Below are 57671 nucleotides of genomic sequence, written 5' to 3' on the forward strand. Positions count from 1 at the left end.
GTCTTGAAAGGAGTAACATTATGGTATTTGTTATGCCTACTATTACAAGTATTATTGTATGGATTATATTAGGAGCGATATCCGGATGGATAGCAAGTTTAATTACAGGCAAGAGTAAAGAGATGGGTATGTGGGCGAATCTCTTATTCGGTATCGTTGGCGCATTTGTCGGTGGTTGGGTGGCTAGTATATTTGGACTTGCACCTGCAACCGGTTTAAATCTATGGAGCTTTGTAGTAGCCATAGTGGGAGCTGTGATTGTATTAGGTATTGTTAGTCTATTTAAGAGCAGAGATTAAAATAGCTATATTAAAAAGTGATGAAGTTATAAATGGACTGACCCGCATAAGTTAAATTTTTAGGTTCAACTTATAAGGGTCAGTTCATTATTCATCACTTTTTTATAGTTTTATATGGTTGCATGTCTTAGGGAAGAGCAACATGATTGCACTTCTACTGGGACATATAGTATCTCTACATGAACTTTTTCTTTTTAAAGAAGATAAAACAAATGATTGCAACAATAATACATAGTATGGAAACGAAAAGATATCCATATCGCCAAGTGATTTCCGGCATAGATGTGAAATTCATACCATACCACCCAACGATTAATGTCAATGGAAGAAAGACGGTTGTGACAACCGTAAATATCTTCATGATTCGATTAAGATCATACTCTAATTGTGCATGATAAGCCTCTCGAACATGAACTGCATATTCCTGTAGCATTCTGGTATTATTGCTTAATCGCTCAGCACGGCTGGCAAATACACTGAAATAATGAACATTTGCTTCGTCGAATATATCGATGGCGTTTTCTTCTAATACTTCTCCAATTGTGACAAACTGTTGAAAATAATTATCTATCAGCATAAGCCTTTTTCTTACGTCCGTAATTTTATGAGTGAAATCATTATCCATCTTTAGATCATCAATTTTTTCCTCGTAACCGGTGATTTCATCTTCAATATCCTCAAGAATGGCGTAATCTTCACTGATAAATTTCTCGAGTACTGTAAAGAATAAACGCTCTTGAGTCAACTTATTCAAATTCAGATTGCTTAATATGTCCTGGAATTTAATCTTAGAGCTCTCATCTCTATCTTCAATGATAACAATTAGCATAAGATTTTTTTTAATATAAAGACCTAGACGATCCTGAAGCTTGATAATTTGGTTGGGATTTATCGCAATGATTACACCGAACATATAATCATAATAGGAATTTAGCGTTCCATGAATATGCCGTCCCCCATTCTTGCATTCAGCAATTGTGATGTAGGAAAACCCAAATTGCTCATAACATTGTACAAGCTCATCTAAGGTGATTATACCAATGGTTAACTTATCCGGATTCACATCAATACTCTGTATCTCTTTAATTTCATCTTGAATCTGGTAGAACATAATTACTCCTCTCCTAACAATCTATTTCTAAACCGTTTTAAAAGCATAGTAGTAACGGCATATATCTGTTTCTGTTAACCATATTATACCTCCTAATATACAGAAGTAAATAATAATTTTACTCTTTTAATGATAGGGCTATTTATCATTAGCATTACCTTATTTAATTTTACAATGCGGTTTATTCACAGTACTACTGATGTATTCCTTTGCATACAATGTAACAACAACGATAATAAGGGGGAATGCGTTCCGCAGGTGTTGGAACGCAGACACTATGAAAGGCTATATAGAGGAACGAGCGGTTGAAATTGCGAATTTTATTATTGATAATAATGCTACTGTGAGACAGACCGCAAAACAGTTCGGCATTTCGAAATCAACCGTACACACAGATGTAACAAACCAGAACAGTTATTGCTAAAAGTATATTAGTTGTGAATTTGGCTATAGGTGCTAAGGGGCGCCTCTGGCCTTTGTTTACTCTCTGGAGAGGAGTTATTATTGGCTACATAGAGATATATTCTTTTATATAATACGCCAGCAACAAGTCAAATTTGATGGAGGAGTTATCAAGCTCTGTACCGAGTAGATCCTTAATTTTACGAATACGGTATACGATGGTGTTGCGATGGGTGTAGAGTCTGGAGGCGGTTTCAATCAGATTGCAGTCGGATAACAAAAAGATGCGGAGCGTGTTTAGGTAATCGGTATCGTGCTCCAGATCATGTTTCTCCAGAATTCCAAGATTCTTAGAATAAATCTTTTCTAATAGATCCGGGTCGGAGTTGCAGAATAATAATTGGAAGATTCCAAGCTCATCAAATACGATGTAGCTTCGATTCCATAGCTCTGCTGTAGCTAACGAAAAGCATGCACGCTTATAGCACTGACCAATCTGAGTGATGGTATGCATGACATCGCTCACTCCCAGTATAATGCTATCGCAGTAGCAGATTATTTCAAGGATCTTTTTAAACGGCAATTGCTCCGGCGTGCATTGATAAATCAGAATCTGCATATTATCGTACTGGAACAGATGATATTTTACGGAATAGCTGTTAAGGGGAGAAGTGATGATGGTTGAATCATGAAGATTACGAATAACCATAACACGATAGTCACTGATGGTTGTAAAGCCGAATTGATTCAGGGTACGCAGGATATTTTCCGGGACAGTGGTTTGGAATAGTGCACTTTGGAATGCGGCACTCAGGTGATCCGAACGCTGGTTATCCATCAATAACAGACGGCAGTAATCCTGCATAATTTCTACGAGATGAATCTCCCAAGGCATGGTGAATAGGGGGATTTTATTTATATCACAAAATTGCACAATCTCTGGAGTGATATCCTCTTCAAATAAATATTTACCCACATTAATAATTACCGCACTGCAGTTTTTCATCGCGAGTTCACGGATAAAATCCAATAATTCAACTCCACCTGATCGAAAAAGGCCGGTAGTAATCACAAGCTCGCCACCCTTTAGGAAGCTGATATTATGAATATCCTCCGCTAAGTAAATCCAGGATACGGAATTGATCAGACCATTCTCTCCGGCATGAAAGGTGAGTCTGTATTTTGTATTAGTTGTATCGTAAAGTGATTTAACCTGGGTCTTCATGAAATTCTCTCCTCCTATAAAATTACTTGGCTATGTAGTTAATCGTGATAGCATCGGACATAAGATGCAATATCGCTTCTCTGTTCTCGGTGTTGTTCTTACTATATCATAGATGAAATTGTATGAAAAGAACAAATGGTATGAATTACTACCTAAGATTCAAAGTTTATAATAAGCTTTCCGAGGGTTTAAAATTAGGCGTTTGTACTTTGCGTACAATTAGAGGGGAGAATCTTCGTAATCAAAGTCCATTGAAATATTCTGAAGTGTTCATTATAATCTACTCATAGCAAACAAATCACATCAACTAATGTGAAACAGATTATTACATAAGAATCTCGCTATTATCAATCATAATTATTAAAGGAGGAGATTTGTATGAGTGATAAATTCGTTGTAACAATTGCACGCCAGTTCGGAAGTCTGGGACGTCCAATTGCACTTAAGGTCAGTGAGATGATCGGAGTGGAATACTATGATCGAGAAATTGTGGATATGGCAGCGAAAAAGCTAGCTCTTCCCGTATCAGCGATTAGCGATAATGAAGAAACCGCAAAATCAGCCTTCTTTAACATGAGCTATCCTTTGGGCATGGGAACTACCTCAATTCAGGATACCATCTTTTCAACACAGAAGAAGATTATTCTTGATTTGGCGGAAAAGGAATCTTGTATCATCGTAGGACGCTGTGCAGATTATATTCTGAATGATCATAAGAACATCATCAAAGTATTTATTTATGCTCCCTATAAGGAACGACTAAAAAACTGTGTTGAAAGTTTAAATATGCAGCCCGACGAAGCAAAGAAGATGATTGCAGATGTTGATAAAGCAAGAGAAGCATATCACAGACATTATTGTGGATTCACAATGTCGGATAAGGATTATAAGCATGTTATGCTGGATTCCAGTCTCCTTGGTGTTGATGGAACCTGTGATGTATTGGCACAAATTATAAAAAAGAGATTTCATGTATAAAAAGAATAAGATATAAAAATTAAGCAACGGAGCCTTCTAAAAATGAATGGCTCCGTTTTTGTATGGAAGGAAGGTGTTTTTATGGCTTTGCTGGAAATTAAAAAACTCTCAAAATCCTTTGGAGATCTCGAAGTTCTTCGTGATGTTAGCATATCTGTAAAAAAAGGAGAAGTAGTGGTCATCATTGGACCCTCCGGTTCCGGAAAAAGTACAATGCTTCGCTGTATTAATTTGCTGGAACAGCCCTCAGGTGGTGAAATCATTTACCAGGATGAGGATATCATGAAGCTTGGTAAAAAGGTAACACAGTATAGACAACATGTAGGTATGGTTTTTCAAAGATTTAATCTGTTTCCGTTAAAGACGGTGCTGGAAAATGTTATGTTCGGTCCAATCAAACTAAACAAAGTACCGAAGAAGGAAGCAGAGGAACAAGCGATAGAACTCTTAAAGAAGGTTGGCCTCGAAAGTAAAATTCATGTATACCCCTCCGCTCTTTCAGGAGGTCAGCAACAGAGAGTTGCTATCGCCAGGGCTTTAGCGATGAACCCGGATATCCTATTATTTGATGAACCAACTTCCGCACTAGATCCGGAGCTGGTAGGCGATGTGCTTGAGGTTATGCAGCAGCTTGCGAAGGAAGGTATGACTATGGTGGTTGTTACTCATGAAATGGGCTTTGCGAAAGATGTAGCTGACAGAGTAATCTTTATGGACGGCGGTTATATCGTTGAGGATGACACACCACACAATATATTTACGAATCCAAAAAATGAAAGAACACGGGCGTTCCTGTCCCGTGTACTGTAGGGGGTGACGAATATGGAACTTCATTTTCAAAAAGCCATAGATACTCTAGGACCCAGCTTGATTAACGGAATTGGCGTTGTATTATATGTCACCATAATCGGCTTTATACTTTCACTCATCGTTGCGTTAGTATTGGCAATCGGAAGACTTTCAAAAAGCAAAATCCTGAAAGGTATTATCACTGTATTTATTGAATTTATCAGAGGAACACCATTACTAGTACAGTTCTTCTATATCTATTATGTAATGCCGATGTTGATCAATGGAATCGGAACCATGATGGGAATCCATATAAATGTTCAACCGGAAGCAACAACCTGCGGTATCATCGGTTTTGCTATCAATTATGGATGTTACATGTCAGAGGTAATACGAGCAGCAATTTTAGCAATTGATTCTGGGCAACGAGAAGCGGGCCTGGCACTCGGCTTTAGTGAGAAAAAGGTTATGTTACACTTCGTAATCCCGCCGGCGTTAAGAAACTCCGTTCCGGTATTCGGCAATTATCTGGTAATGATGATTAAAGATACATCACTTCTAGCTATGATTTCAGTTCAGGAATTATTGCTTAGAACCAAAACCTTTGCTTCCCAGACTTTCCTTACCGTGGAAGCATATACAATACTAGCTCTCGTTTATTTGGTAATCAGCCTTCCGCTATCGCATTTATCAAAAATCGTAGAACGAAAGCTAAATCAAGGGAAATAACACATTGGGAACAATGTTTATGAAATGAAGCCATAAAGCAAATACAAAAAGAAAGAAGGATTAATTATGAAGAATGTAAAAACAATGAGAAAAACGGTGTCACTCTTATTAACACTCTTATTGATGTTCGCTTTATTGACAGGTTGCGGCACGAAGGACAAAGAGACAAAAGCGGATGGAACCACTCCTACAACTGCTGCAGCTTCTTCCGGTGAATCTGCTTTACTAAAGAAGATTAAAGAAAAAGGATACATTGAGATCGGATCTTCTAATGATGCACCGTTCTGTTATCAGGACGTTGATTCCAAAGAATTAAAAGGTATTGATATTGAGATTTTACGTGAGATCTGCAAGAGACTTGGAATTCCGGATATTAAGTTAAAGGTTATTGACTTCTCCAATCTTTTAGTGGAACTGAACAACAAGAGCATTGATATGGTTGTGGATGGTATGTATGTTAAGGATGAAAGACTTCAGATCGCTGCTTTCTCTGATAAATGGTATCAGGAAGGGGAAGCTGTCGTAATTCCTGAGGGCTCCGCAATTGCTAGCAAGGATGATTTAAAGGGTAAAAATATCGGAGCACAGCCAGGCACTACCTTCTATGATACAGCGAAAAAATGGCTTGATGACGGTAAAATCGGTAAATTAACAGCTTATGATAATCAGGCTACCTTAATGACAGCTGTAAATATGGGTAAAGTTGATGCGGTTGTAACGGATGGTATTGTTGCGGGCTACACATTATCAAGTGACAGTTCTTTAAAATTAAAGCTCTTAGCACCATATGAAGCAGAAGCAAGCGGTCAGATTGGTAGTGCAGTACGTTTTGAAGATGAAGACTTTATCAAAGAACTCAACAAAGAGTTAAATGCAATGAAAGATGACGGAACCTTAAAACATATCTTAACAAACTACGGATTAACCGATGATTACTACGTAAGTACACAAGATGGTGCAACGAAGAACGTTAAATAATCAGTGGAATCAAAATAATAAATGCTGAGTAAGAAAAAGGAGAGAGGACTATGTTAAAGAATGCTTTACCAAAAATCATCACACCTTTGCCAGGCACTAAAGCTAAGGCGGTTATAGATCGAAGAAAGGAAGCAATGCCTGGATCGATTAAAAGTGTATATCCCTGTGTGATAAGTCGAGGAGAAGGGGCTATGTTTGAAGACGTAGATGGCAATATATTTCTCGACTGGGTAGGAGGAGTTGGTGTTCTTAACATTGGATATAGTCATCCGGAACTTATCGAAGCGGTAAAAGCTCAATCGGAAAAGTATTTTCATGCGATGATGAATATTGTAACTCACGAAGGATATATTCAGCTAGCAGAAAAATTAAATGAAATTGTACCGGTAAAGGGCACAAAGAAAAAGACAATGTTTGCAAATTCAGGTGCGGAAGCAGATGAAAATGCAGTAAAAATTGCTAAGTCATATACGAAGAGACCGAATATTATCGTATTTTCCGGTGCATTCCATGGAAGAACCTTGTTAGCAGCATCCATGACCTCGAAAAAGGCATATGCAAACGGAATTGGTCCATTTCCGGATGGAATCTACCGTGCCGAATTCCCCTATCTGTATCGTGGACCAAAGGGATATAGTGAGGAAGAGGCGATGGATTATTACATCGAGAAACTTCATAAGGTATTTGAAGAGGCTTCACCGGCTGAATATGTGGCTGCGATTGTTGTTGAACCGGTGCAGGGTGAAGGTGGTTTTATACCAGCTCCGATTGAATGGGTTAAGGCAGTAAGAAAAATTTGTGATGAATATGGAATTCTACTTGTTGCAGATGAAGTGCAAACAGGCTTTGCCCGTTCCGGTAAGATGTTTGTGTCAAACTATTGGGATGAAGCTGGATGCGCACCTGACATTATCGCTATGGCAAAATCAATTGCCGGCGGCGTTCCGCTCAGTGCTGTCACAGCCAGAGAAGAAATCTTTGATAATATCAAACCGGGCATCATCGGCGGCACCTATGGTGGCAACCCCTTAGCTTGTGCCTCTGCCTTAAAAGTAATTGAAATCATGGAACGCGACAATTTATGTGGTCGTTCGCTGGAGATTGCAGAAAAATGCAGTGAAAAATTTAACGAGTGGAAAGAGAAATATGACATAATCGGTGACGTTCGCGGAATTGGCTGCATGATGGGTATTGAATTTGTAACAGATAAGGCGAGCAAAACCCCAAATGCGAAAGTGGTTTCTGATATCGTTACACATGCGTATGAAAAAGGACTTATCGTTGAAAGTGCAGGTGTATACTCTAATGTTATCCGTTTCCTAAGTCCATTAGTAATTACTGATGAGCAATTAGAATGTGGATTAGAGATACTAGAAGAAGCGATTGTAGCCAGCATGTAGAAGTTCTGCCCGCATCCTGTCTCAGGAATAAATGAAAAGCAAAGACACAATATTAATACGCTACCTCAATAAAAAGGGAGCTGTTGCAAGGCTAACGTAATGCTAGCTTTGCAACAGCTCTAACTTGTTTAACCTATATTATTAAATTTTTACACCATGTTTTGTATACCGATGTCATATTTCCCAACAAGGAAAAAACTTCTTTCCGAATCTCAAAAGTATCGTGAAGATATTTGCTTTTACTTATTTTAACTTCTATACGTTTACTATACTTCCCTACTAGGCTATAAGGACTATGATCTAGAAATGCTCTAATCCTTATTCGATAGGACATGCCTTGGGTCAATCCGGGAACTATGATACTATTTGTTTTGGAATCTATTGATATATACTGTTGATTATCTTCTCGTGTGAGCTCCACACGGTAAAAGGTTACACCTTTTATCGTCTTCCAGTTGATTGCCAGCTCGCCTGGTTTCGTGCTTTTCGCGCTTGTAATGATTGTTTGGCCAGGTTTAACAGTTGCGGCTTTTTGTGTTTTCAATACAACTAATTTATTAGCGGTTTTACTTGATACTGCTTTATAGAAATGATAGTCTTTAGTGTCAGTAAAAGTCTTTACGATGGTACCTTTATTATTTATGAAATAATGCTTTGCATATTTATAATCGAAATGAACATTTGTAAAATGAACCCCTGCGTTGTTCGGAAGTAGATCAAAATTCGCACTGATGGGAGCGGGAGAATCTTCGCTATCATAACTAAGGTATATCGCCTTTTGATCCAATACAGCGGAAGTGATTTTATTCAAGTTTTTGTCTGTGAATGTCACATTTACTTTACCTGATTTTTTCTTTCCAACTATCATATATCCATCTTTGGCCTCAAACAAAGTACCGGCAACTTTCATTTCATTCATTTTGTTATTGTAGTACTTACCATCTATTTTAACATAATTACCAACAAAGGTAATCGAACCGCATTGTTTTACCACATTTCCCTTTAGGTCAAATACAACACCCGCTGGATCAGGTGTCTTTATTCCGGAATCAATAGTTTGACATTTCAGTAATATGATGTAGTCGCCAAAAGTTTTAAATTTTAGAAAGTCATAATCTTTTTTGAAAGAGAACTTTACAGCAGTTGGTGTAACGTTGGTAGCGTTATATATAGTTCCTTCTGTTACATCTTCATCACTATAACAAGCAACATACTTGCTGGTGTTTTCAAATTTATCAATTTCATCTGCCTTAGTAATTAGCTTTCCGTTCAAGTCAAATAAGTAGTTCTTTTGTCCAACGCTGACGGACTCATCATCAACAATAAGATCTTGTCGTAAAAAGACAATATAACAATTTGAGACAGGGTCGATGTCTATGATATTTTCTACTTTACCCTTAGGATACTTATCCCTGTCTGATTGCGGAATTAAATCTTCTTTCGCTACTTGATCCTTTATGCCCTGCACAAGGGTTTTCTGTAACATATAATACTGATTAGCCGCGGTTCTTTCTTTCTCGGGAATGCTGCTAACGCGTTTGCCGTTATAGTCATACATTGCAATAAAATTAAGGGTTCTCTGATTAAGGACAGCAAAATACTTACCATACTCTACTATCTTTTCGCCGTTCTTAAAAGTACATAATACCTTTCCGGATCTTGAGATAAAATAATTTTTCTTCGCTGCATCAACGGCGCGAAAACCATTGGTCTTAAAGAAAATCTCAGTATATTTTGTGGCAGGAATTAAAGTCTTACCGGTCTTGTCTATCACACCGAATAATCTCTTTCCTTTTGACTCCTTCACAACAATTGCATCTACATTATTCTTTTTTTTCTTTATCTCATTAATTTCAGTAAAACTTGTTTTCTTAATTAGTTTCCTTGTATAGGTGTCCATCACGGCAACTGTTCCATCCTTATAACCGTAGGTCACTCCCCCCGTATCAAAGCTCAATGGGTATTCCTTGTCCAGTGCTGTTTTTTTCTGCTTCTCGATCTCCCAGCTACTTGTTTTTGCAATTGCTTTTACTGGTACTATCGTTATCATTGAGAAAACCATAATAACCGAAAGTATACAGACAATAATCTTACTGTTTTTCATTATATTACCTTCTTTCCCTCATAGAATTATTCTATCGCTTTTTTACGGGTTATTTATTTGAATTATATTCCGATTTATACCATTTGTAAATATTCGCATTGGAAAGTTAATCCACTCCTCCGTTGGATTTATGATGTAACTATGATGCAAGAACCTTTTAGCATAGGAAGCGTATTCTAGATACATGCTCTAATAATTAAAATAAGCAATAAAAGAGAATGAGAGGTGCTAATATGTCGTTTCAGAAGACAATCAAGGGGTGTGCCCTAATTTGTTTGATCATCCTTTTCACCACAGCTTGCCAGCCGACTCCAAAGCAATCTGCAGTGGATGAAAAAGGGAATTTAAGCTCAGTAATCAGTAAAAGTACAGTAAAAGAAAATAATGGTGATCAAACGCAGGCAGATACGGAAACGAAACAGAAGGTGAAATTCGATATTACAGCGGCAAAAGGAAAGTTTAAGGTAAAAGTTGATGCTACGGTAGTGAAACCAAAATTAACGAATATTCCTGTTGTCACAGTCCTAAGAGACGATTTTAACAATGATGATGTTGAAAAGTTATGTAAGATATTCTTTGGGGAGAATGATGTATATTTAAATCGCTCGGATGAGGAATTATCAAAGGAAGAATTACAAAGAAAGATTGATGAGCTGAAAAGCTATGAATCAGAGGAGGGCTCTAAAGATTACGGAAATAAAGATTCCGTGCTCATTGCGAAACCGAATTCAAGGTACATTAAGACCTTAGAGAGTTTATTGAAAACAGCACCGGATAAGGTAGATGTAAGTCCGGTTACTGATTTTAAACTCAGGAAAGATAAAGGATTAGAAAAGGAGAATAGTAAAACCTTCACTGCGAAAGGCAAAACAACGTCAGGGAAGGATGGCAATGTACTAATCAATACGTCAAATTCTACAAGTACCTGTCATTTTGAAATGTCAGAAGAGAATGCCGAAGGATATTATGTGGCGGAAACGAATTATATTTCGGAGCATGGGAAACCATCGGGAGATTTTGAAAACACTTGTAAGTACAGTAAGGAAGACGCGGAAGGATTCGGTAGCGATATTCTTGAAAAAATAGGAGTTTCCAAGGAATATGGATTATCTTTCATTGAAAATGCCGCATGGGTTCAGTCAGGAACAGGTGGAAATAATGTAAAAAACTATTCAGGATATGTACTGCATTATACCAGAAAGTACGATGGTATCACTGAGAATTATGATGTTTATGATGGCAGTGACTCTATAGAAGAGGTAAACAGTCTACCTTATGGATATGAAAAAATAACGTTTCTGATCAGTGATAGCGGAGTTGTTCAATTTGACTGGAGTTCGCCAATGAGGGTAGATAAAGTACGAGCTGCGAATGTAAAAACCTTGGATTTGAAGACAATTGAGAATTCCTTTAAAAAGCAGATACCAATTGCTTATGCTTCTACCGAAAAAGATACATCTATAAATGTTACGGAGCTTCGTTTTGGATATATGAGGGTGAAGAATGTGAATGAGCCGAGTAAATTTACTTTAGTTCCCGTATGGGATTTTATCAGTGACCTATATGGGAGGACCAGTTTGATGACTGTCAATGCACTGGACGGTACTATTTTAGATAGGAGATATGGTTATTAGATGAAAAGATTTGCTTACTTACTAAAAAATGATTTAAAGAGAGGATTCATCTCCAAAAGATTTCTGGTAGCATTCCTTATAATGATATTCACTGTTTTCCTGGCAGCCTGGCAGTCACTTTTTCTATCAAGAGAGCAACGAATACAGGGACTCCCTCCCGGATATTTTCTTGACTTTATAAATAGGGCGCTTAAATCGGAGGGAATCGTTTTTGTGTTGCCGATGCTAACTACGATACCCTACGCGGGACATTTTATGGAAGAGTTTCGAACTTCATTTTGTAATTTTATATTAATACGGAGTAAGAAAAGTCAATATATTATTTCAAAGGTCATTGCAAATGCTTTATGCGGTTGGTTATGTGTCTGTTTGGGAGTATTTGTTGCGATTATTCTAGGAGGCATATTCTATTGGCCAAGAGAGCAAAAGGGCAATATCGTTAATTGGAATGTATTTATTAACGAAACAGTTTTATTGACTTTAAAGATATCCATCATGGGTATGTTGTGGGCAAGCCTGGGTACATTTCTTGGATTAATCAATAAAAGTATATACATGGTTTATGGCGGACCTTTTCTTGTAAATTATATGCTTATCATTCTGTCAACCAGGTATTTTACGAATGCATATCTGATTAACCCTAGGGAATGGGTACAACAGCTACACATATGGCAAGATGGCTATGCTTTGATGGGAGTGTTTCTGTTCGTGCTAAGCTTAATATTTATAGTACTGGAAGGAGTGACGATGCATTGGAAATTAAAACGAAGGTAAAAATCATAGGCAAAGTATGCGCGTACCATTTTTACCGTTGGAGATACAATAAGAGAATAATAATGTCATTCCTTCTGGCATTCATTCTTTGTTTTCTTCTAACAGAGAAGGTAAATGATTTTACATTAAGTCAGGGAACCACTCTTCAAGCATTCGAACCTTTTATATGGGTGTTTGGAGATGGAATATCTATTCTTTTGATTGCGCTGATTGGGATTTTGTTATTTGCAGACATGCCATTTTTAAATGGTGCCGTGCCTTATTATTTAATCCGGATTAATGTTGTGAGTTGGGTATTAGGACAATTGCTTTATCTTGTACTTGCAACGCTGATTTATACAGGTTTTATCCTGGTGGCAACCATATTCCTTTGTGGGGGGAATGCATTCCTAGGTAATCTATGGAGCCCCACGGCAGCAATACTCGGGTACAGCAACTACGCAGAGCAACTCAATATTCCAGCATCACTAAAGACCTTTCAGATGTCCTTGCCCTATTCTTGTTTAATTACAATATTTTTATTAGTGCTGCTTTATATTCTGCTATCCGTACTGCTAATGTTTTATGTTTCAATTAAAAAAGGGCAGATCATGGGGGTTGCTGCATGCTTTGCCTTCCACCTCTTTGGTCTTTTGTTAAACCCGGAGTGGATATCAGTCACCTTGAATATATCGGAACATGCAAAGTATATTGCAAATATTATCTGTGGATGGTTATCCCCGCTTCGTCAGGCAACTTATCAGAAGCACAATTTTGGCTATGATTTGCTTCCTACTCTTGGCCAGACATATGTAATCTATGGCGTAGTTATAGTAATTTTGATTGTGTTTACAGTCAGAGCCATGAAGCGCTATCATTTCAACTTTCTAGGGACACAGGAGGAATAAAATATGATTGAAATAAATAATGTAAGCATATGGTTTGGGGAGGAACAGGCCTTAAAATCTGTAAATCTCGAATTGGAATCCGGTAAGATACATGGGATTATCGGCAATAACGGATCGGGTAAAACGGTATTATTCAAATGCATATGTGGATTTTTAAAACCAAAGGAGGGTTATATCGTAGTGGATGGAAATCGGGTTGGAAAAGATAGTGATTTTCCTTCGGGGCTTGGCATTATTATTGAAACCCCCGGATTTCTTCCTCATGAAACAGGGCTACGTAACCTTCAGATACTTGCTTCTCTGAAAGGGGTTCTTGGGAAAAACCAAATTAAAGAGGTGCTAAAGAAGGTTGGTTTAGACCCGGGTATGAAGAAGCATGTATGCAAATATTCGCTTGGGATGAGACAACGTCTTGGAATTGCTCAAGCAATTATGGAAAACCCGGATACATTAATTCTAGATGAGCCATTTAATGGTCTGGATAAAAAAGGTGTTGCGGAAATACGTGAAATCATATTGGAATTAAAGAAAGAAAATAAAACAATACTGATAGCAAGTCATAACGCAGAAGATATTCAAATTCTATGTGATAATGTCTATGAAATGGATGGGGGATTACTTAGTCAAGTAAGATGATGCAACTATGATGCATTTGTAATATATTATATGACCGGGTGATAAAAATGATAAAAATATTGATTGTGGAAGACGAAAAACCGATTTCCACTTTAATAGAAATGAATCTTATGGATGCAGGCTATGAATGCCACTGTGTTTATGATGGAATGGAAGCGGTGCAGGAGATAGATAATAACCTCTATGATTTGATTTTGCTGGATATTATGCTTCCAAAGCTAGATGGTTATGAATTAATGGAATATGTGGAGCCAATGGGAATACCGGTGATTTTTCTTACAGCTAAAGCAACTGTGAAGGATAAGGTGAAAGGCTTGCGGCTGGGAGCGGATGATTATCTTGTCAAACCATTTGAAATCATTGAGCTTCTGGCGCGGGTAGAATCTGTATTAAAACGATATAATAAAAGCCAAAAGATAATTAATCTTGGAGAGTTGGAGATTAATACGCTTTCTCGAACGGTGAAGAGAGGTAGCGAAATGATTCCTCTAACCAGAAAAGAATATGAAATTCTTCTACTGTTTATTAAGAATAAGAATATTGCACTTTTTCGAGAAACAATATACGAGAGAATATGGGAAAGTGATTATATGGGAGATAGCAGAACGGTGGATCTGCATGTTCAGCGTTTGAGGAAAAAGATCGGCTGGGATGATAAGATTGTAGCAGTATACAAGATTGGATACAGACTGGAGATATAAAATGAAATTTTCATGGAGACTGTTCTTTTATACAATTGTAACGATATGTGTAACCTTCAGCATTGGAGGTTACATTTTAGTTAATTCATTGTTCAAATCCTCCTTGGATCGGGAGCTCAATCTTGCGAAAGAAGAAAATAAGCTATTACGACTATCGATAGAAATGACAGCCTCTAATGCAGATTTAACCGGTGATACACAAAGTAATAAGATTACCAGTATCGCTCAATCCGTTGAAAGCAGTGGGCAGATGGGTAAGTTGAAAGTAAGAATTGTAAAAAACAGTGAGGTTCTTTACGAAAGCACTGGATTGGTAATCCAAACGGGACTAATCAAACAAGTATCCGAAAAGCAACAGGGGTATATGGTGATTAAGCATAAAGGGAAGTATTATATTCAGATTGTTAGTTTGTTAAAAGTTGTGAATCAAACGTTATACCTCGAAAGTTATCATGACATTACTTCAATATTCAAAGAAAGAAGCGAACAAAACAATGTATATCGAAAATTAATAGTTAGCCTTATTATTGTAAATGGGATTTTAAGCTATATGATATCGATATGGCTTACTTATCCGGTAAAGAAACTTTCAAAGGTTACCCGGAATATTGCTGATGGTGATTTGTCCATTCGTGTAGATATCAACAGTAACGATGAGATAGGAACGCTTGCTGAAGATTTTAATTCTATGGCAGATAATTTGGAATCAAAGATAGATGCATTAAAAGATTCAGTCAGAAGACAAGAAGATTTTATTGGTAGCTTCGCACATGAGATTAAAACTCCACTGACCTCCATCATCGGTTATGCAGATATGTTACGATCAAAAGAAATGCCTCCTGATCGAAGATTTTTGGCTGCTAACTTTATTTGTGAAGAAGGAAAACGGCTTGAAGCGATATCCCTAAAATTATTGGATCTGATAGTGCTTCACAAACAAGATTTTATGTTTGAAAAAGTGGGAGCGGTGGCCTTATTAAATGAAATAAAGACTTTTATTGACCCCGTCCTTGAGAAGGAGAACATTATATTTGAAATCTCTGCGGAAGAGGGGGATCTATTCATTGATCCGGATTTAATTAAGACTCTATGCTTTAACTTGATCGATAATGCGAGAAAAGCGATGGAAGGGGAAGGAAAAATTAATATTATAGGGGAAAAAGGTCAGAATGATTACAAAATATATATCAGAGATAACGGAAAAGGAATCCCGGAAGGTGAGCTTAACAAGATTACGGAAGCATTTTACCGGGTTGACAAATCAAGGGCAAGAACTCAGGGGGGAGCCGGACTTGGCCTTGCAATATGTGCGGAAATAGTTAAACTACATGGCGGACATATGGAGTTTAACAGTATTCAGGGAAAAGGGACTACAGTCTGTGTTACGCTAAAGGATGGAGAAGATTGATGGTTAAATTAAAATTCATTGCGATGGTCATGATTGTTCTTATCATGGTAGCCCTAAGTATAGGACTTCCCTCAGGTATATTTGCGTTTCAAGATAAAAATATAATAAATAAGGTTAATTTAATACCCCAAGAAGTCACACAAGTTAATAATCAACAAAGATTATCTATTATGAAAAAAATTGAGTTATACGGGAAATCAAGTTTTAATTCGCTAGCCATTGATGAGGGAAAATACTTAAATAAGCAATCTGTTAAGAAAGCAGCAATTCAAGAGATCAAAATACTGGAAGGGTCGGGTGTATTTCCGGATATTGGAAATGAGATAAATGTCCAGGACTGTATTGCGAAATTATATGTTAGTACGGAACACCCGTCCCAATCGTTTATTATATGGACTATGATCTTTTATAATCTAAAAGGAACCGGGACGGTATCGCTAGATGATGAGACCGGCAAGATACTGATGTTTTCGATTAATAAAGTTAATGGAACGCCTTTATATGAACTTTCACTCAAATCCGCCAAAGCCTGGGGGGATTATCTGGGATTTACAGTAAAAGAAAACTATGTTAAGCCGATGAATAAAAATTTAAGCTCTAAAAAGTTTTATAAACAATATTATCAGGTGGTTATTTATCAGGATAAGACCGATACGTTAATGTACGGCATTATGAAATATAGTAGCGGCTATAACTACGGTGCGCCTCCTGAAAGTGATAACCTATATTATGATAAGAATATGCAAAATTGATACAATTTCGATGTGATCCGGATGCAGTCATTTTTTATACTCCTTATATAACAAAGCCGTAAATGAGGAGATACAAAAGTCATGTTAAAAACTTATGACTCGAAAAATGCTATGTTGAAGGAACTGCGGAGAAAAAAGAAAAAACGGTGTGTATTAATCGCTCGCCTTTGTATTGCGATAATATTTATCCTGGTAATGGCTGGCTGTATTGTAAGTTTTACGAGATTAGTACCTATCGGTGGAGAAGTGAAAGAAGGATCACAATATAATAATAACCAGGATCAATCAGATAATAGTGAAGAAAAACATGAAACAATCAATACGATTGGAAAACAATATATCAAAGAGCAATGGGCATTAATATTAATAAATAAAAAGAATCCGATACCGACAGGCTATAAACCGGATTTACAGGGTGTTGGAGACGGTTATAAATTTGATAAAAGAGCAGCACAGAACTTAATTGATATGATGAATGCAGCGAAAGCAGAAGGGCTTTCCCCATTTATTTGCTCCTCCTATCGATCAGAGCAAAAACAGGTGAGGCTGTTCAATAATGAAGTTGCATCATTTAAGAAAAAAGGCTATTCCGAAGAAAATGCACGTATTCAAGCTCGAACAGTGGTTGCTTATCCAGGAACAAGCGAGCACGAGTATGGCTTGGCGGTAGATATTGTATCCCGCAATTATCAAATATTAGATGAAAAACAAGCACAAACTCCAGAAGCGATATGGTTAAAAGAAAACTGCAGTAAATACGGTTTTATCCTTCGCTATCCTCCCGATAAGAAAGATATCACAGGTGTTATATTTGAACCATGGCATTTTCGTTACGTTGGGAAAGTGGTTGCAGAAGAAATTATGAGTAAAGGAATTTGCCTTGAAGAATATTTGAAATAATAATTAATTATAGATAATTATATGAGAAATATAAATTCATTATATGTTTATGCCTTTAAGTAATTTAAAACCCTAGAAGATCTTTATTGATATTTGAGTTAAAAAATAGTATTTACATGTCGCAAAATAATGGTGAATACCTGTAATAATCATCCTTACTACCTTCATATATTAGACCATGAAGTTGAAGGGGTGGTACTATGGACAAGCCAACGAGTAAGTTTATATTTGTAGATCAGAATGAGAATCCGATGCAGTGGGAAATCCTATCTAAGATTATTGCTTCTGCTTTGGTAGATCAATTTAAGCCGCATAATATATACGGGAATAATAACAACCCTACAGGGGATGCTGCAAAATAAATAATTTGTAGGAATAATGTTATATTGGCATCATGACTGTTTAGAAAACAATTTTCATAATTTTGTATTTTCAAAGGCGTACTTTTATGTACGACTGAAAAATACAAAATATGAATGCTGTTCTTCCAACCTGTGTGTGAGGCAATTAATATTATTTCTTAATAGAATTATTTATTTTGCAATATCCTCTTTTTTGCTCGAAGGAAATATGATTAGCATCAAAAATGTCTGGTAAGAGAGGGTTAGTAGATGATTAGGGCGACAGCGTATTGCAGGGTATCAACGGACAAGGAGGATCAACTGAATTCACTTGCTGCACAGGAGGAATATTTTAAAGGGTATTGTGGAAAACAGGAGCTGGAACTGGTAAAGATCTATTCGGATGAAGGAATCAGTGGGACGAAAAAAGCAAATCGAAAAGCATTTTTACAGATGCTACAGGATGCGCAGGAGAAGAAATTTGATTATCTTCTGGTGAAGGATATCAGCCGTTTGGCCAGAAATATCGTTGATAGCATCGAGACAATTCGTTTCCTTAAAAAGCATATCATGAAGGTAATCTTCGTGAATCAACCTAACTTGACGGATGACGAATTTGTTCTAGGAATTATGGGTCTGATTGCACAACAGGAGAGCGAGAACCTTAGCAAGCGTGTAAAATTCGGCAAGAAGATGAATATGGAGAAAGGTAAAGTTCCGAATCTGGTTTATGGTTATGATAAAGTGGTGGGAGATTACTTTAACCTTGTAATCAATTCATATGAAGCGGATATTGTAAAAAGAATCTTTCATTATTATACGAGGGAGGGGTATGGCTGTTCTTCGATAGCAAATATACTCAATGAAGAAGGAATAACGACAAAACAGGGTGCCTTATGGCAGCAAACCTCAGTTGCAAGAATATTAAAGAATGAGCTTTATATTGGCAGGGTGATTAACGGCAGAGAAGAAATGATTGAAATCTATTCCTATGAACGTAAGGCGTTGCCGTCCGACCGGTGGTATATTACCGATAAACCGGATCTTGCAATTATAAGCGAAGAGACCTTTACCGAAGCACAGAAGTTATTAAAGAGTAGACATAATGCTTTTTTAAATAATAAGGAGCGCAATAGTAATAAATATATATTCAGCACATTAATCAAATGCGGGGAATGTAAAAGCACCTTCAGACGGCTCCAAGTTAGGAATAAAAACGGTATAGCCAGCTGGGGATGCAATAATCGTAACTATCACGGAGCTCAGTCATGCTCCAACGCAAATAATGTGAAAGAAACAGAGCTGCTAGAGGCAATCAGACATTATCTTTGTGAGATTTACCGCAACCAAACTCAAATGATAAGGTGGACTACAGAAGAATTTAGGAAAGTCTACGCGAAAAGTAGCTTGACTCAGAGGACAAAAAAGAGCAGGGAGAAGGCACTGTCTGATCTTAAAATGCGATATGAGCGCCAGATATCAATGTGTGAAAAAGGTTTGATAAGTTTTCGGGAGTTTGAGCAAAGGTCAGCTGGGTTAAAGGATCTGATCCATCAATTAGAAGAGGAGATTAAATCCACCGCGGAATTGCAGGATAAGGAGAGGGAGTATCAGGAAACAATAAATCAACTTTTTAATAACATCGATACCATGATATCGAATGATTTGTTCACAAATCAAATGCTTAAGAAAATTATAGATTACATAGAAGTCGGTAAGGATGGTAGTATTAAAATTTATATTAGAAACCTATTAAAACGGGAAGAAGGGACATATATCTCCTGTTCCGGAATGTAACATCCGTACACAAGGACGTTACAGAACGTCTCACACAAATTAACCCCTCCCTCGCTGAAAAAGCAAGGGTAGTCTTGGACCTTAATAAGTCAGAACGACATATCAGAGGCGGTCTGGCAACGAAAGAGAAATATCTTCATAAAACAAGATATAATCAAGCATATTAATTGGTAATTTATATGTTGGTAAAGAGATTGTCTCATGATATTGGGAGAGTCTCTTTTACTTTGTATTGTGGAAGATTAATATGAATTAATATGTGGAATATTGGGTTGCGATTGTATAGGTTTTTACAATTATTACATTGTAAATAATTAGGTATGATAGTATAATTTTTACTAAATAGAGAAATAAGATTTCAATCCATGTGGTAGGGACAATGATTGAGAAAGGAAAGATAATATGGATCACAAGAAAAAGCAAACCGTACTTCTGGCATCAACAGCAGTAATCGGTTTCTCCTCGATTTTCTCCGCCTTTCCTGCTGAAGGAAAAGTGGAAAATCAAGCTGAGGTAAAACATAATATTCCGGTGAATGTATTTGCTTCACAGCAAGGACTCCTTGAAACTAATTTGAATAAAATATCCGGGACATCGCTGGAAGCTTCTTCTCCGAAGTATCATCTTGGCAGTAATATAATTAAGAATGGTTCTTTTGAATCTAATCCGGTTGACAGCAATGGTTGGCAAATTAGTAACAATACTTCAACAAAACCTAGTAAGAAGAGTTTTATTTGGGATGCACAGGTACATAAGGAATTAAAGAAAGGTCATTCGGCGAAAATTATTGGCAATAAATCAAACTATCTATATTATCATTCTACAGTCTCTATTCAAGCAGGTGCGAAATATACTTTTTCTTTCTATTATAAAACCAGTTCCACAAGTACAACACCACATGCAATTCTATTCCAGTGCAGTGGAGCGCCTTGTGGAACGGATCTTGTCGGTGCGTTTAAGGAGATTGGATTGAAAGGGACTACGAGTTGGAAACAGGTCACTTATACATTTACAGCAGTTAAAAATACAAAATATCTATGGATTGCTCTTTGCAGTCCGAATCAGACGGGTAATATCTGGTATGATTATGTGAAACTACAAAAATATGTCCCCGATGTTACACCGAAACCAACTCCAAAGCCGGTTAAGCCGACTCCAAAGCCTACCAAAAAGCCAACCCCAAAGCCTACATTAAAGCCGACTCCAAAGCCAACGGTGAAGCCAACCCCTACAATTAAAGTTTGCTCAGGCTGTTCCTCAGTCTGTAGTGCAGGATGCTCAGTTGGATGTAGTTCTTCCTGTACCGGGTCATGTTCTTATTCCTGTCTTTTCTCATGCAATACAACATGTGATGTTTCTTGTTTAGGGTATTGTAATACCTCCTGTCTTGGAGGATGTGATTTTGGATGCAGTGGTGGCTGTGATGGTACTTCAACCTGTATGTTTGGTCACTGTTACTATAGTTATTAATACCATTCATAAAAGCAATTCGTTTTTGGAGGCTGCATAAGGATGAAGAAAGAATCACCCAAAGTTAATATATTTACATTTCAGGTTACAAATCAATGCCAGTTGAGATGCAAATATTGCTACACAGATGATAAAGCAAAGCTTCCATCATTTATTCCATGGGAGATTGCATGTCGAGCGGTAGATTATTTTTTAATGGACAGGGCTCGCTTTGATGGAGATAAGGTCAGTCTGGATTTTATTGGTGGGGAACCATTGCTTTATATTGATTTAATTGACGATATTGTCGAATATTTTAAAAAGAAATGCAGCCAATTAAAACATCGCTGGGAGGATTGTTTTGCAATTTCCATAACAACAAATGGAATACTTTATGGAAGTGTGAAGGTTCAGGAGTTTATAGCAAAATATCATGATCACTTGAATATTAATATAACACTGGATGGGGACAGAAAAAAACACGATGCGCACCGGGTTTATGCGGACGGAACGGGTTCCTATGACGATGTTATTGTTAATATTCCAATGTGGACGAAACAATTTCCGAACGCTGCTACTAAGGTCACCCTGACCCGGAAGGATTTGCCCGATGTGTTCGATAGCATAGTCAACCTATGGAATCTAGGTATCCGTAACATAAATATAGGCTTTGCGGTTGAGGATGATTGGCAATCTTCAGACGCCGTTGTGATAGAGAAGCAACTCTATCAACTGGCGGATTATATAAAGCATGAACATATCAATGATGGTAGAAGATTACCATTTTTCCCTTCCCCGATTAATGAAAAAATGATTCATACACATGGTGGTAACGGTGTGTGTAAAGCAGGGGAGATTATCACAGTGGGAATGGATGGTAATCTATATCCGTGTGCTCGATTCGCCCCTGGAACACAGGGTTCGTTACCAAACCGTAGGATTGGCGATTGCGACAATGGTATTAATGAAGACTTATTAAGACCTTATCATTCCTATGATAGAAGGTTATATAGCCCTGAAAAGTGTCTGGTTTGTGATATTGAAAATAGCTGCTCCTGGTGCCACGCCGCTAATTATGGTAAGGCACATACTCCGACAATCTGTCAGCCTTTACTTGGGCTATGTGAGATTCACAGGGCAATTGCCAGGGTGAATCATTACTTTTGGAGAGATTGGATACAGGAGGATGAACTACATGAATAAAGAGATTGCCATGGCTCAGCCAACCAAGATGTGGGAAAATGGTCAAACGCAAAATATAACCTTCATTGTTACAGAAGATTGCCAGCTCAGATGTAAATATTGTTACATTATCGGAAAAAACAATAAAAAGAAAATGGATTTTGACACAGCAAAAAAGTCAATCGATTATATCCTACATAATCGGGAATGGTTTTCTGAAAGTAGTGTCCTGTGGGATTTTATCGGAGGAGAACCTTTGCTTGAAATTGAGCTGATCGATCGAATCGTTGATTATATAAAGATAAGTATGTATCACTTAAACCATCCCTGGTTTGAAGCATACCGGATCAATGTATCGACAAATGGACTAATGTATAACGACCCTAGGGTACAAAAATTTATTAAAAAAAATCAAAACCATCTAAATATCGGTATCTCCATAGACGGAACGAAGAAAAAGCATGATATGCAAAGAGTGTTCTCAAACGGGAGAGGCTCCTATGATGATATTGTAAAAGTGGTTCCGTTATGGATGGAACAGTTTCCGCAAGCTTCAACAAAAGTTACGGTCGCTCATGATGATATTCCATATATATGTGAAAGTGTTTTACATTTGTGGGATATAGGGATTAAAGATGTAAATATCAATGTTGTATTTGAAGATGTGTGGTTCGAGAATGATGATCAGCTGTTGGAGGAACAGTTAAAAAAGCTTGCAGATATTATCATTGAAAGATCATTATTTTATGAGAATAAGTGCAGTTTCTTTAATACGAGTATTGGTAAACCGCTAGATCGTGAAGTGGATAGTTCTGCGTGGTGTGGAGCCGGACGCATGCTGGCAATCGGTACAAATGGGGATTTTTATCCTTGTGTCAGATTTGCTCCGTTTTCCCTATCCAATAGAGAAGCGATAGTAATTGGCGATTGTGAAAAGGGTATTAACAAGGACCGATGCAGACCCTTTCATTCGAATTCCAGATTTACGTATCAACCAAACGAGTGCATCGAGTGTGAAGTGGCAAGTGGCTGTGCGGATTGTCAGGGCGTGAACTACGATTGTGCACAGACTTCTACGATATTTCAAAAGGCTACCTATATTTGCAATATGCATAAAGCAAGAGTACGGGCTAATGAATACTTTCATAATAAATTACAAGCCCATCTGGAATCAGTTTAATAGGAGTTAACGATATGGAAAATACATGGTTTATAAACGAAGATAAGAAAGAGTTGACGCATTTGGTTATCCTGCTGGATTCATCGGCGCCGTCGGTATGTTTTTATGAAACTGAAAAAAATCGGGTTAAGCCTAAGATGATCTCCTATAATGTTCTTAAGGATGTAGTAAAGTATGCTAGAGAACAGGATTTGTTTTTAAATATGATATATGGAAAAAATAAAATCCCAACGGAGATTGAAGAGCTGATTGAAACTACTCATCATGCAAAAATTATTCCGTTTTCTTTGTTAAGTGAATATCCGGAGAGTATTCCTGTTCTTCAATACACATCAAAAGGAATTGATGATACTTTGTTTCCCAAGGAAGGAATACAAAATATCATTGTTCGTGTGTCCAGAAGTAATTTGCAGCACTTTTCACAAGAGGTGCATAAACTTGTGGGAAGGGTAAAAAGAGTTAATTTAATTTTAACTAAAATCAATCAATACGCGGATAAGGATGTACAAAGTTATAAAAGAGCCGTGGATAAAATATCTGATTCGATTTTACTAGCCTGTTCTACAGGATCGGTTATAGAGTTTAATAGCATCACAGATCGAATTGTATTGGATAATATGAGAAATTGTGATGGCGGAGTAACGAATCTGACGGTATCCCCGGAGGGCGATTGGTATGTCTGTCCCGGATTTTATTACTCCAATTCGGTGTCTTTTGGTAATCTTAATGACAAAGTGGTAATTAAAAACAATCACCTCTATAATAAAAATTATGCGCCGATTTGCAAACAATGTGACTGCTATCATTGTAAAAGATGTGTGTATCTAAATCATGTCATGACTATGGAAGTAAATACACCTTCACATATTCAGTGTGTGATCTCACATAAAGAGAGGGAAACATCAAGAAACCTGCTACAGGGTATGCAGGATATGGGCATGCTGTTAGGCGTGAATTCCATCCCTTATCTTGATTACGAGGATCCGATTGAGGTGGTTACCGGTAAAAAACGTAAGATATCGTTAAACGATTATGTGTTGGAGGCTAGTCAAATTATTCAGGAAGACTTCGAAGAAAACAATCAGGAAGAATATGAGGAGAGTATAACCTTTAACGGTGAAGAAGAACGGTTTCAATCAATCGCTGTTGAGAAAATGGATACGTCAAAGGAAGAGGTTGCACAGGCGAAGGAGGGTAATTTTGTTACTTCGGCTATACCTAATAATCCGAATATGAGATGGGTTGGGAAAGTATCGGAAGCAGAAAAAGACGAAATAAAGTCACTGTTTGAAAGAAGAATCTCACTAGAGGAGCTATTTCATTCGTTATTAAAACTGGATGAACAAGAGCTTAGAGAGAGTGCGTTATATGACAGGATTACCTCTGATATTGATAAAGTAAAATTTGATTATAATCATTGGTGGGAAGAAAAAGCACATCAATACCAATGGGAGAAAGGAAATAAGGGTCAATTCTCTATTAATTTTGATAGCTGTGAGGTTTTTGGAATTAATGCAGTATGATACTAATTTCATATGTATTTTTCAATCTTACCTATTGAATATTTGTCTGTCATAAATTACAATTACGCTAAGTGTAATCTTCATTCCGGAGGGGGAGTCCGTTTTGATGCAAGTATATAATTATCTTCAGACGAGCTATCCGATGAAGCGGGTCATGATGAATCCTGCTAAAAGTCGTAGCGAATTAAAAAAGGTTTATGATGATATTGTAAACCTTAGTAAAAGTACGCCTTTTTATAAGATAAATATCTCTCAGGAAAATCAGGACTATACATTTGGAGTAAAAGATACCGCATTGGAACTGAAGGTAAAGCTATACGATATGCAAGATCCAGAAGTATCACATTTTGATTCAAAAGCGGTATCTGTCAGCAATGACAGCGTATTGTTTGCGGAACTACTCAATGAGAAGGTTGAGAAACTCCCGGATGAGATAAAAATTCGGGTAGATTCGCTGGCAACCGTTCAGGAGAATAAGGGGAAGGAATTACGTAATGATTCCCGTGCTTTACCTGCCGGAACCTATCAGTTTGAATGTAAAGTATTGGATCAAACCTATCCGCTGATATTTGATCACCCGGAGAGAGGTTCAAATACCGAGGCGATGCAACGTCTTGTCTCGTATTTGAATCAATCAGTGCCTGGAATTAGTGCTACTGTAGAAGAAGCAGAAACAAGCAATTATAGCTATATTAATATCATAGCCAATATGACCGGAAGGTACGGTGCCAATCATTTTTCTTTTCAAGATGAGGATTCAAGTGATGGTGGAATTGTAGACTTCTTCGGAATTGATAGGATTAATAAAGATGCGGATAATGCTAGATTTGAGTTGAATGAAGTAGATAAACAGACAATGAGCAATGCATTTTCCCTGGAAAATACTTTGTTTATCTCCTTACAGAAGGCACAAGAAGAGCCAATTACGTTGAAAATCACCCCGAATGGGAATAAGGTATTAAATTCAGTGGAATCAGTGGTCGATACCTATAATAAATTAATTGATCTGGCACAAAATCGTACCTTATTGAATAAGGATAGCTATAATGCTTCCAAATTAATCAGTGAAATGAAGAGCCTGGGAGATTTTTATAGTAATGAGCTGGAGGCTTGCGGTATCAATCAGATGGAAGACGGAACGCTGCAAATCGAGGAGTCTTTGGCAATGCAAGCAGCTACGGATGGCGGCATGGAGGCTTTGTTTTCCAAAGAAAACGGATTTATCGCAAAGCTCAGAGATAAATCAGAGGCAATTGCAATAAATCCGATGGAGTATCTAGAAAAAACGGTAGTCTTTTATCCGAATACGCAAAAGAGTAACTTTCCTAATCCCTATGTTACATCTATGTATAGCGGTTTGTTTTTTAATTCCTATATCTAAATAGTATAAGATTTTACATATTCGCTGGGAGTCATACCATTACGTTTCTTAAATATTCTGCTAAAATAATTTGGATCTTTATAACCCACCATAAAACACACTTCTTTCACTGTCAAATTGGAGTTGGTTAGTAACTCCTTTGCTTTTTTTACACGAAGCATCGAGAGCCAATCTATAAAATTAAAGCCAGTGGTCTTTTTTATCAATTTGCTAAAGTATTGCGGGCTGATGTTTACCTGTGCAGCAATATCATCTAATGAAATATCCTCTGAATAATGATTCTCCAAATATTCCTTTGTTGCCTTTACGATATGATTGGAATAATCAATCGTGTTTTGACCTTGAAAATAATTAGTGATGAAAACAAAGCGTTGAAAAGCATTCTGGATCAATTCTTCACCACTGTAGGTATTAAATTGCTTGATATACATGGTGTAATCAATGAATCTGATTTCGGTTCGTCCGTCAAAATGCTGTGCAAAGGTGATTAAGGTCAATAGCTCGAATATCTTATTGCGCTTAAATTCATCATCATATGGTTCTAGCCAATCCATCAATATTCCAAAATAATTATAGGACTCTTGTCGATGCATACGCACCGCTTCAAAAAGATGCTGCTCAGTATTTAGGTATTCAATACTGTTATTATCGATCGTGTCCTGTTTTTTATTAAGATAATGCATTATCTTGTTGTTTTTAGTACCTAGCAGACATGAGAGTGAATGGACAAAGGAGGTGTAAAAGGAGAAAGCACTTTGTACGCTACCTATATAGCCTTTAACGGTTACTTTATAGTTTGTCTCCAAGAAATCTATTATCTTTTTACAAAGAGCAGTACTTTCTTCCTTATGTATGTTATCAGTCGGCATATCTTCTCTACTGATTAAAATTGAGATTCGGTTTGCAGCTATAGGACCTATCATATTATTGGTATCTTTCAAAAATTCTTTTAAAGATTTATGAAATTCTAACTCATCCCCTATTGCGCTAATAATATTCATAGAATTCTGAGGATAAAGGTCCACTAAAATAACATAACCATAATTTTTAATATGAAATAACTTCTGATAATAGGACATCTCCGTAGGTGTACATCCCTTAAGAAAGAGGGAAAATATGAAGCTTCGTTCGAACATAGTCTTGAAATCGTGCTGAGTTGGATTTTGACCTGAAATAGCAATATCGAATTGCAAACTATCCCAAAACTGCTGTTGATCCATGGCGTGAGCTTTGTCTTTTAGAATACCCATATAAACTCCTCCTTTATGGAATGGAAAATTATGTAATGTATAATAGAATTATAGCATATAAGAGTAAATTATGCACTACTAAAATGTTGTCTGACGATAATTGTTACACAATGTTAATTAATTTAATATTTTAGTAAATTTAATTAATATTTCGGTAAATTAACTTAATAAAATAGCAATCCAAGTTAATAAATATGTATTACATTTGCCACGAAACTGCCAAGGGAAAGAAATACCATTAATAATATAATAGATGAAACACTTGACAGAAGGGAGGAATGTATATGAAATGTAGAAAATTAGCAACCGCAGTTATTGCGACCACATTGCTTTCCTTCACAACAATCAGCGGTATTGCATTTCATACATCCTTGGCTGATACAAAAGCCGGAGAACATGACTCCTCTATCGCGAATTTCAGTTACAGTAATGACAACTATACAGATTCTCAATGGTATATCAATAATACGGGACATTACACCAATTACTCCTATGAGAAGAAGCAGGTATTAAGCTCAAGTAAGGGTATTGATATGAATGTAGATACAGCTTGGAATTACTTGAATGAAACCGGGAAAGCAAAGAATGAAGTAGTTGTAGCAGTAATTGACACCGGTATCGATTATAACCATCCGGATTTAGCGAAAAATATGTGGAGAAATAAAGGCGAGATCCCTGGTGACAATATAGATAACGATCACAACGGCTATATTGATGATGTATACGGATGGGATTTTTATAATAACGATGCAACTGTTTGTAATTATGAAGAGCAGGATAAAACGGTAACAGCATTTATTTCTGATAATGATAATCATGGTACTCATGTTGCCGGAATCATAGCAGCAGTTGCAAATAATAATATAGGAATTAATGGCGTAGCTTCCAATGTTAATGTAAAGATTATGTCACTGAAGGTAAACGGAGGTACGGACGGCAGTGGAAGTATGGAGAGTGCAGTTGAAGCTATTAAGTACGCGGAGAAGATGGGTGCAGATATCTGTAACGTCAGCTGGGGTGCACTTGGATATACCGATGAATTAAAGGAAACGATTAAAAACTCAAATATGTTATTTGTAGCAGCAGCCGGTAATTTTAGCTCTAATAATGATAAACAGCCTGTTTATCCGGCAAGTTTTGGCTTTGACAATATAATATCCGTGACAGCAGTTGATTCTAACGGAATCCTGGGAGAGAAAGTGGATTATGGATTGAGTATGGTAGACATCGCAGCTCCCGGTATTGACATCTATAGCACCATAGTTGGTGGATATGGTCGTATGAGCGGAACTTCAATGGCAGCACCTCAGGTTTCTGCAATCGCTGCATTACTTTATGCATCTGACGATAAAATGAGCGCAGATCAAGCAAAAAGCCTAATTAATGATAATGTAAAACATATTTCTACTCTTAATGGTAAAATCAAACATGCAGGTATTCCCGATGCGTACCAATTATTAAAAGCATCCGAACGTTTGATTAAGAAGGAACAGGTAAAATCAAATGTGATTCAAAACAAACAGCTTAATCCGATTTTACCGAGTAATTCTAACATTCAAATCATACTGATGAATAATCAGGATATTCTCCCAAAGGAAAATGCAGTATTTACTGTAATACTAATGGGGCAGTTGAACTTGAATTCAAAGGGAATGATATATATTAAGCCCGATACAAATACAGATAGAAAGCGATGTTCCCTGTACCGACGTATTTAGGAGTTTGGTAAGTTAATGTCAAACTCCTATTAAAAAATTGCTAGCTCCTTCCTTTAACTATAAATTAAGAAAAAGAACGTGAAAGTCTAAGACTGAAGCGTTCTTTTTTGATATAAAAAAATATATTGACGGAAAATCTCGGTTATGTTATATTTAGTAAGCAACCAAATTGGGCTTTTTTTTTATGCTTAAAAGTTCGTTGGAAAGTTTATTGGCGTAGCGCTACAAGAGAAATCGGAGGTGGATATTGTGCGCGTAAAAATCACATTGGCATGTACTGATTGCAAACAACGCAATTATAACACGACCAAAGAAAAGAAGACACATCCAGACAGAATGGAAACTAAGAAGTATTGTAAGTTCTGCAGAACTCACACATTGCACAAGGAAACAAAATAATCTAAACTGAAAGGGAAGTGAAGACATGGGAGAGGTAACTAATTCTACAGTCGAAAAGGCTCCGAAAAGAAGCTGGTTCGATGGTCTTAAAGCCGAGTTTAAGAAAATTGTATGGCCGGACAGAGAAACGCTTGTAAAATCTACAGTTGCTGTTATTACCGTAACCATTATCCTTGGTGCATTGATTTTTGTACTCGATACCGTATTTGAATATGGTGTTGGGCATATTATAGGATAAGGGTGAGAATATGTCAGAAGCTAATTGGTACGTTGTCCACACCTATTCAGGGTATGAGAACAAAGTAAAAGCGAACATTGAGAAGACAATCGAAAACAGAAAATTGCAGGATCAGATTTTAGAAGTATCTGTACCGATGCAGGATGTCATCGAAGTTAAGAACGGCGTGAAGAAACGTGTTCAAAAGAAGATGTTTCCGGGTTATGTATTACTTAATATGGTCATGAATGATGATGTATGGTATGTAGTGCGTAATACCAGAGGTGTAACAGGTTTTGTTGGCCCTGACTCTAAGCAACCGGTTCCGTTAACGGAAACTGAGATGCAAAGTATGGGAATCAAGAATGACGAATTGAATGTTGAATTTGAAATCGGTGATATGATTACTGTTGCTTCCGGTGTATGGGAGAATACAACAGGTCAGATTAAACAGATTAATCCGCATAAGCAGAGTGTTACAATCAGCGTAGACATGTTCGGACGCGAGACTCCGGTTGAGATAAGCTTCAGTGAAGTAAAGGTTCGCAAGTAAGGATTTTTGTTAATGCAATGAAGAACTAGGTAATGTTAGTTCGTTACGTGGGAGGGAAATCCCCGCAAACACCACATTTATCAGGAGGTATGCTATCATGGCAAAAAAAGTAACAGGTTATATCAAATTACAGATTCCAGCAGGCAAGGCTACACCAGCTCCACCGGTTGGTCCAGCACTTGGTCAGCACGGTGTAAACATTGTACAGTTTACAAAAGAATTTAACGCAAGAACAGCAGATCAGGACGGAATTGTTACACCAGTTGTAATTACCGTATATGCTGACAGAAGCTTTAGTTTTGTAACAAAGACTCCTCCGGCAGCAGTTTTGATTAAGAAAGAACTTAATCTTAAGTCCGGTTCCGCTGTACCTAACAAAACTAAGGTAGCAAAGATGACTACAGCACAGGTAAGAAAAATCGCTGAGATTAAAATGCCTGACTTAAATGCAGCAACAATTGAAGCTGCTATGAGCATGGTTGCAGGTACTGCAAGAAGCATGGGCGTAACTGTAGTTGACTAATTTGAATGCAACGGCACGATTGAAAGAGATTGTGTATTGATAATCTATTAACGTGGGAGGGTATGTCGAACAAACTCATTCGGCAGACCAAAACGTAGAACGTTTTGGCAACGTGGTTCACAGAATTACGTTTTCCCCCGTATAACCACTAGGAGGTTTATAGAATGAAAAGAGGAAAGAAATATGTTGAATCTGCAAAGTCTATCGACAGAGCAGTTCAGTATGATGCAGCTGAGGCAATCAGCTTAGTAAAAAAAGCCGCAGTGGCAAAATTCGATGAAACAGTAGAAGCGCACATCAGACTTGGTGTTGATGGTCGTCATGCTGATCAGCAGGTTCGTGGTGCGGTTGTATTACCTCACGGTACAGGTAAAACTGTTCGTGTTCTCGTATTTGCGAAAGGCGATAAAGCAAATGAAGCTTTAGCAGCAGGCGCTGACTTCGTTGGTGCTGAGGATTTAATCCCTAAGATCCAGAATGAAAACTGGTTCGAATTTGATGTTGTAGTAGCTACACCTGACATGATGGGCGTTGTTGGTCGTTTAGGACGTGTTCTCGGACCTAAGGGCTTAATGCCAAACCCTAAAGCAGGTACAGTAACTATGGATGTTACTAAGGCTGTTAACGATATCAAAGCTGGTAAGATTGAATACAGACTTGACAAGACAAACATTATCCATGTTCCACTTGGTAAGGCTTCCTTTACTGAAGAGATGTTAAACGACAACTTCCAGACCTTAATCGGTGCTGTAGTGAAAGCGAAACCATCTGCTGCAAAGGGTCAGTACTTAAAGAGTGTTACATTAGCATCTACAATGGGTCCTGGCGTAAAACTTAACACAGCTAAGTTAGGCTAATCACATTGTTATAAAAATGAGTCCAACCAATGAATTCTAAATCGGAAATGCTTCCGCTTTGGAAAACGTTGATTGGACTCATTTTGATTTAAGTTATGAACATAATTGTACTTATGGGATTATATGAAAGTCCTTTCCAACATAAATATTTTTCGGAAGAGATTCAATAAAGACATGATCCAAAAATTACATTTTGTATTTTGAATAATTAATTAATTCTAGGGTTGACAACATGTTTTCGTTCATGTTATAATTCGTTTTGCGTGAATTTATTGTTCACACATGAAACTGCCGAAGACAGTAGGTGCCGTAAGGCATAAGTTGATAACGCCTACCGAGGAAAAGTTGATTGAAATCATTATGATTTTATTAACCTCTTCTGCATAGGCGGATAGAGGTTTTTTTGTACAATCAATGAAGTCACCGGCGAGTTATACCAAAAGGTTACCGGAATTCCGGCAGTCTAATAAGAAACAAGGAGGTGTACGTAATGGCTAAAGTTGAATTAAAACAACCAGTCGTTGAAGAAATTAAAGGTTATGTAAGTACTGCTAAAGCAGCTGTATTAGTAGATTACCGTGGTTTAACCGTTGCTCAGGATACTGAACTTCGTAAGAAGTTAAGAGATGCTGGTGTGGTTTACAAGGTATACAAGAACACAATGCTTAATTTCGCATTTAAGGGAACAGAATTCGAAGCTTTATCAGGCGAATTAAACGGACCTACCGCTGTAGCGTTTGGTTTGGATGATGCAACCGTCCCAGCAAGAATTATACTTGAATGCACAAAGACAATGCCTAACTTAGAATTTAAGGCTGGTGTTGTTGAAGGAAATTACTATGATAGCAAGAAGATTCAGGTTATCGCAACAATTCCTTCAAGAGAAGTTCTTATTTCCAAGTTACTTGGAAGCTTACAGTCTCCGATTACAAACCTTGCTCGTGTACTTAATCAGATCGCAGAGAAACAGGCTTAATCAGCACTGCTTCAAGAGATTTGTTTTTGTTACATTGGCGAACAAGCTTCGTAACCGGCAAAATGGTAAGATAATTTTTAGTTAAATGTATCTTGCAGAATAATTGGGAACATAAATAACCCGAATAAAACAAATAATAAATATTTAATGGAGGAAATCGAAATGACAACTCAGGAATTTATCGAGGCAATTAAGAGCCTTACTGTATTAGAGTTAAATGATTTAGTAAAAGCATGTGAAGAAGAATTTGGTGTATCCGCAGCAGCAGGTGTTGTAGTAGCAGCTGGTCCTGCAGCAGAAGCTGAAGAAGAGAAGACAGAGTTCAACGTTGAGTTAACAGAAGCTGGTCCTAACAAGGTTAAAGTTATCAAAGTTGTTCGTGAAGTAACAGGCTTAGGCTTAAAAGAAGCTAAGGATCTTGTTGATGGCGCTCCTAAGGTAGTTAAAGAAGGCGCAAACAAATCAGAATCTGATGAAATCAAAGCTAAATTAGAAGCAGAAGGCGCTAAAGTAACTTTGAAATAAGTTGATCAATTAGAACCCACTCTTAGGAGTGGGTTTTTTTGCGTAATCAATGCTCTTTTATGTATTTGCTCAATTGTTCATGCCATTGAACGGTTCGATATTCTTGAGGCTCTGTAGCTTCGCCAAATATTAAATCAAGAACATGGTGCGGGGTTTTTCCCCCAATGTACATGGATTTGATACAGGAGACACAGTATACTACAACATCCTCACATGGCATGGAGTCAGCGCGTCTTTGCATCGCTTTATGAACTTCTTCAAGTGGAACTTTTTCGTATAAATCATCACCACAACAAATTGATTTTGTACCGTGCATCTTTGTTTCAATAATATTAATATTCATTTTTTTAAGCAAATTCCGTATTGCCTGGTGAATTTGAGGCTTTTCCCTGATGGGGCAGGCATCGTGAATTGTCATTATAAGACCGTTATAATCAGGCAGAGGGAAGTTGTTCAATTGATCGATTACCTCCCAGACGGACAAGGTATCAATGCCATGGTAGAGGGTATGAAATCTTCTGTCACATCCGGAACAGACATTGATGATAGTAGAACCTTCCGGCAAACATGGGTCATGATGACAACATATCTTATGCATTTCTACAGAGGAATAATTCTCGTTTAAATATTCTAGCAATTGAATCTCCATATTTGGTTTATATAGACTCAAAGCACATCCTGGATTAAAATATAATGTTTCGTTGGGCATAAGCTTTCTCCTGTTAGTAATGAAAATGGGGATACAAGAAAAGTGTTCTTTGAATTTATTATACTAAAAGAAGTAAAAATCTTCTATACTAATTCCTTTTTGAAAGCATCGAAAAATTACCAACTTATTCATGTAAAATGCATTGCAAAAATTATTAGCCTTAAACATACGGATAACTATGACTGGATTTTAGGATGGTAACGTATTGCAAAGATAAACCACTATTTGTATAATGATAACATATATGGAATAGAGTGGATTTGGCTGGGAGTTATATTACCACAGGGAGATAAAGAAAAACACGTATATGGGGGAGATTAACTATGATAAATTGTAAATCTTGTACTGCTGTACTCGAGGACGATGCCAAGCTATGCCATTGGTGTGGTATGGAAGTAGATGAGGTGGTAACAGAGGAAGAAAATAATGAGAGTAATGTCATGACGGAGGGTTTCGAGAAAGAACCTTCGTCTGTGAAAGAAGATGAGAATAAGTCTAAAGGCCAGTTTGATGTTAGGAATATTGAGGATATTAAAAACTTATTCTTTAAAAATTGGAAAAGAACTTTATCATCAGCAATTGGTATTTTCTTCATATTTGCTATTTTTATATTTGTGATTTTTCCCAATGCAATAAGAAGCGAAAAAGCCCCTCAGTTATTATTGTATTATAAAGATGATAATTTATACTCTACCCAGCTGGGCAAGGGGAAACCGGAACTGTTTAGCGAATCTTTTATGGAAGAGATTAAGGGTTACTCGTTGAATAGGGGGAAAATTAAAGTATATTATGAGCTGGACGGTGAACTGCATATGAAAAGCCAATCCGGTGATACTGTAATTGATAAGAATGTAATAAACCTTAAAATGAATAAACGAGGGGATGAGATCGTTTATGATACAAATGAATCAAAAATCTTTAAGATAGATGTAAATAATAAGAAAACTATGATAGCGGATTATTCAAGTTTAATGGATGCATCGAAGGATTTAAGCGTAATTTATTATAATAAAAGTAATGATCTCTATAAAAAGAAAGATAATGAGAAAGCGGTAAAAGTTGCATCGCATATTCGTGAGATTATAAAATTATATGATAGCGGTGAGATGTATTATATTACGAATCCTGACATATCAATAACTCCATCTTCTTCAGACGAGATATCTAAAGTTACTTCTACTACCGTTTATAATACTATGTCGGTAAGGACATCTGCTATGGATGATAACAGTAGTGGAGTATACGATGTTGGAGAAAAAGATGCAACCAATACAGGGTCAGAAAGTATTTCGGTTAATCCGGATGATTTAAATAAAGGGCAACGTTTTAAATTATATTATTATGATAACAAATCATCCAAATTACTTAGTGAGAATTATGCTGAATTAATCGGTTCGGATAAGGATATACCATTAATTTATTATAGGTGCTTTATCAGTGATGGTCCTAAAGAGGCGGTTTATCCAATGGATGATGGTTCGGAAGGATCAGTTGTGTACACTACTGTGAATAACGATAAAGAGATTTATATTTGTAATAAAGATAAGAACATGAAATTAAAGGCTGATAAAGGTGAAACGAATTTTGATTTCAGTGATGGTATATATTATTATATGACTATACCCAATGCTGATGAGTTAAGAGGAGATTTAAGTTATTGTGAATATTCCGATGGATCATTTAAAATTAAAAAATATGCTAAGAATATATCGGGGTACAAATTATTTAAAAATCATGTAGCATATATTAAAGATGTCAAAGGGTCGGCAGGTGATTTATATGTTGATCATAAAAAAGTAGAAAGTGATGTCAACATTGGTTCTATGATGATTAGACAATACAAGGATGAGGTGGAATCAGTAATGGAAACGGAGTCTACAATGGATTTAAATAAACACTCGGATGCACTTATGTATATAAAAACAGAAAAGAATTCAACAAAAGGGGCATCCCTGATACTATGGAGAAAAGGAAAGAAAGTAAAAATCAATGACAACATAGTGGATATTAAAGTGTATGAGGATGGACAGATTGTTTATGAAACAGGGAAAGGATCATCGTTTGATGGATATGTCTACAAAGGGAATGGGAAAAGTGAACTGATTGATAAAGGCATTACAGGATTCGTTAGATAACCGCAAGCTCTGCTAAGATACCATATATACTATACTAACTGAGTTGGTTGGGGGTAATATGATCATTTGTAAGAATTGTAATGCAGTTATTGAAGATAAAGCTAAGGTGTGTCACTGGTGTGGCGCACAGATTACAGCGGAATCAAGACAGGAGAAAAGGAAGATTCCGATTATACTGTGGTTGGTAGTAATAATATCGCTAGCTTTATTATTGATCGTACTACTTCCTATGTTAGGTTCTGAAAAAACCAAGTGGAATAAGATGGTATCCAACCAAAGCAAGGAGGGAGAGGGAATTACAACGAGCCCTACAGTGATGAGCAAGGCTAAAGTGACCCCGGAGCCTGCATCTGTGGATGCTTCATATAGTGACCCTCTTCAAAGCCTATATTATCTGAAAGGGAATAAAGTTTATCGTTCACAGCTTGATAATCAAAAGCCACAGGTGATAATTAACTCTTTGTTCCACAACCAGGAAATGACGGATTCCATTCTTCTAAGCAAGGATGGGTCAAAGCTTTTTTATCCTCAGAATCATCAGGCTGAGGCGACCAATGTAAGTGTCTTTCAATATAATATCGATTCATTGGAAAACGAACGAAGTAGAATTGATTCGAATATAAATGGCTATACCATTAATGAAGACGGGAGTAAAATATATTATTTTAAAGACAGTGATTTATATGTTAGTGATATGATAAAAAGTAAAAAAATTGATACCGATGTAACGGAATGTTTGATTAATCAAAAGGGAGATTGGATTTTCTATTATAAAAATGACGGAAGTGTTTATCAGAAAAAAGGAAATGAAGATAAGCAATTAATTGCTAACAATGGGAGCATACAGTATACCTCACCAGACTTTAATACGATTTATTATATACAAGATCAAACACTTTACCGACTAGAGTATGGCAGAAATTTGGTGAAAATCGCCGATGGTGTCGTAAATCTTTATTCCGTGTATTCTGATGGAACAATTTATTATCTTAGTAGCAAAGAGGTGAAAGCTGCAGATTATGTTGATGATGATATGGCAGCATCAGATGCAGCGATGAAGATGCCAACTCGTGCGGACTATTCCGACTATAATAAATTTGAAGTTGCAAAATCCACCTATCAGAAGAAGTTAACAAGAGATGCATTAAGAAATAGTTTAGCAACGACCAGCACGCAAGGCAATTGGTTTGATTTGTATATTTATTCCAAAGGCAAGAGTAAGCTAATTAGTGATTGTTGTATTAATGTGTGGGGGTTAACAAACCAAAAACGGACGATAGGATTTGCCTCAAATTATGCGGGAAATACAAAGCCGATGCTTATCTATTCACAGTTAAAAAAAACAGATATCAGTAAAGTTAAGATCTCAAAGATAAAATCGGTGGAAGATGTATTCCGATTCATCTCGGATGAATTCTCACTTAAGCAGGAGTGCTTCTATTGTGTTGGGGATAAGAAAATTGAAAGAATCGGAGAAGGCATCTACAGCGAATTTGTAATCAGCCCAAAGCAAGACGGAGTATATTATATCAAGATAAACAAAAAGCACGGATTGGCTGGAGATTTGTACTATTCATCCATCAATGAGACGTCTATCTCTGAAGGAGAAATTCGTGATAAAAATGTTTATGCCGGTTGCAATTATTTTCTCGGAGATAAATTTTTGTATTATAAAAATGTGGATGAATCTAATTCGATGGGAGATATGGTTCTGGACGGGAAGAAGTTAGATAGTAATGTATTTATCTATCAATCACTTGATAATGATCCGAACTCCAATTCATTTATCTATATTAAGAATGTGATTGAGGATTCTGCCTCATTTACGGTAATGCATTACCGGAATAAGATGGTCAATAAGATTGCTGATTATGTAAGTAGCTACAAAGTTTTAAATCACTATACAGTAGGGTATGTATCCGCTGATGTGTCAGCAGGACATAATGGGAATCTATATTTTTATGATGGAACTAAGACGGAACTGATTGATAAAGGGGTAAACAGAATCATATCTCCTTCGAAAAATATATATTTTGCAATTCAAGGAATGTATAATAGTAATTGGTAAACTATAGAGATTACTATGTTAGATGGGATAGAAATAAGTATTTTAATACGAAGGAAGAAATCATACTTGGGGGAAGATGAAATGAGATGCAGAAGTTGTAATGCTGAAATAGAGGATGGAGATAAGGCATGTCGGTGGTGTGGAACGGAAACACAATATCATAATGAGATTAAGGAACAAAGAGGACATAAAATATCTTTAAAAAGTATGGGGCTGATAGGGAGTGGATTGGTGCTTGCTATCATAGTGATTGTCGTAGTGATATCTATGTCCCTACAAGATAGAGTACATGTTAAGAGCCCGGCGGTCACGGTGAAAGGTAATGTTGGTGGAGCAAAAGAAGCTTCAAAAAGCGGAAATCTGCAAACTTCTGCGAATGGTGGAAGTGAAGGAACTGGTGAGAATGAAGGTGGAGATACAGGAGATTCGGACTCTAAGGATAGTCAGGCCAATGTATTGCAAAGTGTATTTTATGTCAAGAATTATGATGAGCTAATGTTTACTTCGCTGAATCGTGTAAAACCACAGAGATTGGGTGAAATACCCAGGAATAATACTGATGTTTCGTTGAGTATCAATGAGGATGGCAAAAAAGTTATTTATAACTACAATATGGATGATGTGAGTGATTCGTATATCTTTCAGCCTAATAATTTGACTAATGCTATGGCATTTTGTTGTGATTTAACGGATGAACATGTTAGTAAAATTAAAATTGATAAAGAAATAGAAAGCTGCGTTATGAATCAAACCTCAACCAAGTTTTATTATTTAGCAAAGTCAAAGCATCTTTTTTATAATAATCTTAATAAAATTGAAGATATTGATGAATTAGTCATGGATTATTACATTAGTGAGAGTGGAGATGCAGTGTTATATAATAAGGATTATGTTTATGAGACATATCTAAAAAGGGAAGGTAAGAAGAAGGAACTAATAGGGAGTGATATAAGACTTCAATATGCAACAAAAGATTTAAAGCAAATATACTATATTAATGACCAAAGCTTATGTTTGTATCAAGATGGACAGACCACAATCATTGGGGATAATGTAAATTATGTTGTTAGTATAAATGAGAAAGGTCAAGTTTATTATATATCCGCAGATTATGATGATTCCGGTGAATCTTCAGATGATATGGAGAATGGTGAAGAATACTCTCTGTACTATTACACGGAGGGTAAATCAAAACTTGTTAAGAAGTATCGTTATGGTTATAGTGATGGTTATAGTCAGCCGGAGAATAGTGTGATTGGAACATTTGACTCATCAGACAATGAACCTATAGTTTTATTTTTGGCGAAGCAAGTTATAAAAAAAGGTGAGAATAAAGCTTCGGATAACAAATACAAATATATTGCATATGTTTGCAAAGGGGATACTATCATCGGAGAGTTAAAACATAATGGTGATTATGAGTTTAATCAGGATGTTTTAAATAGTAATCTATACTATCAACCATATGAATCGGATAGCTTGTATTATGTTACGGTAACAGGTGTTGGGGTATCAGAACCGGTTAAGTATGCGGATGATGTATATAATTATGAAATATATGGAGATGATGTAGTAGTTTATAAAAATGTAAAGTCTAATGGTCAAGGGGACATTGGGGATTTATATATAAACAACAAATTAATCGATCATAAAGTGGATCTTTATTCGATCATGAAAGATGAGAATTCGAAACTTTATACTTTTTGTAAAGAGTATGGTAGATCCACCATGGTATACGATGGAGTTAAGGTAAAGAAATTGGGAGATGATATCACTGTATGTAAACAGTTTGATGGTAATAAAATAGTCTATTTTAAAATGGGTGAGAAGGATGTCGGTAAGCTTTATCTATATGATGGAAGCGGAGATGATATATTGATCGATGATGGAGTTACTCAGATTCCGGATGCATATCCAGGAAATTATGGTTATAAAGATTACATGGATTAGTGTTTAGCTTTCGGCAGGCCACATAGAGGGCAAACAATAGACTCACGAATTGTAAAGAGAACAATTTGGACGTTTTCAAATCCTGCTTCGGCAGTTTGCATTAAGAGATTATTCGCAAGAAGCGCTCATAATCTCTTATACAAACTTTAGCCTTCCGCAGGTCATGAACAGGGTTTTACCCTGTTCATGCAAATAACTACAATCTAAAAAGTCCGTGCGATTCGCGCGGGCTTTTTCAAATTGTAGTTATTTGTTTGTATAAAATAAAAAAAATCAACATTTTACGTTGACAGTTGCAAATAAGTGTGATAGTATAAAGGGTGCACTATTGTGGTGAGATATGCCTATTTAATATAATTATAACATATCTGTCACAAATTGAAAAGAAGTTTTTTAACAATAAGCAACACAATTAAATTCAAGGGGTGAAAACGTCAATGGACAAGAACAGAATGCATCCAATTAAGGTTGGTAATAACGTTAGAATGAGTTACTCCAAACAAAAGGAAGTCCTGGAGATGCCCAATCTCATTGAAGTACAGAAGGATTCCTATCAGTGGTTCTTAGATGAAGGACTCAAAGAAGTATTTGATGATATTTCTCCAATTGCAGATTACAGCGGACATTTGAGCTTGGAATTCGTGGATTTTACGTTATGTGAGGATGACATCAAATATACGATTGAAGAGTGTAAAGAAAGAGATGCTACTTATGCAGCTCCACTTAAAGTCAAGGTCAGACTTCATAATAAAGAGAATAACGAAATCAACGAGCATGAGATTTTCATGGGTGATTTACCGTTAATGACCGAAACAGGTACCTTTGTGATCAATGGTGCCGAAAGAGCAATTGTAAGCCAGTTGGTACGCTCCCCCGGTATTTATTATTCAATAGATCATGATAAAATCGGCAAGAGATTATTCTCTTCCACCGTTATTCCAAACAGAGGTGCGTGGTTAGAGTATGAAACAGATTCTAACGATGTTTTCTATGTGCGTGTAGACCGTAACCGTAAGGTTCCGATCACCACATTTGTAAGAGCACTTGGTTATGGAACAAACGAAGAGATTAAGCAGTTATTCGGTGAAGAACCGAAGATCCTTGCTTCTCTTTCCAGAGATCCAAGTACTTCTAAGGATCCAACCGGAAGCTATCAGGACGGTTTATTAGAGCTTTATAAGAAGCTTCGTCCGGGCGAGCCATTAGCAGTAGAGAATGCGGAGTCCTTATTAAATAGTATGTTCTTCGATGCAAGAAGATACGACCTTGCTAAGGTAGGCCGTTACAAATTTAATAAAAAACTTGCTATGCGCAATCGTATCGTAGGTTTTGTATTATCCGAGGATGTAGTTGATCAGTCCACCGGTGAGATCATTGCAAGCGCAGGAACTCAGGTTGATGATGCGATCGCTAGACAGATCCAAAACAGCGCAGTGCCTTTCGTTATGGTACAAGCGGAAGAGAGAAATGTAAAAGTTCTCTCTAACCTGATGGTTGACTTAAACTATTATGTTGGTTTTGATAAGAGAGAAATCGGCATAACAGAAGCTGTTTACTATCCGGTATTAAAGAATATTCTCGCTGAGAACACTACGGATGAGGATATTAAGGAAGCAATCAAGAAAAACATCAACGAATTGATTCCAAAGCATATTACAAAGGAAGATATCATTGCTTCCATTAACTATAATATTCATCTTGAATATGGAATCGGTAACTCCGATGATATTGACCATTTGGGTAACAGAAGAATCAGAGCGGTTGGTGAGTTGTTACAGAACCAGTACCGTATTGGTCTTTCCAGAATGGAACGTGTTGTTAGAGAAAGAATGACAACACAGGATCTTGAAGGTATCAGCCCTCAATCCCTAATCAATATCAAACCGGTTACTGCAGCTGTGAAAGAGTTCTTCGGAAGCTCCCAGTTATCACAGTTCATGGATCAGCATAATCCTCTCGGTGAGTTAACTCATAAGAGACGTCTTTCTGCATTAGGTCCTGGCGGTCTTTCTCGAGATAGAGCCGGATTTGAGGTTCGAGATGTTCACTACTCTCATTACGGTAGAATGTGTCCAATCGAGACTCCTGAAGGTCCTAATATCGGTTTGATCAATGCTCTTGCAACTTATGCAAGAATAAATGAATATGGTTTCATTGAAGCTCCTTACCGTAAGGTAGATAAAGCAGATCCGATGAATCCGAGAGTAACGGATGATGTTGTATACCTTACAGCAGATGAAGAAGATAAATATATCGTAGCTCAGGCGAATGAAGAGTTAAATGACGACGGATATTTTGTTGGTAACAGTATCTCCGGTCGTCATAAAGAAGAGACCTCAGAGTATGAGAAACACATGATTGACTTAATGGACGTTTCTCCGAAGATGGTATTCTCTGTAGCAACAGCTTTAATTCCTTTCCTTGAGAATGACGATGCGAACCGTGCGCTGATGGGTGCGAACATGCAGCGTCAGGCAGTTCCGTTGTTAAAGACAGAAGCTCCTGTAGTTGGTACCGGCTGTGAAGCAAAGGCCGCAATCGACTCTGGTGTTTGTGTATTATCCAAAAAAGACGGTGTTGTTGATAGAGTATCAGCAAAGGAAATTGTAATAAAAAATGATGACAATACAAAATCTGCTTACAGACTTGTTAAGTTTGCAAGAAGTAACCAGGGTACCTGTATCAATCAAAGACCGGTAGTATCCAGAGGTCAGAGAGTTACAGAAGGCCAGGTTATCGCAGATGGTCCTTCCACAAATAAGGGTGAGTTAGCTCTTGGTAAGAACCCATTAATCGGTTTCATGACTTGGGAAGGTTACAACTACGAAGATGCTGTATTATTAAGTGAACGTTTGGTGCAGGAGGATGTTTACACCTCCGTGCATATTGAAGAATATGAAGCAGAGTCCAGAGATACAAAGCTCGGACCGGAAGAAATCACAAGAGACGTTCCGGGTGTCGGTGATGACGCACTGAAGGATCTTGATGAAAGAGGTATCATTCGTATCGGTGCTGAAGTTCGTGCCGGAGATATCTTAGTTGGTAAAGTTACACCAAAGGGTGAAACAGAGTTAACTGCAGAAGAGAGACTTCTTAGAGCAATCTTTGGTGAGAAAGCAAGAGAAGTTAGAGATACTTCCCTTCGAGTTCCTCACGGTGAGTATGGTATCATTGTAGATGCGAAAGTATTTACAAGAGAGAATGGTGATGAATTATCACCGGGAGTTAATCAGACTGTACGTGTATATATTGCACAGAAGAGAAAGATTCAGGTTGGCGATAAGATGGCTGGTCGTCATGGTAATAAGGGTGTTGTTTCCCGTGTATTACCTGCAGAGGATATGCCATTCTTACCAAACGGTAGACCTCTTGATATCGTTCTTAACCCTCTGGGTGTACCTTCCCGTATGAACATCGGACAGGTACTAGAAATCCACTTGTCCTTAGCTTCTAAGGTACTTGGTATTGACATCTCAACACCGGTATTCGATGGTGCAGACGAGTTTGATATCATGGATACCCTTGAGATTGCGAATGATTATGCAAATACAACATGGGAAGAATTTGAAGCAAAATATAAAGATTCCTTGGATCCTGTGTTAATGGATTATTTAGAGAAACATCCGGAAAACAGAGAAGACTGGAAGGGCGTACCGATTAACCGTGATGGTAAGGTAAGACTTCGTGACGGTAGAACCGGTGAGTTCTTTGATGGTTCCGTAACAGTCGGCTTCATGCACTACCTGAAGCTTCACCATTTGGTTGATGATAAGATCCATGCACGTTCTACCGGACCTTACTCATTAGTAACACAGCAGCCGTTAGGTGGTAAAGCACAATTTGGTGGTCAGAGATTCGGTGAGATGGAGGTTTGGGCACTTGAGGCTTACGGTGCTGCATATATCCTTCAGGAAATCTTAACTGTTAAATCCGATGATGTTACTGGTCGTGTTAAGACTTACGAAGCAATTATTAAAGGCGAGAATATACAAAAGCCTGGTATACCTGAGTCCTTCAAGGTTCTCTTAAAAGAGCTTCAATCCTTGGCTCTTGACGTAACGGTTCTTGATGAGAACGGTAATGAGATTAGGATGAATGAAAGCATCGATATGGGTGACGCTGATTTGACTCCGTTAATCGAAGGTGATAATAGTTTCAGATATGATGAAGGATATGAAGAGGCTGGCTTTACACAGGGAACAGTTGAAGATATCGAAGCCGAGATCTTTGACATCTATGAAGATGAGCCAGAGGATATAATGGAAGATGGAGTATATGAAGTAGAGGAAGATGCTGGTGAAGATCTTGAGTTTTAGATCTGATTTCTAACATTGGAAATCTAATGGATTGACTCTGTAATCAGTATTGGCTGGGTAGATCAGTCACATACCTCACATTTACTTGATAATTATTATAAATGAGCATGATATTTAGTTGGTCATAAAGCCGATAAGCAGAAATACCCCGGGTGTTTCTGCTTCGGTATAACGAAGGGAGAGCCAAGGAATGTCTGAATTAGCAAATAGCATTCAAGAGATAACCTATGATGCGATAAAAATTGGTTTAGCTTCACCTGAAAAAATCAGAGAATGGTCTAAGGGCGAGGTTAGAAAACCGGAGACGATTAACTACAGAACTTTAAAACCGGAAAAAGATGGTTTGTTCTGTGAGAGAATCTTCGGACCTAGCAAGGACTGGGAATGTCACTGCGGTAAATACAAGAAGATTCGTTATAAGGGCGTTGTTTGTGATCGATGCGGCGTTGAAGTAACAAAGGCAAGCGTTCGTCGTGAAAGAATGGGTCATATCGAGCTTGCAGCTCCGGTATCCCACATCTGGTATTTCAAAGGAATACCTAGCCGTATGGGACTTGTACTTGATCTTTCACCAAGAACATTAGAAAAAGTATTATACTTTGCTTCTTATATCGTAATTGATAAGGGAACCACTGATTTACAGTATAAGCAGGTTCTTAACGAGAAAGAAAGACAAGAAGCAATTGAAAAATATGGTTATAGCGCTTTCCGCCTTGGTATGGGTGCGGAAGCTATCATGGAATTATTACAGGCGATCGACCTTGAGAAGGAGTCCAAGGAATTAAAGAGAGGACTTAAAGATTCAACCGGACAGAAACGTGCAAGAATTATCAAACGTCTTGAAGTGGTTGAAGCATTTAGAGAATCTGGCAATAAACCGGAATGGATGATTCTCTCCGTAATCCCGGTTATTCCTCCGGATCTTCGACCGATGGTTCAGTTAGATGGTGGACGTTTTGCTACATCCGATATGAATGATTTATATCGCCGTATCATCAACCGTAATAACCGTTTAAAGAGATTGTTAGAGCTTGGTGCTCCTGATATTATCGTTCGTAATGAAAAGAGAATGCTTCAGGAAGCAGTTGACGCTTTAATTGATAATGGTAGAAGAGGTAGACCGGTAACCGGACCTGGTAACCGTGCACTGAAATCTCTCTCCGATATGTTAAAAGGTAAGCAGGGACGTTTCCGTCAGAACTTACTTGGTAAACGTGTTGACTACTCCGGACGTTCCGTTATCGTAGTTGGTCCAGAGCTTAAGATTTACCAGTGTGGTCTTCCGAAGGAGATGGCAATCGAGTTATTCAAACCTTTCGTTATGAAGGAGCTCGTTGCAAAAGGAACTGCTCACAACATCAAATCCGCTAAGAAGATGGTGGAAAGACTTCAGACAGAAGTTTGGGATGTACTTGAGGAGGTTATCAAAGAACATCCGGTTATGCTTAACCGTGCACCTACCCTTCATAGACTTGGTATCCAGGCGTTTGAGCCGGTACTTGTAGAAGGAAAGGCAATCAAACTTCATCCACTTGTATGTACCGCTTACAACGCGGACTTCGACGGTGATCAGATGGCGGTGCATTTGCCTCTGTCCGTAGAAGCACAGGCTGAGTGTCGTTTCTTACTTCTTTCACCGAACAACTTGTTAAAGCCATCCGATGGTGCTCCGGTTGCTGTTCCTTCACAGGATATGGTACTTGGTATCTACTATCTGACAATTGAAAGAGAGATGGAAGGCGGACTTCGTCACTATTATAAGAGCTTGAATGAAGCAATTCTTGCTTACGAGAATGGTGCAATTTCCTTACATGAGATGATTGGTGTAAGAAGATTTGGTATCAATAATCAAGGTGTAGAAGAAATCAAAACAGTAAAATCTACTTTAGGACGTTTCATTTTCAATGAGATTATCCCTCAGGATTTAGGTTTTGTTGATCGTTCTAAGGATGAGAATTACTTAGAGCTTGAAATTAACTTCCTTGTTGGTAAGAAACAGCTTAAACCGATCCTTGAAAAAGTAATTAACATCCATGGTGCAACTAAAACAGCTGAAATCCTTGATGCTGTTAAGTCACTTGGTTATAAATACTCCACTCGTGCAGCGATGACCGTATCGATCTCCGATATGAAAGTACCGGAAGAGAAGAAAACTATCATTGCAAATGCAGAAGCTACCATCGAAAATATTGCAAAAGAATATCGTCGTGGTAGAATGACTGAGGATGAGAGATATAATACAGTTATTGAGACCTGGAAAGAAGCCGATAAGATTTTGACTGAAACACTGTTGAATGGTCTTGATAAATTCAATAACATTAAGATGATGTCCGACTCCGGTGCCCGTGGTTCCGATAAGCAGATCAAACAGCTTGCAGGTATGCGTGGTTTGATGGCTGATACATCAGGTAGAACCATCGAGTTACCGATTAAGTCTAACCTTCGTGAAGGTCTTGACGTATTGGAGTACTTCATCTCTGCACATGGTGCTCGTAAAGGTCTGTCCGATACAGCGCTTCGTACAGCCGATTCAGGTTACTTAACTCGTCGTCTGGTTGACGTATCCCAGGATTTAATTATCCGTGAAGTGGATTGTTGTGAAGGTCATGAGAGCCCTGGTATGTGGATTTCTGCATTCGTAGATGGCAAGGAAGTAATTGAAGCTCTTCAAGAGCGTATCACAGGAAGATATTCCTGCGAGTCAATCTATGATGACAATGGTGAAATGATCGTTAAGGCAAATCATATGATTACACCAAAACGTGCAGCTAGAATTGTTGGAACAAAGGCAATTGTAGATGCTGGAGATAAAGCTAAGATTAAAATTCGTACCGTATTATCCTGTAAATCACACATCGGTGTTTGTGCGAAATGCTATGGAGCTAACATGGCTACCGGCGAAGCAGTACAGGTGGGTGAAGCAGTTGGTATTATCGCAGCTCAGTCAATCGGTGAGCCTGGTACACAGCTTACAATGCGTACCTTCCATACCGGTGGTGTTGCGGGTGACGATATCACACAGGGTCTTCCTCGTGTCGAAGAACTTTTTGAAGCTAGAAAGCCTAAGGGTCTTGCGATTATCGCAGAATTTGGCGGCGTAGTTGCCATTAAGGATACAAAGAAGAAACGTGAAGTTATCATCACAAATAATGAAACCATGGAATCTAAGGCATACTTAATTCCTTATGGTTCAAGAATTAAAGTTATGGATGGCGATATCCTTCAAGCCGGTGATGAGCTGACAGAAGGTAGCGTTAACCCTCATGATATCTTAAAGATTAAAGGTATCCGTGCAGTACAGGATTATATGATCCAGGAAGTACAAAGAGTTTACCGTTTACAAGGTGTTGAGATCAACGATAAGCATATCGAAGTAATTGTTCGCCAGATGCTGAAGAAGATCCGTATCGAGACAAATGGTGATACCGCATTCTTACCTGGTACATTGATAGATATCTTAGAATACGAGGATGAGAACGAGAAATTAGTTGCTCAGGGCTTAGAGCCAGCGGATGGTAAGCAGGTAATGCTTGGTATCACGAAGGCATCCCTCGCTACAAACTCCTTCTTATCAGCGGCATCCTTCCAGGAGACTACAAAGGTTCTTACCGAAGCAGCAATTAAGGGTAAGGTTGACCCGTTAATCGGTCTTAAGGAAAATGTTATTATTGGTAAGCTGATTCCAGCAGGTACCGGTATGAAGAGATATCGTTCTGTTAAGCTCGATACAGATACTCAGGAAGAATATATGATTTCTGAAGATCTTGAAGGTGATGGCAAGTTTATGGAATACGGTGATTTTGAGTATTCTGAGGACGAATTCATTACTGATGAGTTCAGCGATGAGAGCTTCGATATCGAAGATGGAATTCCTGAAGTAGTATATGATGAAGATCAGTACAGAAATTCAGCGGATCGTGTTCAAAGAGAAGATGCTATCCCAGGTATGGATGATGCTCACGTAGCATATGGTGAAAACAGCCATAATGACGGAGATTGGACAGAAGTTGAGTTCAATTTGAAGGGTATCTCCGAAGATGATTACAGCGACGGTCTGTAAGAAGAATCAAAATTACCAGTAGTTGTGGCTAACCCACGATTAAGGCAGTAATTATAATATAAAGCTGTTGTAAAATTCTATTCTTGATGAAAAGGTAATATTTTCTAAAAGGATAGATGTTTACAACAGCTTTTTCTATATCTTGATTAAAATCGGTTATGATAATTCTATTTTTTAAATATATTAGTTACAAGATGATAACAAATGGGATATACAATTCTGATATATTTCATTTGGAAAGAAGATAGAATGAAACCTAAAAAAGTAGTCATTGATATAATAGTTATTTCAGTATTCTTGATAATTTTTATTGTATGGAATCAGTTTGTTATTAATAAATCCACAACGATGACTACATCATCAGCTAGGAAAAACTTGCACATCGACTTAATTACAACGGATAATCACGAGGAATTTTGGGAGATTATCAACGAGGGAGCATCCGATATGGCGACAATAGCGGGCGTAAAATACGAATGGATGTACCCAAAGGAGAGAAATCCTCAAAAACAAATTCAAGTCATAAATAAGGCGATTGACGGGGGAGCATCTGCCTTGCTAGTGGTAGCTGATGATCCTAAAAAATTATCCGGTGTGGTGGAGGATGCGAAAGCGAAAGGAATTTATGTTGTTTATGTGGATTCCCCAGCGAATGAAGAGGCAATCACTACATTAGCAACAGATAATCATGAGGCAGGGTATGCTGCGGGGGAAAAGATGATTGAATATTTGAATAAAAAGGGTATCGAAAAAGGTTCTATCGGAATTGTTAACTTGAAAGACAAATTAACAACCGATCAACGGGAAGTGGGGTTTCGGGAAGCACTTTCTAAGGATTCCAGATTTGTAGTACTTCCATCATTAAAAGTTGCTGCACCGGCAGTTGTCGCGCAAGACGCTGCAGAGCAGTTAATCGATCAAAATGACGACTTGGTTGGATTGTTCGCCACCAATGAGGGAACCAGTGAGGGTGTGGGGAATGCTAACAAGAAAAATAATAATAAATATGTAGCAGTTGGTTTTGATACGTCATCAATAACGAAAAGATTATTTGATGTTGGAAGTCTGAATGTTATCATAGAACAAAATCCATATACTATGGGGTATGTTGGTATGGCGGAAGCAGTTGCTGCGGCTTTGGGAAAAAAAACAGGCCCGGCCTATTTCGATACTGGATATAACATTTTGGAGAATGATGAAAAAAGAAAATAGCCTTGTACAGTTTTCTGGGTATGGCTTATATAAAATTTCAATTTGGAATACATTTTCTATATTGACAGAAAATGTATTCTATTATATACTAACTGTATTAATGTTATTAATACAGTTAGTACGCTAAAAATTTAAAGAAAGAAAGGGATCATATTGATAATTTTAGATTATAAGGATCGAAGACCTATTTATGAACAGATCGTGGATCGCTATAAGGAGATGATTCTAAAGGGAATCCTGGATGCGGATAGTCAGCTTCCCTCCGTTCGAACTTTGGCGATGGAGTTGTCGATTAATCCAAACACGATTCAAAGAGCCTATACCGAGCTAGAGCATGAGGGGTTTATCTATTCGGTAAAGGGAAAAGGAAGCTTTATAGCTAGGAATGAAGCTCTTTTACAGGGGAAGAAGGAAGAGGTTAAGAAAGAAATTAAGAAGCTGGTGGAGGAAGCAAAGCACTTATTTGTAACAGAAGAAGAAATGATAGAAATCGTAAGAAACTGTTATGGGGAGGAGAAAAAAGATGATTGAAGCTGTTCAGGTTAGCAAACAGTTTGATAAGATCAAGGCGGTTGATGGAATCTCCATATCCATCAAAGAAGGAAATGTATTTGGGCTTATTGGAACAAATGGGGCAGGGAAAAGCACGTTGATCAGAATGCTGTGTGGCATATTAAAGAGTGATAAAGGTACGATTCAGATTGATGGAATGGATGTTTATGAGAATGTGAAGGCGAAGGAGTTATTCTTTTATATTTCGGATGAACAGTATTATTTCAATAACTCTCGTCCAAAAGATTTGAAGGCATTTTATCAGAGTATCTATCCGAATTTTAATGGAGATCGTTTTGATAAATTGCTAGAGAAGTTTGAATTGGATCAAAATCGAAAAATAAATACCTTTTCCAAAGGGATGAAAAAGCAGCTATCCATCATATGCGGTATTTGCGCTACAACAAAATATTTGTTTTGTGATGAGACCTTTGATGGGCTTGACCCGGTGGTTCGTCAGGCAGTCAAGAGTATCTTTGCTAAGGAGATGACAGAGCGTGATATGACAATTATCATTGCTTCACATAATCTTAGAGAATTAGAAGATATTTGTGATCATGTTGGTTTATTGCATAAGGGCGGGGTTTTATTATCAAAAGAGTTATATGACATGAAGCTAAGTATTCACAAAGTTCAATGTGTGTTTAAGCAGGAAGAAGATATCGAAAAAGCACTGGATGGTCTGGAAGTAATTCATCGAGAAAAGAGAGGGTCACTGAATACATTTACAATAAGAGGCACACAGGAGATGGTGGAGAAACAGATTAAATCCGTGGATCCGGTATTTTCAGAGATTATTCCTTTGTCTTTGGAAGAGATATTTGTTAGTGAAACGGAGGTGATAGGTTATGACATCAAGAAACTTATTTTTTAAGTTAATGAAGGAAGATATGAAAAGAAGGGTGTGGACGATTGCTCTGTTTTCCATCATATTATTCCTTCTGTACCCTGTGATGGGTGCTCTTCGCATACAAAATGGATTTATGGGAGAAACAATAGATCAACAGATATTAACATTGAAGGAACATATTGGTCCTCAGAACCAGTGGGTTATGATTATGTTCATCATCTTTGCGGTTGTTTGTGGACTAAGCAGTTTATTTTATGTTCATTCCAAGAAGAAAGTGGATCTATATCACAGCCTGCCTGTGAAAAGAGAGATACTCTTTGCTGCAAATTATGTGAATGGTTTATTGATATTCCTAATTCCATATGTGATTAACGTTATACTCACAGCAGGTGTGGGCATAGCTAATAATCTTTTTACAAGCGAAGTTTTTCATGCAACATTACATGGATTGATGATTAACATGGTATTTTACTGTATGATCTATACCGTAACAATTATCGCAGTAACACTTACCGGTAATATATGGACCAGTTTCTTGGGGGCAATGGTATTTATGTCGTATGGCTTTGTATTGTCAATGGTACAGGAGACATACTTTACAACCTATTTTAGCACTTATTATCCTGCAAATAATGTTAGAGAAAAGTTGATGATGCTTTCACCTATCTCAGGGTATTACAAGATGATAGCGTCATATAGTGGCAAGTTGCATGTATTAACTTTGTTAGTTCAGATAATCATCACCGTAGTATTGATTGGAGTTGCGCTGTTTTTATTTAAAAAGCGACCATCAGAAGCAGCTGGAAAAGCAATGGCATATGAGGTATCGAAACCAATTATCAAATTTTTGTTAGTTATTCCGTTATCCCTTTTAAGTGGTATGATCTTAAAGCAAACGGTTTCTTATAATCACGATGCCTGGTTATTATTTGGAATTGTGTTCTCGATGGTGATTATATACGGAATTATCCAAGTGATATTTAACTCGGATATAAGAAGTGCATTTCATCATAAGAGACAATTTTTGATCTGTGCACTAATTACCTTTGCAATTGTTGGGTATTTCCGACTGGATCCTCTTGGTTATGATGCGTATATTCCCAAAGAGAGCAGTGTAAAAAGTATTGGTGTATATTTTGAGTTTAAAAAGGACGATAATGGTTACTTAATTTATGATGATTACAGTAATGGTAAAGTAGTACGGATCAACAGAGATGATTATCATTTAGAACGGCCAATTCGAAATGGATTATCATCAACTTATGCTTTATGTAAGGCGGCTATGAAAAATAGGGTGAATAGTACATCGTCATATAGGAATTATATGGTTGTAAAATATAATTTAAAAAGTGGTAGAACTGTGTATCGTAATTATTACTTTGATTTGGGGGGGGATACCTCATTGATCAAAGAGTTGTATGATAACAAAGAATATAAAGTAGCACATTATCCAATCTTTGAAAATAAAAACACCGATATATATAGGGTTACAATTACACCTGGATACCCCGGAGATGATAACGGTCTTAATACTAATTTGGCACTGACTGATGAGAGGAAAGATAAATTTTTAGATATTTATAAGGAAGAATTGGGTAATCTAAAGTATGAGCAGTATTATAATGATATTCCGGTTGGCTATTTCTATGTGGAATTGGGAAAATCATTAAATAATTATGATATTTATCCTACATTCACAAAATCTATCGCATATTTAAAAGAAAATGGTTTAGATATAAAGTAAAATAGAATCATGTAAAATATCGTAAAAGGAGTCTGTGCTTAACATATGATCACCCTTAAGTAACTTTTGGAATTCACCAAATCTGCTGTAGGGAGGATCGTATGAAAGTGCGAGGCTCTTTTTGTTATAGTAAAAAACAGAGAATGATATAAAAGGATAAAGTGAGTGCCATATGACTTAACCAACTTAAACAAACTGCTTGAATATTAATGTTAATTACTATATGATTGTATAAATATGGAATGAAACAAAATGCTAGTGTGAAGGAGAGAATAATGGATAGGAATGAAAAAGATCAATGTAGACATAAGTATAATGTAGATTATAGCTTTCGGTTACCTCAACCGTTTTTTCGCAGTGTACCCTGTGATAACTGTGGTTGCAGGATAAGGTTAAGTATGGTCTGGCGAATTGTCTATTGGTGTATAGGTATTATTGGTTTTGTATTCTCTTATGGGGTATCAACATCAGTTCATATAAAAGCTCTAGGAAGTACATTTATTGTATCTCTGTTTGTTTTTTTGTTTCTTATCTTGATTACACAATTTATGATTGGATTGATTCTCAAGTATGGACAATGGGTTGAAGTAAACAAACTCATACATTAAAGTACATATCGTGGCATGAGATATGACATCAATTACCTGAGAAGTTGCTAACCTTCTATGAGACGTTTATGCATCTATTAGTATAGAAACTAAATTAAATCTTTCCTCACCAAAAACCATTGCAATTACAAATAAAGCATTGTATCATAGTACTAAATGTTTTTGAACTATGTATTCCCCAATGAATAATGTAGTACATAGATGGATAAATATACATTGTCCATCGGTTGGTTTTGTAATATGAAAGGATGAGATTTAACGCATGGAACATTTAAAAAAGTATCAAGAATGGTTAACGAACACTTACTTTGATGAAGCGACTAGAGCAGAATTATCTGCATTAAAAGATAACGATAAAGAGATTCAGGAAAGATTTTTCAAGGATCTTGAATTCGGTACCGGCGGTTTGAGAGGAATTCTTGGCGCAGGTGTAAACCGAATGAACATATATACCGTGAGAAGAGCGACACAGGGCTTGGCAAATACAATTAAGAAAGCAGGAGCAGAGAGCAAGGGTGTTGCAATCGCTTATGATTCCAGAAGAATGTCACCGGAATTTGCACTTGACAGCGCACTATGTCTGGCTGCGAATGGAATTCATGCTTACCTGTTTGAAACCTTAAGACCAACTCCGGAGCTTTCCTTTGCGGTTAGAACCCTCGGTTGTACAGCAGGTATTGTTATCACAGCAAGCCACAATCCGCCGGAATACAATGGTTACAAGGTATACTGGGAGGATGGCGCTCAGGTTACTGCACCGAAGGATGTTGAGATTATCGGTGAAGTAAATTCGATTTCTGACTTTTCACAAGCTAAGATTATATCCAAGGAAGAAGCAATGGAAAAAGGTCTGCTTACAATCCTCGGTGAGGACATGGATGATAAATATATTGCAGAGCTTAAGAAGCTAGTAATTAATCCGATTAATGACGAAAGCAAGAAGCTTAAAATCGTATATACACCATTACACGGAACCGGTAATATTCCGGCTAGAAGAATTCTTAAGGAGTTAGGCTTTGAGAATGTATATGTAGTTCCGGAGCAGGAGCTTCCAGATTCTGATTTCTCAACCGTTGGTTATCCAAATCCGGAAGATCCAAAGGTATTTACACTGGCAATCAAATTAGCACAGGAGGTTGGAGCGGATCTAATTCTTGCAACTGACCCGGATGCAGATCGTCTTGGTATCATGGTTCGAGATGAGAAGGGTGAATTCGTATTATTTAATGGTAATATGACCGGCGCGCTCCTTGCGGAATATGAATTCTCTCAGAAAGCGGAAAAAGGAATTCTTCCAAAGAAAGCTGCACTAATTAAAACAATTGTAACTGGTAATATCTCCGATATGATTGCAGAATATTACAATGCAAGATTGATTGAAGTATTAACCGGCTTCAAATATATTGGTGAGCAGATTAAACTTTTTGAGGAAACTGGCAGCAATGAATATGTATTTGGTTTCGAAGAAAGCTATGGCTGTTTAGTTGGTACACATTCCAGAGACAAGGATGCTATTGTAGCAGTTATGTGTCTTTGTGAAGCAGCAGCATATTATAAATCAAAAGGTATCTCGCTTTATGAGCAGATGAACAATATCTTTAAGAAATACGGCTACTTTAAGGAAGATCTTGTATCGGTAACCTTAAAGGGAATCGAAGGTATGGGTAAGATTAAGGAGATCATGGAAGGCTACCGTGTAAATCCTCCGAAGTCAGCAGGTGATTATAAGGTTCTTAAGGTAAGAGATTATAAGCTTGATACCATCACTGATATTGAGAGTGCTTCGGTTGAGCCAACTGGTTTACCAAAATCCGATGTTCTATACTTTGAATTAAATGATAATGCATGGTGTGCAGTAAGACCATCCGGTACAGAGCCTAAGATTAAGTTCTACTTCGGTGTGAAAGGTGACACTGCAGAAGACGCTGACGTGAAGCTTAAGAAGTTAATGAATGATGAAGTGTTTAAAGTGGATTAATGATAACGTGATAGTCAATTTTAATAGTTTATATAATAATAGATTGGGTTCTAGAACCCAATCTATTATTATATAATTAGAAATTGTGATATTACTAATAGTATTTCTGTTATATGATTGTCCATAAGGAAGGGGGCATGCTTTGTAAGTGTAAAGCCAAGTCACTTATGTGAGAATGGAATGATATGTGATAATGACAATTTATATTTCGTTATATTTTATATTTATCAGGCTATTAACAAAGGGAAGGAGAGGTTTAGATTATGTGTAACTTTCAGAAGGAGATAGAAACATATCAAATAAAAGAGCTTAGTCTATTGGATGCTGATATCGTATTACAATTAATGAGAACCAATCATGAATACTTTACTTTTCTTCAAGAAGATGAGGTGACTTATGAACAGGTAATTGAGGATATGACAGAATTACCGCCGAATACCAATGCTTCACAAAAACATTTTATTGGGTTTTATCAAAATGAAAAGCTACTATCCATTATGGATTACATAGATGGGTATCCCGAGAATAAGATTCGGTTTATTGGTTTATTTATGATTCATGGAGAATACCATAGGCAAGGATATGGCAAGAAACTCATAAGAGATTTTATAGAGAAGTCAAAAGAAGAGGGATATCAATTTCTACGTTTAGGATGTGTGGAGAATAATATAAAAGCATTTGACTTTTGGTCTTTCCAAGGCTTTCAAGAAATTAATCGGGTAATTTCAAAAGGAGAGAATCGAAGAGACTGGAATGTCATTGTAATGCAATATCGACTTGACACCCATACTTTATAGTCACACACATTCTAACTAATTTTCTAAGTCAGTATCATGATCTCTTCGATTCTCTAATAAATCTAGATATAATTCCATTTATTAAACGTTAAATAAATTGTCCTTACATTAACTTCTGCCCACAGTTTGGACAGAAATTAGCCTCACCTGTTTTGGTTCCGCAATTTGGACAGAAGTTCGGTTTAGCCCCACTAGTTGAATTATTCTGTGTATTTGATGGAGCACCAGTTGGATTACTCAACGGAGTGTTTGGTTGATTGTTGGACTGATTGTTCGCCTGGTTCATATTCTGCATCATTTGACCAGCCATATTCATTCCCATCATCATTCCGGCCATATCCCCTGCAACCCCACCACCGTGAATATTACCGTTTGATATGCCTTCTGTCATAGCTACCTGCTGATAGCGATTTAAGTCACCCACCATGCTGAAGGAGGCATTCTTATTAATCATCTGTTGAACCTGCTCCGGATAGGTAAAGCTCATAATGTTAAAACCAACTACGGATAATCCGGTATCAAAGATCTGCATATCCAGATCGGTGCGGATTCCATTTGCGATATCAAAGGAATTCGCTTGAAGATTGAACATATCCTTGCCTTCCTTTGAGATCCATTTCATCAAAAGTTGATCCAGAACACTTGTGATACGAAGTTTGACATCTTCAACAAAGTAACTTTGTCTTATACCGGCAATCTTATCGATTAATTTGACGTAATCGTTAACACGGAAGGTAAAGGTACCATTTGCGCGAATTGGCATACCTCCGGGAAGTTGAGGCGTAGGAATATTAATAGCGTTCTGAGTGCCCCATTTTACGATAAAGTCCTTCGTATTTATAAAGAGAACTTCGGCTCTCATACCACTGTTAAAGCCGAATTTAAAACCCTTTAATGTGGACAGAAAGGGAATGATCTGGGATTCGATATCGTAATCGCCTTCATCCTTAAAGATACCCTCGACTTTTCCGTTATAAAGAAAGATTGCATCCTGACCGGGACGAATAATTAGTCGACTTCCTTTCTTGATCTCGTCGTTATTCCATTTGTAAAATACCATATCCTCGCGAAATTCCTGCCATTCCACGACGTTTGCAAACTGCTTTGAAAACAA

The 57671-nt window shown here is 37.3% G+C and carries 47 protein-coding genes, 2 pseudogenes and 1 other annotated feature (2 of these 50 cut by a window edge); of the genes and pseudogenes, 43 read left to right on the top strand and 6 right to left on the bottom strand.

The genetic code is table 11. From position 1 onward, the window contains the following. Positions 1 to 7 carry the 3' portion of a CsbD family protein gene (locus AC6IWN_RS18580; protein WP_497989572.1) on the top strand. Its footprint begins 221 nt before the window's first position, so the window shows 7 of its 228 coding nt (coding positions 222-228); its start codon lies off the left edge, out of view; its stop codon occupies positions 5 to 7. Between the two features lie 13 nt (positions 8 to 20). Then, the gene (locus AC6IWN_RS18585) at positions 21 to 299 is read left to right on the top strand and encodes a GlsB/YeaQ/YmgE family stress response membrane protein (protein ID WP_497989574.1); all 279 of its coding nucleotides are present in this window, start codon (positions 21 to 23) and stop codon (positions 297 to 299) included. Positions 300 to 474: 175 nt separating this feature from the next. Here AC6IWN_RS18585 and AC6IWN_RS18590 read toward each other — a convergent pair whose 3' ends face one another. Then, positions 475 to 1410, bottom strand: coding sequence for a magnesium transporter CorA family protein (locus tag AC6IWN_RS18590; RefSeq protein WP_497989576.1), 936 nt, complete (start codon positions 1408 to 1410; stop codon positions 475 to 477). A 277-nt stretch (positions 1411 to 1687) separates the two neighbouring features. Between AC6IWN_RS18590 and AC6IWN_RS18595 the strand changes: the two are divergent. Further along, positions 1688 to 1819 (top strand): annotated as a pseudogene (locus tag AC6IWN_RS18595) (sporulation transcriptional regulator SpoIIID); the annotation flags it as partial. A 99-nt stretch (positions 1820 to 1918) separates the two neighbouring features. Here AC6IWN_RS18595 and AC6IWN_RS18600 read toward each other — a convergent pair. After that, positions 1919 to 3037 (bottom strand): PucR family transcriptional regulator, encoded by a 1119-nt coding sequence (locus AC6IWN_RS18600; RefSeq protein WP_497989578.1) that lies wholly within the window; start codon positions 3035 to 3037, stop codon positions 1919 to 1921. Between the two features lie 378 nt (positions 3038 to 3415). Here AC6IWN_RS18600 and AC6IWN_RS18605 point away from each other — a divergent pair, with 378 nt between their 5' ends. The 5 genes from AC6IWN_RS18605 to AC6IWN_RS18625 all read left to right on the top strand — a co-directional run bounded on the left by AC6IWN_RS18605 (position 3416) and on the right by AC6IWN_RS18625 (position 7911). Then, the gene (locus tag AC6IWN_RS18605) at positions 3416 to 4015 is read left to right on the top strand and encodes a cytidylate kinase-like family protein (protein ID WP_497989580.1); all 600 of its coding nucleotides are present in this window, start codon (positions 3416 to 3418) and stop codon (positions 4013 to 4015) included. A gap of 81 nt (positions 4016 to 4096) precedes the next feature. Then, positions 4097 to 4825, top strand: a complete 729-nt coding sequence (locus tag AC6IWN_RS18610) for an amino acid ABC transporter ATP-binding protein (protein WP_497989582.1) — start codon at positions 4097 to 4099, stop codon at positions 4823 to 4825. A gap of 12 nt (positions 4826 to 4837) precedes the next feature. After that, the gene (locus AC6IWN_RS18615) at positions 4838 to 5533 is read left to right on the top strand and encodes an amino acid ABC transporter permease (RefSeq protein ID WP_497989583.1); all 696 of its coding nucleotides are present in this window, start codon (positions 4838 to 4840) and stop codon (positions 5531 to 5533) included. 66 nt (positions 5534 to 5599) lie between these two features. Next, positions 5600 to 6511 carry a substrate-binding periplasmic protein gene (locus AC6IWN_RS18620; protein WP_497989585.1) on the top strand — a complete coding sequence of 304 codons (912 nt, stop codon included), beginning with the start codon at positions 5600 to 5602 and terminating at the stop codon, positions 6509 to 6511. Positions 6512 to 6561: 50 nt separating this feature from the next. Further along, on the top strand, positions 6562 to 7911 hold the full coding sequence (locus AC6IWN_RS18625) for an aspartate aminotransferase family protein (protein ID WP_497989587.1): 1350 nt from the start codon (positions 6562 to 6564) through the stop codon (positions 7909 to 7911). Positions 7912 to 8044: 133 nt separating this feature from the next. Here the strand turns inward: AC6IWN_RS18625 and AC6IWN_RS18630 are convergent, their stop codons facing one another. After that, positions 8045 to 10015 (bottom strand): fibronectin type III domain-containing protein, encoded by a 1971-nt coding sequence (locus AC6IWN_RS18630; RefSeq protein WP_497989589.1) that lies wholly within the window; start codon positions 10013 to 10015, stop codon positions 8045 to 8047. A 233-nt stretch (positions 10016 to 10248) separates the two neighbouring features. Here AC6IWN_RS18630 and AC6IWN_RS18635 point away from each other — a divergent pair, with 233 nt between their 5' ends. The 16 genes and pseudogenes from AC6IWN_RS18635 (at position 10249) to AC6IWN_RS18710 (ending at position 26560) form a co-directional block, all read left to right on the top strand. Next, positions 10249 to 11649, top strand: a complete 1401-nt coding sequence (locus tag AC6IWN_RS18635) for a DUF6034 family protein (RefSeq protein WP_497989591.1) — start codon at positions 10249 to 10251, stop codon at positions 11647 to 11649. Further along, on the top strand, positions 11650 to 12423 hold the full coding sequence (locus AC6IWN_RS18640) for a hypothetical protein (RefSeq protein ID WP_497989592.1): 774 nt from the start codon (positions 11650 to 11652) through the stop codon (positions 12421 to 12423). After that, on the top strand, positions 12402 to 13310 hold the full coding sequence (locus AC6IWN_RS18645) for a hypothetical protein (protein ID WP_497989593.1): 909 nt from the start codon (positions 12402 to 12404) through the stop codon (positions 13308 to 13310). The genes AC6IWN_RS18640 and AC6IWN_RS18645 overlap by 22 nt, the downstream gene beginning before the upstream one ends. Before the next feature lie 3 nt (positions 13311 to 13313). Further along, positions 13314 to 13946: an ABC transporter ATP-binding protein gene (locus tag AC6IWN_RS18650; protein ID WP_497989595.1), complete on the top strand. Its 633-nt coding sequence runs from the start codon at positions 13314 to 13316 to the stop codon at positions 13944 to 13946. A 47-nt stretch (positions 13947 to 13993) separates the two neighbouring features. Next, a complete protein-coding gene (locus tag AC6IWN_RS18655) occupies positions 13994 to 14647 on the top strand; it encodes a response regulator transcription factor (RefSeq protein ID WP_497989597.1) in 654 nt (217 codons plus the stop codon). Position 14648: 1 nt separating this feature from the next. Continuing rightward, entirely contained in the window at positions 14649 to 16055 is a 1407-nt protein-coding gene (locus AC6IWN_RS18660) for a sensor histidine kinase (RefSeq protein WP_497989599.1), read from the top strand. Beyond that, positions 16055 to 16807, top strand: coding sequence for a hypothetical protein (locus AC6IWN_RS18665; protein WP_497989601.1), 753 nt, complete (start codon positions 16055 to 16057; stop codon positions 16805 to 16807). The genes AC6IWN_RS18660 and AC6IWN_RS18665 overlap by 1 nt, the downstream gene beginning before the upstream one ends. Before the next feature lie 81 nt (positions 16808 to 16888). Further along, positions 16889 to 17707 (top strand): M15 family metallopeptidase, encoded by an 819-nt coding sequence (locus AC6IWN_RS18670; RefSeq protein ID WP_497989603.1) that lies wholly within the window; start codon positions 16889 to 16891, stop codon positions 17705 to 17707. A gap of 200 nt (positions 17708 to 17907) precedes the next feature. Beyond that, positions 17908 to 18069 (top strand): hypothetical protein, encoded by a 162-nt coding sequence (locus tag AC6IWN_RS18675; RefSeq protein ID WP_497989605.1) that lies wholly within the window; start codon positions 17908 to 17910, stop codon positions 18067 to 18069. 249 nt (positions 18070 to 18318) lie between these two features. After that, positions 18319 to 19845, top strand: a complete 1527-nt coding sequence (locus AC6IWN_RS18680; RefSeq protein WP_497989607.1) for a recombinase family protein — start codon at positions 18319 to 18321, stop codon at positions 19843 to 19845. Further along, a pseudogene (locus AC6IWN_RS18685) lies at positions 19845 to 20012 on the top strand (sporulation transcriptional regulator SpoIIID); the annotation flags it as partial. The gene AC6IWN_RS18680 and the pseudogene AC6IWN_RS18685, both read left to right, overlap by 1 nt. 235 nt (positions 20013 to 20247) lie before the next feature. Beyond that, the gene (locus AC6IWN_RS18690) at positions 20248 to 21315 is read left to right on the top strand and encodes a carbohydrate binding domain-containing protein (RefSeq protein WP_497989609.1); all 1068 of its coding nucleotides are present in this window, start codon (positions 20248 to 20250) and stop codon (positions 21313 to 21315) included. Positions 21316 to 21357: 42 nt separating this feature from the next. Next, positions 21358 to 22497, top strand: a complete 1140-nt coding sequence (locus tag AC6IWN_RS18695) for a radical SAM peptide maturase, CXXX-repeat target family (RefSeq protein WP_497989611.1) — start codon at positions 21358 to 21360, stop codon at positions 22495 to 22497. Beyond that, the gene (locus tag AC6IWN_RS18700) at positions 22490 to 23656 is read left to right on the top strand and encodes a radical SAM peptide maturase, CXXX-repeat target family (protein WP_497989612.1); all 1167 of its coding nucleotides are present in this window, start codon (positions 22490 to 22492) and stop codon (positions 23654 to 23656) included. Before AC6IWN_RS18695 ends, AC6IWN_RS18700 begins: the two co-directional genes overlap by 8 nt. A 14-nt stretch (positions 23657 to 23670) precedes the next feature. Further along, positions 23671 to 25179, top strand: a complete 1509-nt coding sequence (locus AC6IWN_RS18705) for a CXXX repeat peptide maturase (protein WP_497989613.1) — start codon at positions 23671 to 23673, stop codon at positions 25177 to 25179. A 106-nt stretch (positions 25180 to 25285) separates the two neighbouring features. After that, positions 25286 to 26560, top strand: coding sequence for a hypothetical protein (locus AC6IWN_RS18710; protein ID WP_497989615.1), 1275 nt, complete (start codon positions 25286 to 25288; stop codon positions 26558 to 26560). On the opposite strand, the gene AC6IWN_RS18715 is transcribed toward AC6IWN_RS18710, so the two are convergent. After that, positions 26557 to 27810, bottom strand: a complete 1254-nt coding sequence (locus tag AC6IWN_RS18715) for a helix-turn-helix domain-containing protein (RefSeq protein WP_497989616.1) — start codon at positions 27808 to 27810, stop codon at positions 26557 to 26559. The two genes, AC6IWN_RS18710 and AC6IWN_RS18715, sit on opposite strands and share 4 nt — an antisense overlap. A 284-nt stretch (positions 27811 to 28094) precedes the next feature. On the opposite strand from AC6IWN_RS18715, the gene AC6IWN_RS18720 reads away from it, so the two are divergent. The 8 genes from AC6IWN_RS18720 to rplL all read left to right on the top strand — a co-directional run bounded on the left by AC6IWN_RS18720 (position 28095) and on the right by rplL (position 33578). Next, positions 28095 to 29528, top strand: a complete 1434-nt coding sequence (locus AC6IWN_RS18720) for a S8 family peptidase (protein WP_497989618.1) — start codon at positions 28095 to 28097, stop codon at positions 29526 to 29528. A 249-nt stretch (positions 29529 to 29777) separates the two neighbouring features. Beyond that, complete coding sequence (gene rpmG / locus AC6IWN_RS18725; protein WP_497989620.1) at positions 29778 to 29927, top strand: 50S ribosomal protein L33; 150 nt, start codon at positions 29778 to 29780, stop codon at positions 29925 to 29927. 25 nt (positions 29928 to 29952) lie between these two features. Further along, positions 29953 to 30165, top strand: coding sequence for a preprotein translocase subunit SecE (gene secE, locus AC6IWN_RS18730; RefSeq protein ID WP_497989621.1), 213 nt, complete (start codon positions 29953 to 29955; stop codon positions 30163 to 30165). Positions 30166 to 30175: 10 nt separating this feature from the next. Then, complete coding sequence (nusG, locus tag AC6IWN_RS18735) at positions 30176 to 30697, top strand: transcription termination/antitermination protein NusG (protein ID WP_497989623.1); 522 nt, start codon at positions 30176 to 30178, stop codon at positions 30695 to 30697. 97 nt (positions 30698 to 30794) lie between these two features. After that, the gene (gene rplK, locus AC6IWN_RS18740) at positions 30795 to 31220 is read left to right on the top strand and encodes a 50S ribosomal protein L11 (RefSeq protein WP_497989625.1); all 426 of its coding nucleotides are present in this window, start codon (positions 30795 to 30797) and stop codon (positions 31218 to 31220) included. Positions 31221 to 31384: 164 nt separating this feature from the next. Continuing rightward, positions 31385 to 32077, top strand: coding sequence for a 50S ribosomal protein L1 (gene rplA / locus AC6IWN_RS18745; RefSeq protein ID WP_497989627.1), 693 nt, complete (start codon positions 31385 to 31387; stop codon positions 32075 to 32077). A 273-nt stretch (positions 32078 to 32350) separates the two neighbouring features. Further along, positions 32351 to 32490, top strand: a sequence feature (ribosomal protein L10 leader region). A gap of 77 nt (positions 32491 to 32567) precedes the next feature. Beyond that, on the top strand, positions 32568 to 33053 hold the full coding sequence (gene rplJ / locus AC6IWN_RS18750) for a 50S ribosomal protein L10 (RefSeq protein WP_497989628.1): 486 nt from the start codon (positions 32568 to 32570) through the stop codon (positions 33051 to 33053). A 162-nt stretch (positions 33054 to 33215) separates the two neighbouring features. Beyond that, positions 33216 to 33578 (top strand): 50S ribosomal protein L7/L12, encoded by a 363-nt coding sequence (gene rplL / locus AC6IWN_RS18755; protein ID WP_497989630.1) that lies wholly within the window; start codon positions 33216 to 33218, stop codon positions 33576 to 33578. A gap of 46 nt (positions 33579 to 33624) precedes the next feature. Here rplL and AC6IWN_RS18760 read toward each other — a convergent pair whose 3' ends face one another. Continuing rightward, complete coding sequence (locus AC6IWN_RS18760; RefSeq protein ID WP_497989632.1) at positions 33625 to 34287, bottom strand: heterodisulfide reductase-related iron-sulfur binding cluster; 663 nt, start codon at positions 34285 to 34287, stop codon at positions 33625 to 33627. Between the two features lie 323 nt (positions 34288 to 34610). Here AC6IWN_RS18760 and AC6IWN_RS18765 point away from each other — a divergent pair, with 323 nt between their 5' ends. The 11 genes from AC6IWN_RS18765 (at position 34611) to AC6IWN_RS18815 (ending at position 56557) form a co-directional block, all read left to right on the top strand. Next, complete coding sequence (locus AC6IWN_RS18765; RefSeq protein WP_497989634.1) at positions 34611 to 36422, top strand: hypothetical protein; 1812 nt, start codon at positions 34611 to 34613, stop codon at positions 36420 to 36422. A 58-nt stretch (positions 36423 to 36480) separates the two neighbouring features. Continuing rightward, positions 36481 to 38490 carry a hypothetical protein gene (locus AC6IWN_RS18770; RefSeq protein ID WP_497989636.1) on the top strand — a complete coding sequence of 670 codons (2010 nt, stop codon included), beginning with the start codon at positions 36481 to 36483 and terminating at the stop codon, positions 38488 to 38490. Positions 38491 to 38571: 81 nt separating this feature from the next. Beyond that, on the top strand, positions 38572 to 40440 hold the full coding sequence (locus tag AC6IWN_RS18775; RefSeq protein WP_497989637.1) for a hypothetical protein: 1869 nt from the start codon (positions 38572 to 38574) through the stop codon (positions 40438 to 40440). A gap of 437 nt (positions 40441 to 40877) precedes the next feature. Continuing rightward, complete coding sequence (gene rpoB / locus AC6IWN_RS18780) at positions 40878 to 44756, top strand: DNA-directed RNA polymerase subunit beta (protein WP_497989639.1); 3879 nt, start codon at positions 40878 to 40880, stop codon at positions 44754 to 44756. A gap of 190 nt (positions 44757 to 44946) precedes the next feature. Continuing rightward, on the top strand, positions 44947 to 48816 hold the full coding sequence (rpoC, locus tag AC6IWN_RS18785; protein ID WP_497989641.1) for a DNA-directed RNA polymerase subunit beta': 3870 nt from the start codon (positions 44947 to 44949) through the stop codon (positions 48814 to 48816). A 249-nt stretch (positions 48817 to 49065) separates the two neighbouring features. Next, positions 49066 to 50028, top strand: a complete 963-nt coding sequence (locus tag AC6IWN_RS18790; protein WP_497989643.1) for a substrate-binding domain-containing protein — start codon at positions 49066 to 49068, stop codon at positions 50026 to 50028. A 153-nt stretch (positions 50029 to 50181) separates the two neighbouring features. Next, positions 50182 to 50559: a GntR family transcriptional regulator gene (locus AC6IWN_RS18795; protein ID WP_497989645.1), complete on the top strand. Its 378-nt coding sequence runs from the start codon at positions 50182 to 50184 to the stop codon at positions 50557 to 50559. Continuing rightward, positions 50552 to 51454 carry an ABC transporter ATP-binding protein gene (locus AC6IWN_RS18800; protein WP_497989646.1) on the top strand — a complete coding sequence of 301 codons (903 nt, stop codon included), beginning with the start codon at positions 50552 to 50554 and terminating at the stop codon, positions 51452 to 51454. Before AC6IWN_RS18795 ends, AC6IWN_RS18800 begins: the two co-directional genes overlap by 8 nt. Beyond that, positions 51429 to 53174, top strand: a complete 1746-nt coding sequence (locus tag AC6IWN_RS18805; RefSeq protein ID WP_497989648.1) for a DUF6449 domain-containing protein — start codon at positions 51429 to 51431, stop codon at positions 53172 to 53174. The genes AC6IWN_RS18800 and AC6IWN_RS18805 overlap by 26 nt, the downstream gene beginning before the upstream one ends. A gap of 870 nt (positions 53175 to 54044) precedes the next feature. Further along, a complete protein-coding gene (locus tag AC6IWN_RS18810) occupies positions 54045 to 55760 on the top strand; it encodes a phospho-sugar mutase (RefSeq protein WP_497989650.1) in 1716 nt (571 codons plus the stop codon). A gap of 263 nt (positions 55761 to 56023) precedes the next feature. Further along, on the top strand, positions 56024 to 56557 hold the full coding sequence (locus tag AC6IWN_RS18815; protein WP_497989652.1) for a GNAT family N-acetyltransferase: 534 nt from the start codon (positions 56024 to 56026) through the stop codon (positions 56555 to 56557). A gap of 103 nt (positions 56558 to 56660) precedes the next feature. Here AC6IWN_RS18815 and AC6IWN_RS18820 read toward each other — a convergent pair whose 3' ends face one another. Further along, positions 56661 to 57671 carry the 3' portion of an SPFH domain-containing protein gene (locus tag AC6IWN_RS18820; RefSeq protein WP_497989654.1) on the bottom strand. Its footprint extends 6 nt past the window's final position, so 1011 of the gene's 1017 nt are visible here — the last part of the coding sequence; the start codon falls outside the window, past its right edge; the stop codon is at positions 56661 to 56663.

Source organism: Variimorphobacter sp. HTMS_6, assembly GCF_059717775.1.

Excerpts from the sequence above, each read along its gene's own strand:
- AC6IWN_RS18640 (WP_497989592.1), top strand. The coding sequence starts at position 11,650 with ATGAAAAGATTTGCTTACTTACTAAAAAATGATTTAAAGAGAGGATTC.
- rpoB (WP_497989639.1), top strand. The coding sequence starts at position 40,878 with ATGGACAAGAACAGAATGCATCCAATTAAGGTTGGTAATAACGTTAGA.
- secE (WP_497989621.1), top strand. The coding sequence starts at position 29,953 with ATGGGAGAGGTAACTAATTCTACAGTCGAAAAGGCTCCGAAAAGAAGC.
- AC6IWN_RS18700 (WP_497989612.1), top strand. The coding sequence starts at position 22,490 with ATGAATAAAGAGATTGCCATGGCTCAGCCAACCAAGATGTGGGAAAAT.
- AC6IWN_RS18605 (WP_497989580.1), top strand. The coding sequence starts at position 3,416 with ATGAGTGATAAATTCGTTGTAACAATTGCACGCCAGTTCGGAAGTCTG.
- AC6IWN_RS18705 (WP_497989613.1), top strand. The coding sequence starts at position 23,671 with ATGGAAAATACATGGTTTATAAACGAAGATAAGAAAGAGTTGACGCAT.
- AC6IWN_RS18815 (WP_497989652.1), top strand. The coding sequence starts at position 56,024 with ATGTGTAACTTTCAGAAGGAGATAGAAACATATCAAATAAAAGAGCTT.
- rplJ (WP_497989628.1), top strand. The coding sequence starts at position 32,568 with ATGGCTAAAGTTGAATTAAAACAACCAGTCGTTGAAGAAATTAAAGGT.
- AC6IWN_RS18805 (WP_497989648.1), top strand. The coding sequence starts at position 51,429 with ATGACATCAAGAAACTTATTTTTTAAGTTAATGAAGGAAGATATGAAA.
- rpoC (WP_497989641.1), top strand. The coding sequence starts at position 44,947 with ATGTCTGAATTAGCAAATAGCATTCAAGAGATAACCTATGATGCGATA.
- AC6IWN_RS18770 (WP_497989636.1), top strand. The coding sequence starts at position 36,481 with ATGATCATTTGTAAGAATTGTAATGCAGTTATTGAAGATAAAGCTAAG.
- AC6IWN_RS18790 (WP_497989643.1), top strand. The coding sequence starts at position 49,066 with ATGAAACCTAAAAAAGTAGTCATTGATATAATAGTTATTTCAGTATTC.
- AC6IWN_RS18690 (WP_497989609.1), top strand. The coding sequence starts at position 20,248 with ATGGATCACAAGAAAAAGCAAACCGTACTTCTGGCATCAACAGCAGTA.
- AC6IWN_RS18710 (WP_497989615.1), top strand. The coding sequence starts at position 25,286 with ATGCAAGTATATAATTATCTTCAGACGAGCTATCCGATGAAGCGGGTC.
- AC6IWN_RS18675 (WP_497989605.1), top strand. The coding sequence starts at position 17,908 with ATGGACAAGCCAACGAGTAAGTTTATATTTGTAGATCAGAATGAGAAT.
- AC6IWN_RS18590 (WP_497989576.1), bottom strand. The coding sequence starts at position 1,410 with ATGTTCTACCAGATTCAAGATGAAATTAAAGAGATACAGAGTATTGAT.
- nusG (WP_497989623.1), top strand. The coding sequence starts at position 30,176 with ATGTCAGAAGCTAATTGGTACGTTGTCCACACCTATTCAGGGTATGAG.
- AC6IWN_RS18615 (WP_497989583.1), top strand. The coding sequence starts at position 4,838 with ATGGAACTTCATTTTCAAAAAGCCATAGATACTCTAGGACCCAGCTTG.
- AC6IWN_RS18715 (WP_497989616.1), bottom strand. The coding sequence starts at position 27,810 with ATGGGTATTCTAAAAGACAAAGCTCACGCCATGGATCAACAGCAGTTT.
- AC6IWN_RS18810 (WP_497989650.1), top strand. The coding sequence starts at position 54,045 with ATGGAACATTTAAAAAAGTATCAAGAATGGTTAACGAACACTTACTTT.
- AC6IWN_RS18660 (WP_497989599.1), top strand. The coding sequence starts at position 14,649 with ATGAAATTTTCATGGAGACTGTTCTTTTATACAATTGTAACGATATGT.
- AC6IWN_RS18650 (WP_497989595.1), top strand. The coding sequence starts at position 13,314 with ATGATTGAAATAAATAATGTAAGCATATGGTTTGGGGAGGAACAGGCC.
- AC6IWN_RS18800 (WP_497989646.1), top strand. The coding sequence starts at position 50,552 with ATGATTGAAGCTGTTCAGGTTAGCAAACAGTTTGATAAGATCAAGGCG.
- AC6IWN_RS18670 (WP_497989603.1), top strand. The coding sequence starts at position 16,889 with ATGTTAAAAACTTATGACTCGAAAAATGCTATGTTGAAGGAACTGCGG.
- rplL (WP_497989630.1), top strand. The coding sequence starts at position 33,216 with ATGACAACTCAGGAATTTATCGAGGCAATTAAGAGCCTTACTGTATTA.
- AC6IWN_RS18760 (WP_497989632.1), bottom strand. The coding sequence starts at position 34,287 with ATGCCCAACGAAACATTATATTTTAATCCAGGATGTGCTTTGAGTCTA.
- AC6IWN_RS18625 (WP_497989587.1), top strand. The coding sequence starts at position 6,562 with ATGTTAAAGAATGCTTTACCAAAAATCATCACACCTTTGCCAGGCACT.
- AC6IWN_RS18655 (WP_497989597.1), top strand. The coding sequence starts at position 13,994 with ATGATAAAAATATTGATTGTGGAAGACGAAAAACCGATTTCCACTTTA.
- AC6IWN_RS18620 (WP_497989585.1), top strand. The coding sequence starts at position 5,600 with ATGAAGAATGTAAAAACAATGAGAAAAACGGTGTCACTCTTATTAACA.
- AC6IWN_RS18610 (WP_497989582.1), top strand. The coding sequence starts at position 4,097 with ATGGCTTTGCTGGAAATTAAAAAACTCTCAAAATCCTTTGGAGATCTC.
- AC6IWN_RS18720 (WP_497989618.1), top strand. The coding sequence starts at position 28,095 with ATGAAATGTAGAAAATTAGCAACCGCAGTTATTGCGACCACATTGCTT.
- rplA (WP_497989627.1), top strand. The coding sequence starts at position 31,385 with ATGAAAAGAGGAAAGAAATATGTTGAATCTGCAAAGTCTATCGACAGA.
- AC6IWN_RS18665 (WP_497989601.1), top strand. The coding sequence starts at position 16,055 with ATGGTTAAATTAAAATTCATTGCGATGGTCATGATTGTTCTTATCATG.
- AC6IWN_RS18680 (WP_497989607.1), top strand. The coding sequence starts at position 18,319 with ATGATTAGGGCGACAGCGTATTGCAGGGTATCAACGGACAAGGAGGAT.
- rplK (WP_497989625.1), top strand. The coding sequence starts at position 30,795 with ATGGCAAAAAAAGTAACAGGTTATATCAAATTACAGATTCCAGCAGGC.
- AC6IWN_RS18600 (WP_497989578.1), bottom strand. The coding sequence starts at position 3,037 with ATGAAGACCCAGGTTAAATCACTTTACGATACAACTAATACAAAATAC.
- AC6IWN_RS18775 (WP_497989637.1), top strand. The coding sequence starts at position 38,572 with ATGAGATGCAGAAGTTGTAATGCTGAAATAGAGGATGGAGATAAGGCA.
- AC6IWN_RS18765 (WP_497989634.1), top strand. The coding sequence starts at position 34,611 with ATGATAAATTGTAAATCTTGTACTGCTGTACTCGAGGACGATGCCAAG.
- AC6IWN_RS18630 (WP_497989589.1), bottom strand. The coding sequence starts at position 10,015 with ATGAAAAACAGTAAGATTATTGTCTGTATACTTTCGGTTATTATGGTT.
- AC6IWN_RS18585 (WP_497989574.1), top strand. The coding sequence starts at position 21 with ATGGTATTTGTTATGCCTACTATTACAAGTATTATTGTATGGATTATA.
- AC6IWN_RS18635 (WP_497989591.1), top strand. The coding sequence starts at position 10,249 with ATGTCGTTTCAGAAGACAATCAAGGGGTGTGCCCTAATTTGTTTGATC.
- AC6IWN_RS18695 (WP_497989611.1), top strand. The coding sequence starts at position 21,358 with ATGAAGAAAGAATCACCCAAAGTTAATATATTTACATTTCAGGTTACA.